The sequence below is a fragment of the Kitasatospora sp. NPDC017646 genome (assembly GCF_044329365.1).
Taxonomy (GTDB): Bacteria; Actinomycetota; Actinomycetes; order Streptomycetales; family Streptomycetaceae; genus Kitasatospora.
On the sequence record NZ_JBIRJC010000010.1, the window covers coordinates 1 to 55,392 of the forward strand.

General features: G+C 73.0%; 56 protein-coding genes and 3 pseudogenes (1 of these 59 only partly in view). 23 read left to right on the forward strand and 36 right to left on the reverse strand.

Going from position 1 to position 55,392, the window contains the following annotated elements; genetic code table 11:
* The 3 genes from ACH4J0_RS17470 to ACH4J0_RS17480 form a co-directional block, all read right to left on the reverse strand.
* The coding region (locus tag ACH4J0_RS17470; protein WP_396240966.1) for an AMP-binding protein at window positions 1–753 on the reverse strand (753 nt) is incomplete at its 3' end.
* A gap of 79 nt (window positions 754–832) precedes the next feature.
* Window positions 833–2,467 (reverse strand): cation acetate symporter, encoded by a 1,635-nt coding sequence (locus tag ACH4J0_RS17475; RefSeq protein ID WP_396240968.1) that lies wholly within the window; start codon window positions 2,465–2,467, stop codon window positions 833–835.
* Complete coding sequence (locus tag ACH4J0_RS17480) at window positions 2,464–2,901, reverse strand: DUF485 domain-containing protein (RefSeq protein WP_063737786.1); 438 nt, start codon at window positions 2,899–2,901, stop codon at window positions 2,464–2,466. The genes ACH4J0_RS17475 and ACH4J0_RS17480 overlap by 4 nt, the downstream gene beginning before the upstream one ends.
* 931 nt (window positions 2,902–3,832) lie before the next feature.
* On the opposite strand from ACH4J0_RS17480, the gene ACH4J0_RS17485 reads away from it, so the two are divergent.
* Entirely contained in the window at window positions 3,833–4,105 is a 273-nt protein-coding gene (locus tag ACH4J0_RS17485) for a hypothetical protein (RefSeq protein ID WP_396241438.1), read from the forward strand.
* On the opposite strand, the pseudogene ACH4J0_RS17490 reads toward ACH4J0_RS17485, so the two are convergent.
* A pseudogene (locus ACH4J0_RS17490) lies at window positions 4,061–4,640 on the reverse strand (pirin family protein); the annotation flags it as partial. The gene ACH4J0_RS17485 and the pseudogene ACH4J0_RS17490 overlap by 45 nt on opposite strands.
* A 129-nt stretch (window positions 4,641–4,769) precedes the next feature.
* A pseudogene (rpe, locus tag ACH4J0_RS17495) lies at window positions 4,770–5,447 on the reverse strand (ribulose-phosphate 3-epimerase); the annotation flags it as partial.
* 238 nt (window positions 5,448–5,685) lie between these two features.
* On the opposite strand from rpe, the gene ACH4J0_RS17500 reads away from it, so the two are divergent.
* Both ACH4J0_RS17500 and ACH4J0_RS17505 read left to right on the forward strand, forming a co-directional pair.
* Window positions 5,686–6,630, forward strand: coding sequence for a hypothetical protein (locus tag ACH4J0_RS17500; RefSeq protein ID WP_396240970.1), 945 nt, complete (start codon window positions 5,686–5,688; stop codon window positions 6,628–6,630).
* Between the two features lie 184 nt (window positions 6,631–6,814).
* Window positions 6,815–7,666 carry a hypothetical protein gene (locus tag ACH4J0_RS17505; protein WP_396240972.1) on the forward strand — a complete coding sequence of 284 codons (852 nt, stop codon included), beginning with the start codon at window positions 6,815–6,817 and terminating at the stop codon, window positions 7,664–7,666.
* Between the two features lie 124 nt (window positions 7,667–7,790).
* On the opposite strand, the gene ACH4J0_RS17510 is transcribed toward ACH4J0_RS17505, so the two are convergent.
* The 6 genes from ACH4J0_RS17510 to ACH4J0_RS17535 all read right to left on the reverse strand — a co-directional run bounded on the left by ACH4J0_RS17510 (window position 7,791) and on the right by ACH4J0_RS17535 (window position 12,772).
* Window positions 7,791–8,447 (reverse strand): C39 family peptidase, encoded by a 657-nt coding sequence (locus tag ACH4J0_RS17510; protein WP_396240974.1) that lies wholly within the window; start codon window positions 8,445–8,447, stop codon window positions 7,791–7,793.
* Between the two features lie 35 nt (window positions 8,448–8,482).
* Window positions 8,483–9,133, reverse strand: coding sequence for a DUF4188 domain-containing protein (locus ACH4J0_RS17515; RefSeq protein ID WP_396240976.1), 651 nt, complete (start codon window positions 9,131–9,133; stop codon window positions 8,483–8,485).
* A 95-nt stretch (window positions 9,134–9,228) separates the two neighbouring features.
* On the reverse strand, window positions 9,229–9,846 hold the full coding sequence (locus ACH4J0_RS17520) for a TetR/AcrR family transcriptional regulator (RefSeq protein WP_396240978.1): 618 nt from the start codon (window positions 9,844–9,846) through the stop codon (window positions 9,229–9,231).
* Between the two features lie 89 nt (window positions 9,847–9,935).
* Window positions 9,936–10,922 carry an aldo/keto reductase gene (locus ACH4J0_RS17525; RefSeq protein ID WP_396240980.1) on the reverse strand — a complete coding sequence of 329 codons (987 nt, stop codon included), beginning with the start codon at window positions 10,920–10,922 and terminating at the stop codon, window positions 9,936–9,938.
* Window positions 10,923–10,982: 60 nt separating this feature from the next.
* The gene (locus ACH4J0_RS17530; protein ID WP_396240982.1) at window positions 10,983–11,804 is read right to left on the reverse strand and encodes an ABC transporter permease; all 822 of its coding nucleotides are present in this window, start codon (window positions 11,802–11,804) and stop codon (window positions 10,983–10,985) included.
* The gene (locus tag ACH4J0_RS17535) at window positions 11,804–12,772 is read right to left on the reverse strand and encodes an ATP-binding cassette domain-containing protein (RefSeq protein WP_396240984.1); all 969 of its coding nucleotides are present in this window, start codon (window positions 12,770–12,772) and stop codon (window positions 11,804–11,806) included. The genes ACH4J0_RS17530 and ACH4J0_RS17535 overlap by 1 nt, the downstream gene beginning before the upstream one ends.
* Window positions 12,773–12,876: 104 nt before the next feature.
* Here ACH4J0_RS17535 and ACH4J0_RS17540 point away from each other — a divergent pair, with 104 nt between their 5' ends.
* On the forward strand, window positions 12,877–13,641 hold the full coding sequence (locus tag ACH4J0_RS17540) for a TetR/AcrR family transcriptional regulator C-terminal domain-containing protein (RefSeq protein WP_396240986.1): 765 nt from the start codon (window positions 12,877–12,879) through the stop codon (window positions 13,639–13,641).
* 4 nt (window positions 13,642–13,645) lie between these two features.
* Here ACH4J0_RS17540 and ACH4J0_RS17545 read toward each other — a convergent pair whose 3' ends face one another.
* The 4 genes from ACH4J0_RS17545 to ACH4J0_RS17560 all read right to left on the reverse strand — a co-directional run bounded on the left by ACH4J0_RS17545 (window position 13,646) and on the right by ACH4J0_RS17560 (window position 16,637).
* Window positions 13,646–15,022, reverse strand: a complete 1,377-nt coding sequence (locus ACH4J0_RS17545; RefSeq protein WP_396240988.1) for a pyridoxal-phosphate dependent enzyme — start codon at window positions 15,020–15,022, stop codon at window positions 13,646–13,648.
* A gap of 237 nt (window positions 15,023–15,259) precedes the next feature.
* The gene (locus ACH4J0_RS17550; RefSeq protein ID WP_396240990.1) at window positions 15,260–15,991 is read right to left on the reverse strand and encodes a hypothetical protein; all 732 of its coding nucleotides are present in this window, start codon (window positions 15,989–15,991) and stop codon (window positions 15,260–15,262) included.
* A 17-nt stretch (window positions 15,992–16,008) separates the two neighbouring features.
* On the reverse strand, window positions 16,009–16,197 hold the full coding sequence (locus tag ACH4J0_RS17555) for a hypothetical protein (protein WP_396240992.1): 189 nt from the start codon (window positions 16,195–16,197) through the stop codon (window positions 16,009–16,011).
* On the reverse strand, window positions 16,194–16,637 hold the full coding sequence (locus ACH4J0_RS17560) for an ATP-binding protein (RefSeq protein WP_051747083.1): 444 nt from the start codon (window positions 16,635–16,637) through the stop codon (window positions 16,194–16,196). Before ACH4J0_RS17560 ends, ACH4J0_RS17555 begins: the two co-directional genes overlap by 4 nt.
* A 178-nt stretch (window positions 16,638–16,815) precedes the next feature.
* On the opposite strand from ACH4J0_RS17560, the gene ACH4J0_RS17565 reads away from it, so the two are divergent.
* The 5 genes from ACH4J0_RS17565 (at window position 16,816) to ACH4J0_RS17585 (ending at window position 20,414) form a co-directional block, all read left to right on the forward strand.
* Window positions 16,816–17,676: a helix-turn-helix transcriptional regulator gene (locus ACH4J0_RS17565; protein ID WP_318277812.1), complete on the forward strand. Its 861-nt coding sequence runs from the start codon at window positions 16,816–16,818 to the stop codon at window positions 17,674–17,676.
* A complete protein-coding gene (locus ACH4J0_RS17570) occupies window positions 17,673–17,906 on the forward strand; it encodes a DUF397 domain-containing protein (protein ID WP_396240994.1) in 234 nt (77 codons plus the stop codon). The genes ACH4J0_RS17565 and ACH4J0_RS17570 overlap by 4 nt, the downstream gene beginning before the upstream one ends.
* A 160-nt stretch (window positions 17,907–18,066) precedes the next feature.
* Window positions 18,067–18,549, forward strand: a complete 483-nt coding sequence (locus ACH4J0_RS17575) for a hypothetical protein (RefSeq protein ID WP_030287320.1) — start codon at window positions 18,067–18,069, stop codon at window positions 18,547–18,549.
* Window positions 18,550–18,708: 159 nt separating this feature from the next.
* A complete protein-coding gene (locus tag ACH4J0_RS17580) occupies window positions 18,709–19,851 on the forward strand; it encodes a serine hydrolase domain-containing protein (RefSeq protein ID WP_396240996.1) in 1,143 nt (380 codons plus the stop codon).
* Window positions 19,848–20,414, forward strand: a complete 567-nt coding sequence (locus tag ACH4J0_RS17585) for a hypothetical protein (RefSeq protein WP_396240998.1) — start codon at window positions 19,848–19,850, stop codon at window positions 20,412–20,414. The genes ACH4J0_RS17580 and ACH4J0_RS17585 overlap by 4 nt, the downstream gene beginning before the upstream one ends.
* A gap of 55 nt (window positions 20,415–20,469) precedes the next feature.
* Here the strand turns inward: ACH4J0_RS17585 and ACH4J0_RS17590 are convergent, their stop codons facing one another.
* On the reverse strand, window positions 20,470–21,867 hold the full coding sequence (locus ACH4J0_RS17590) for an alpha/beta fold hydrolase (RefSeq protein WP_396241000.1): 1,398 nt from the start codon (window positions 21,865–21,867) through the stop codon (window positions 20,470–20,472).
* 186 nt (window positions 21,868–22,053) lie between these two features.
* Here ACH4J0_RS17590 and ACH4J0_RS17595 point away from each other — a divergent pair, with 186 nt between their 5' ends.
* Window positions 22,054–23,043, forward strand: a complete 990-nt coding sequence (locus ACH4J0_RS17595; RefSeq protein ID WP_396241002.1) for a helix-turn-helix domain-containing protein — start codon at window positions 22,054–22,056, stop codon at window positions 23,041–23,043.
* A gap of 97 nt (window positions 23,044–23,140) precedes the next feature.
* On the opposite strand, the gene ACH4J0_RS17600 is transcribed toward ACH4J0_RS17595, so the two are convergent.
* Window positions 23,141–23,950: an alpha/beta fold hydrolase gene (locus tag ACH4J0_RS17600; protein WP_396241004.1), complete on the reverse strand. Its 810-nt coding sequence runs from the start codon at window positions 23,948–23,950 to the stop codon at window positions 23,141–23,143.
* A 134-nt stretch (window positions 23,951–24,084) separates the two neighbouring features.
* Window positions 24,085–25,521 carry a PQQ-binding-like beta-propeller repeat protein gene (locus ACH4J0_RS17605; RefSeq protein ID WP_396241006.1) on the reverse strand — a complete coding sequence of 479 codons (1,437 nt, stop codon included), beginning with the start codon at window positions 25,519–25,521 and terminating at the stop codon, window positions 24,085–24,087.
* 441 nt (window positions 25,522–25,962) lie between these two features.
* Between ACH4J0_RS17605 and ACH4J0_RS17610 the strand changes: the two genes are divergently transcribed.
* The 11 genes from ACH4J0_RS17610 (at window position 25,963) to ACH4J0_RS17660 (ending at window position 32,726) form a co-directional block, all read left to right on the forward strand.
* The gene (locus ACH4J0_RS17610) at window positions 25,963–26,526 is read left to right on the forward strand and encodes an ArsR/SmtB family transcription factor (protein ID WP_396241008.1); all 564 of its coding nucleotides are present in this window, start codon (window positions 25,963–25,965) and stop codon (window positions 26,524–26,526) included.
* Between the two features lie 307 nt (window positions 26,527–26,833).
* Window positions 26,834–27,229, forward strand: a complete 396-nt coding sequence (locus ACH4J0_RS17615) for a hypothetical protein (RefSeq protein WP_396241010.1) — start codon at window positions 26,834–26,836, stop codon at window positions 27,227–27,229.
* A gap of 48 nt (window positions 27,230–27,277) precedes the next feature.
* Window positions 27,278–27,967 (forward strand): alpha/beta hydrolase, encoded by a 690-nt coding sequence (locus ACH4J0_RS17620; protein ID WP_396241012.1) that lies wholly within the window; start codon window positions 27,278–27,280, stop codon window positions 27,965–27,967.
* A gap of 202 nt (window positions 27,968–28,169) precedes the next feature.
* Complete coding sequence (locus ACH4J0_RS17625; RefSeq protein ID WP_396241014.1) at window positions 28,170–28,538, forward strand: hypothetical protein; 369 nt, start codon at window positions 28,170–28,172, stop codon at window positions 28,536–28,538.
* Entirely contained in the window at window positions 28,535–28,771 is a 237-nt protein-coding gene (locus ACH4J0_RS17630) for a hypothetical protein (protein ID WP_396241016.1), read from the forward strand. The genes ACH4J0_RS17625 and ACH4J0_RS17630 overlap by 4 nt, the downstream gene beginning before the upstream one ends.
* 147 nt (window positions 28,772–28,918) lie before the next feature.
* Window positions 28,919–30,124, forward strand: coding sequence for a serine hydrolase domain-containing protein (locus tag ACH4J0_RS17635; protein WP_396241018.1), 1,206 nt, complete (start codon window positions 28,919–28,921; stop codon window positions 30,122–30,124).
* 142 nt (window positions 30,125–30,266) lie between these two features.
* The gene (locus ACH4J0_RS17640) at window positions 30,267–30,623 is read left to right on the forward strand and encodes a DUF6204 family protein (protein ID WP_396241020.1); all 357 of its coding nucleotides are present in this window, start codon (window positions 30,267–30,269) and stop codon (window positions 30,621–30,623) included.
* A gap of 73 nt (window positions 30,624–30,696) precedes the next feature.
* Entirely contained in the window at window positions 30,697–31,224 is a 528-nt protein-coding gene (locus ACH4J0_RS17645; RefSeq protein WP_396241022.1) for a MarR family winged helix-turn-helix transcriptional regulator, read from the forward strand.
* A gap of 219 nt (window positions 31,225–31,443) precedes the next feature.
* The gene (locus ACH4J0_RS17650; protein WP_396241024.1) at window positions 31,444–31,824 is read left to right on the forward strand and encodes a sulfurtransferase TusA family protein; all 381 of its coding nucleotides are present in this window, start codon (window positions 31,444–31,446) and stop codon (window positions 31,822–31,824) included.
* 58 nt (window positions 31,825–31,882) lie between these two features.
* Window positions 31,883–32,230: a ChbG/HpnK family deacetylase gene (locus tag ACH4J0_RS17655; protein WP_396241026.1), complete on the forward strand. Its 348-nt coding sequence runs from the start codon at window positions 31,883–31,885 to the stop codon at window positions 32,228–32,230.
* Window positions 32,231–32,273: 43 nt separating this feature from the next.
* Window positions 32,274–32,726 (forward strand): hypothetical protein, encoded by a 453-nt coding sequence (locus tag ACH4J0_RS17660; protein ID WP_396241028.1) that lies wholly within the window; start codon window positions 32,274–32,276, stop codon window positions 32,724–32,726.
* Between the two features lie 82 nt (window positions 32,727–32,808).
* Here ACH4J0_RS17660 and ACH4J0_RS17665 read toward each other — a convergent pair whose 3' ends face one another.
* From ACH4J0_RS17665 to def, 4 genes are all read right to left on the reverse strand, one after another.
* Complete coding sequence (locus tag ACH4J0_RS17665) at window positions 32,809–33,759, reverse strand: MerR family transcriptional regulator (protein WP_396241030.1); 951 nt, start codon at window positions 33,757–33,759, stop codon at window positions 32,809–32,811.
* Between the two features lie 92 nt (window positions 33,760–33,851).
* Entirely contained in the window at window positions 33,852–35,321 is a 1,470-nt protein-coding gene (locus ACH4J0_RS17670) for an RsmB/NOP family class I SAM-dependent RNA methyltransferase (protein ID WP_396241032.1), read from the reverse strand.
* A 143-nt stretch (window positions 35,322–35,464) separates the two neighbouring features.
* Entirely contained in the window at window positions 35,465–36,403 is a 939-nt protein-coding gene (gene fmt / locus ACH4J0_RS17675) for a methionyl-tRNA formyltransferase (protein ID WP_396241034.1), read from the reverse strand.
* A 103-nt stretch (window positions 36,404–36,506) separates the two neighbouring features.
* Complete coding sequence (gene def, locus ACH4J0_RS17680) at window positions 36,507–37,052, reverse strand: peptide deformylase (RefSeq protein ID WP_396241036.1); 546 nt, start codon at window positions 37,050–37,052, stop codon at window positions 36,507–36,509.
* A 321-nt stretch (window positions 37,053–37,373) separates the two neighbouring features.
* Here def and ACH4J0_RS17685 point away from each other — a divergent pair.
* Window positions 37,374–37,910, forward strand: a pseudogene (locus tag ACH4J0_RS17685) (hypothetical protein); the annotation flags it as partial.
* Between the two features lie 278 nt (window positions 37,911–38,188).
* Here the strand turns inward: ACH4J0_RS17685 and ACH4J0_RS17690 are convergent.
* From ACH4J0_RS17690 to pyrR, 14 genes are all read right to left on the reverse strand, one after another.
* A complete protein-coding gene (locus ACH4J0_RS17690) occupies window positions 38,189–40,273 on the reverse strand; it encodes a primosomal protein N' (RefSeq protein WP_396241038.1) in 2,085 nt (694 codons plus the stop codon).
* Between the two features lie 100 nt (window positions 40,274–40,373).
* Window positions 40,374–41,597, reverse strand: a complete 1,224-nt coding sequence (gene metK / locus ACH4J0_RS17695; RefSeq protein WP_396241040.1) for a methionine adenosyltransferase — start codon at window positions 41,595–41,597, stop codon at window positions 40,374–40,376.
* A gap of 150 nt (window positions 41,598–41,747) precedes the next feature.
* Window positions 41,748–42,977, reverse strand: coding sequence for a bifunctional phosphopantothenoylcysteine decarboxylase/phosphopantothenate--cysteine ligase CoaBC (gene coaBC / locus ACH4J0_RS17700; protein WP_396241042.1), 1,230 nt, complete (start codon window positions 42,975–42,977; stop codon window positions 41,748–41,750).
* A gap of 210 nt (window positions 42,978–43,187) precedes the next feature.
* Complete coding sequence (rpoZ, locus tag ACH4J0_RS17705; RefSeq protein ID WP_030056185.1) at window positions 43,188–43,454, reverse strand: DNA-directed RNA polymerase subunit omega; 267 nt, start codon at window positions 43,452–43,454, stop codon at window positions 43,188–43,190.
* Window positions 43,455–43,491: 37 nt separating this feature from the next.
* On the reverse strand, window positions 43,492–44,049 hold the full coding sequence (gmk, locus tag ACH4J0_RS17710) for a guanylate kinase (RefSeq protein ID WP_396241044.1): 558 nt from the start codon (window positions 44,047–44,049) through the stop codon (window positions 43,492–43,494).
* A 49-nt stretch (window positions 44,050–44,098) separates the two neighbouring features.
* Window positions 44,099–44,425, reverse strand: coding sequence for an integration host factor, actinobacterial type (gene mihF / locus ACH4J0_RS17715; protein WP_030290269.1), 327 nt, complete (start codon window positions 44,423–44,425; stop codon window positions 44,099–44,101).
* Window positions 44,426–44,787: 362 nt separating this feature from the next.
* A complete protein-coding gene (gene pyrF / locus ACH4J0_RS17720; protein WP_396241406.1) occupies window positions 44,788–45,621 on the reverse strand; it encodes an orotidine-5'-phosphate decarboxylase in 834 nt (277 codons plus the stop codon).
* 80 nt (window positions 45,622–45,701) lie between these two features.
* Window positions 45,702–46,805 carry a quinone-dependent dihydroorotate dehydrogenase gene (locus ACH4J0_RS17725; protein ID WP_396241046.1) on the reverse strand — a complete coding sequence of 368 codons (1,104 nt, stop codon included), beginning with the start codon at window positions 46,803–46,805 and terminating at the stop codon, window positions 45,702–45,704.
* Window positions 46,806–46,893: 88 nt separating this feature from the next.
* On the reverse strand, window positions 46,894–50,202 hold the full coding sequence (gene carB / locus ACH4J0_RS17730; RefSeq protein WP_396241048.1) for a carbamoyl-phosphate synthase large subunit: 3,309 nt from the start codon (window positions 50,200–50,202) through the stop codon (window positions 46,894–46,896).
* Complete coding sequence (gene carA / locus ACH4J0_RS17735; protein WP_396241050.1) at window positions 50,195–51,352, reverse strand: glutamine-hydrolyzing carbamoyl-phosphate synthase small subunit; 1,158 nt, start codon at window positions 51,350–51,352, stop codon at window positions 50,195–50,197. Before carA ends, carB begins: the two co-directional genes overlap by 8 nt.
* Window positions 51,349–51,948, reverse strand: coding sequence for a hypothetical protein (locus tag ACH4J0_RS17740; RefSeq protein WP_396241051.1), 600 nt, complete (start codon window positions 51,946–51,948; stop codon window positions 51,349–51,351). The genes carA and ACH4J0_RS17740 overlap by 4 nt, the downstream gene beginning before the upstream one ends.
* Complete coding sequence (locus tag ACH4J0_RS17745) at window positions 51,945–53,249, reverse strand: dihydroorotase (RefSeq protein ID WP_396241053.1); 1,305 nt, start codon at window positions 53,247–53,249, stop codon at window positions 51,945–51,947. Before ACH4J0_RS17745 ends, ACH4J0_RS17740 begins: the two co-directional genes overlap by 4 nt.
* Window positions 53,246–54,235: an aspartate carbamoyltransferase catalytic subunit gene (locus ACH4J0_RS17750; RefSeq protein WP_396241055.1), complete on the reverse strand. Its 990-nt coding sequence runs from the start codon at window positions 54,233–54,235 to the stop codon at window positions 53,246–53,248. The genes ACH4J0_RS17745 and ACH4J0_RS17750 overlap by 4 nt, the downstream gene beginning before the upstream one ends.
* 5 nt (window positions 54,236–54,240) lie before the next feature.
* Entirely contained in the window at window positions 54,241–54,864 is a 624-nt protein-coding gene (gene pyrR / locus ACH4J0_RS17755; protein ID WP_396241057.1) for a bifunctional pyr operon transcriptional regulator/uracil phosphoribosyltransferase PyrR, read from the reverse strand.
* Window positions 54,865–55,197: 333 nt separating this feature from the next.
* Between pyrR and ACH4J0_RS17760 the strand changes: the two genes are divergently transcribed.
* On the forward strand, window positions 55,198–55,392 hold the 5' portion of the coding sequence (locus ACH4J0_RS17760) for a transcriptional regulator (RefSeq protein ID WP_030056198.1). Its footprint extends 309 nt past the window's final position; only the first 195 of its 504 coding nucleotides appear in the window; the start codon lies at window positions 55,198–55,200; its stop codon lies beyond the right edge, outside the window.

Below are 55,392 nucleotides of genomic sequence, written 5' to 3' on the forward strand. Positions count from 1 at the left end.
CTCGGGGGTGTGCTCGGTGGACTGGCGCGCGGTGATCTCGTGCCACCAGACGTCGCGGCCCTCGGTCCAGGGGATCTCCTGCTCGGTGCGGCGGATCACCAGGACGTGGTCGACGCCGTCGACCTTGGCGAGCGCCTCGTCGATGGCCGGCTTGAGGGCGGACGGCTTGCCACGGCGGTAGCCGCCGTCGGCGGTGATGACGAGCTTGGCCTGGGCGTCCTGGATGCGGGAGGCGACGGCGTCGGCGGAGAAGCCGCCGAAGACCACCGAGTGGGTGGCGCCGATCCGGGCGCAGGCGAGCATCGCGACGACCGCCTCGGCGATCATCGGCAGGTAGACGGCCACCCGGTCGCCCTTGCGGACGCCGAGCTCCAGCAGCGCGTTGGCGGCCTGCGAGACCTCGTCTTTGAGCTGGGCGTAGGTGATCGAGCGGCTGTCGCCGGGCTCGCCCTCGAAGTGGATGGCGACCCGGTCGCCGAGCCCGTTCTCGACGTGGCGGTCGACGCAGTTGTAGGCCACGTTGAGCTTGCCGTCGGCGAACCACTTGGCGAAGGGCGGGTTGGACCAGTCGAGCGTCTCGGTCGGCTCGACGGCCCAGCTGAGACGGCGGGCCTGCTCGGCCCAGAAGCCCAGACGGTCGGCGGCCGCCCGCTCGTGGTCGGCAGTTGTGGCGTTGGCGTTCGCGGCCAGTACGGCCGGCGGCTCGAAGCGCCGCTCCTCCCTGAGGAGGTTCGCCAGGGTCTCACTACTCAAGACATGCTCCTTGGTGTGTGCCTGTCCGGTCTCGGCCGGACACGGTTCAGCGTTGGCACCGCAGTGCCCGCAGGGGGTGTCAGTGGGCTCCGGCGCCGGTGAGTGAACGGACCTCCAGCTCCGCGTACTTGGCCGGATCCACCGTCTCGCGTGACACGCGGCTTCCCAGCCAGCCGAGCAGGAAGCCGATCGGGATGGAGACGAGGCCGGGGTTCTCCAGCGGGAACCAGTGGAAGTCGCTATGGGGCAGCAGGGATGCCGGAGTGCCCGAGACGACCGGGGAGAAGACCACCAGCAGTACGGAGGAGAGCAGGCCGCCGTACATGCTGCACAGGGCGCCGGTGGTGTTGAACCGCTTCCAGAAGAGGCTGTACAGGATCGTCGGCAGGTTGGCCGAGGCCGCGATGGCGAAGGCCAGCGCCACCAGCGCCGCGGTATTGAGCTTGTCCGCGAACATGCTCAGTACGACGGCCAGTGCGCCGATCCCGACGGCGGCGAGCCGTGCCACCCTGACCTCCTGCACCTCGCTCACCCTGCCCTTGCGCATGGCCTGGGCGAAGAGGTCATGAGCGAACGAGGCCGACGACGTGAGGGTGAGCCCGGCCACCACCGCGAGGATCGTGGCGAAGGCCACCGCCGAGATCAGCGCCAGCAACGTGGCGCCCATGGTCGAACCGGGGCCGCCGCCGAGCATCTCGGCCAGCATGGGAACGGCAGTGGTGCCCGCCGGGTTGGCCGCCTTGATCGCCGTGTGGCCCACCAGCGCCGCGGCGCCGAAGCCCAGCGCGAGCGTCATCAGGTAGAAGACACCGATGATGCCGATCGCCCAGTTGACCGAGGTCCGCGCGGCCTTGGCGGTCCGCACCGTGTAGAAGCGGACCAGGATGTGCGGCAGGCCGGCGGTCCCGAGCACCAGCGCGACGCCGAGGCTGATGAAGTCCAGCCGGGTGGTGGAGCTGGCACCGTACTTCAGCCCGGGTTCGAGGAACGCCTGCCCCTTGCCGCTGGCCTGGGCGGCCGCGCCCAGCAGGGCCGAGAGGTTCCAACCGAACCTGCTCATCACCAGGACGGTCAGCACAAGCGTTCCGGCCATCAGAAGACCGGCCTTGATGATCTGCACCCAGGTCGTGCCCTTCATGCCGCCGATGACGACGTAGAGGATCATCAGCACGCCCACGCCGAAGACGATCCACTTCTTGGCGGTGTCGCCGGAGACGCCGAGCAACAGGGCCACCAGCGAGCCCGCGCCGACCATCTGGGCCAGGAGGTAGACGACGGAGACGACGATGGTCGAGATGCCCGCGGCGATGCGCACCGGCCCCTGGCGCAGGCGGAACGCCAGCACGTCGGCCATGGTGAAGCGCCCCGTGTTGCGCAGCGGTTCGGCCACCAGCACGAGTGCCAGGACCCATGCGACCAGGAATCCCACGGAGTACAGGAAACCGTCGTACCCGAAGAGGGCGATGGTGCCGGTGACTCCCAGGAACGAGGCGGCCGACATGTAGTCGCCGGAGATGGCGAGACCGTTCTGGAATCCCGAGAACGACCGCCCGCCGGTGTAGAAGTCGGTGGTTCCCTTGCCCTGCCTGCTGGCCCAGAGCGTGACGCCCAGCGTGGCCGCCACCACCACGAGGAAGAGGCCGACTGTCAGCGAACGGTCCCCGTGGCTTCCGGCACCCGCCGCCAGCGCCACCTGTCCGGTACGAGCGGTCACGCGGACACCCCCGTGGTCTGGCCGGACCCGTACGAGCCGGCCACCAGCACCCGCTCGATGTCCTGCCGGACCTGTTCCGCGACGGGGTCGCGCCGCCTGTCGGCGTGGCGCGTGTACAGCCACGCGGTCAGGAAGGTGGCGCCGAACTGTGCCAGACCGAGGAAGAACGCGACGTTCAGCCGGCCGACGACCCTGGCGTCCATGAGGTCCCGCGCGTAGCTGGACAGCAGGACGTACAGAAGGTACAGGCTGAGGACGGCGATCGTCGCCAGGGTGGCGAACGTGCGCTGAGAACGCCGGAGCCGGCCGAAGGACGGGCTGCTCTGCGCCTCCTCGAAGACCGCGGAGGCCGTGTCCCGGCGGACCGCGTCTGTTCCGGCTCTGCCGGACTGGTCGGCCGGGGAGCTGCCGTTGGGAGAAGTGGGACTGTTCATGAGTCTTTCCGTGGAGGGGACCGGCGCCGCCCGCCCACGGTCGATCTGACCTGGAGGCGGGCGGGGCACCGGAGCGAGGTGGTGGCGGAGCGGCCTCCCCGGCCGGTGGGCGGGGAGGCGGAAGGCGGACGCGGGCCAACTCGGAGCGCGGGACCTTGACGTCTCACCACGTCCACCGCACGGCCCTGTCGCGCCGAATCTACGCGCGTTCCGGCCAGCGGACATGACGGTGGGGACCGAAGAGTCAGCCGTGCGCCACCGAAGGCGAAAGGTGGCGCAGAAGCCCATTACCGGATACTTGCGCGCAAGTTACGCAGGTAGCGAAGAATGCGGACCGAGGCGGCCCGCGCCCTACCGCGGACTCCGCCGGTTGCCGCCCCCGGCCGCACCTGCCGCCGGCTCCCCACCGCGGTCCCGCCCCGTGGGGGGGGGTGAGGTCGCCCGTCAGACAGCAGTGGTGTGACATGCCAGCCCCCAGCCGTGACCGCTTCCCACGGCGCGGGAACCGGTCCCGTCCTGAGCGGACGCCACCGCGAGTCGAAAGCCCTCGAACGGGTGCTGGCCACTCCAGGAGGCGGCTGCGTCTCCGGGCTCGTCCAGGGCGGCTGGGGCAGCGGGAAGACCTCGGTGCTGCGGGCCGCCCTGGCCGGGGCCCGCGAGGACGCGGCCACCCGCGTCGTGTCCGCGTCGGCGGACCCACTCGAATGCGGCCTCCGCCACGCGGTGGTCCGGCAGCTCTTCGAACGCCTGCTTGCGGATGGTGCGGACTCGCCGTACGGCGGGCGGACCCCGGGCAGCGCCCGGCGTCCCGCTCCCTGGGCGCCCCAGCCGAACGGCCCGTCGGACCCGATGGCCGGACGGACAGGATGCGGCCGCGCTCCGCGACCTGTATCAGCTGGCCACACAACTCACGTCGCAGGGACGCCTGTTGGTGGCCGTCGACGACCTCCAGTGGTCGGACACCGCCTCCCTGCGCTGGCTGCGCCACCTGCTGCACCGGGCTGACGACCTGCCTCTGGCCGACATCGCCACTCTCGGCCCCGAGGACGCGCGCTCGAACTCGGCGGGCATCGCCGCCGCCGTTCCGCTGTTCCAGCACCGCCTGACGCTGGGAGGCCTCTCCGACGAAGCCGTCGGTTCCCTGGCGGAGGAGGTGCTGGGCGAGGTCGGCGCCGACCAGCGGGGTGTGGGTGGTGCCGGGTGAGGTGGCGGTGTCCAGGGTGCCGAGGATGACGGTGGCGCGCAGGCCCCCGGCGGTGACCACGGGCAGGTCGGGGTGGTGCTCGAAGGCGGGCTCGGTGTGCCGGTGGGCGCCCGGGAGGGCGACCCAGGGCTGGGCGCCGTGCAGGTAGCGGGCGTGCGGGCGGGGGACTCCTCGGAGTGGGAGATCGCCCGGCCGGAGGTCATCAGGCCCAGTTCGTACGGGCGCACGGTCTGCAGGCTGCCGAGGCTGTCGCGGTGCAGCACCTCGCCCTGGTGGAGCCAGCCGACCGTCTGAAGGCCCATGTGGGGGTGCGGCGGGACCTGCATGCCGGGCTCGTCGGCGATGTCGTCCGGGCCGTAGTGGTCCACGAAGCACAGGCCCCGACCATCCGGCGGCCCAGGTTGGGGAGCAGTCGGCGCACCACCGTGCTTTCGCCGAGTGTGACTTGACGTGCCGTCAGCAACTCCTTCACCGGGCCGCCGCTGGCCTCGCGGCCGCAGCTGGTCGGGGCGGGCCTGAGGTCGAGGTTGCTCATCGCGCTTCCACCACGGAGGGAGAGGGCCGGGCGGAGGCCCGGAGGACGACGTCGTCACCGATCATCCGCCACGGTGCGACGTTCCCCCACCCGTGCCCGGCCATCCGAACGGACCGCGCGAGCGGGCGCCTCACAGGCCCACCAGGCGTCCGCCGAGGCCTTGTCGGCGAGCTCGCGCAGGTTGCGGACGGCCTGCGCCGGGTCCTCGGCCCCGTACACCGCCGAACCGGCCACGAACACGTCCGCGCCGGCCTCGGCGCAGCGCTCGATGGTGGCCGCGGAGACGCCGCCGTCGACCTGCAGCCAGACCTCCAGGTCGTGCTTGGCGATCAGCTCCCGGGTGCGGCGGATCTTGGGCAGCATGATGTCCAGGAAGGCCTGGCCGCCGAAGCCGGGCTCGACCGTCATGATCAGCAGCATGTCGAGCTCGGGCAGCAGGTCCTCGTACGGCTCGATCGGGGTGCCCGGCTTGAGCGCCATCGAGGCGCGGGCGCCCTTGGCACGGATCTCGCGGGCCAGCCGCACGGGCGCGGCGGCGGCCTCGACGTGGAAGGTGATCGAGCCGGCCCCGGCCTCGACGTACTGCGGGGCCCAGCGGTCCGGGTCCTCGATCATCAGGTGGCAGTCGAGCGGGATGTCGGTGGCCCGGGCGAGCGACTCGACCACCGGGACGCCCAGGGTCAGGTTCGGCACGAAGTGGTTGTCCATGACGTCCACGTGCAGCCAGTCGGAACCCCGGACGGCCTCGGCCTCGTCGGCGAGCCGGGCGAAGTCCGCGGACAGGATGCTGGGGTTGATCTGGGCCATGACCGACTACCTTCGTACGGGGGCTTGCGAGGGCTGGGCACCCGGAGGCGGGCACCTCGTCCCATCATCTCGCGCCGCGCCACCGGCGGTCGCACCCCGGGAGCCCCGCGTGACCGTGATCACACCCCGCCCGGGGTTGCCGGGGCCGCCGCCGTGGCCATCAGCAGACGAGCGGCCCGCACTGCCCGTCGGGCCGCCCCGTCCAGCCCGGCCGGCTGCCCCGAGGAGGGTCTTCCCGATGTCCGATCCCGCTCCCGTTCACCCCGCCCGCGCGCTGTGGCGGCTCTTCGAGCCGGTGTACGCCGTCACCTTCCTCCAGCCCGAGAGCCGGGCGGCCTTCGAGGCGGCCGGGCTGGACGGCGGCTGGCGCGGCTACTTCGCCGGCCGCTCGGCCCCGCTGGGCGCGGTGGACGCCCCGCCGGTGATCGCCGCGTTCTTCAGCTTCGCCCCGGCGACGGTCGAGCGCGCCCTGCCGCAGGTGTGGACGCATGCGAGCCCCGAGCGGGTGCTGACCGCCCGGACGGAGGGCTCGTCGGCGGCGCTGGCCCGACTGCTGGCAGCGGTGGAGCCCGGGCGGATCGAGGCGGCGGCGGACGCGCTGGAGGGGGCGGTGGACCGGCTGGACTGTGGCGGCCGGGTGCTGGCCGCCGCCAACGCCGCGCTCCCCCGACCCGCGGACGTGCACGGGCGGCTCTGGCAGGCCGCGGCCGTGCTGCGTGAGCACCGCGGGGACGGCCACGTGGCCGCACTGGTCGCGGCCGGGCTCGACGGCTGCGAGGCGCCGGTGCTCCACTGCGCGCTGGACGCCGACCGGGAGGTGCTCCAGCCGATGCGCGGCTGGACGGACGAGGAGTGGGAGGCCGCCGCGGCGCGGCTGGTCGAGCGGGGCTGGCTCACGGCGCGGGGAGCGGTCACCGAGCTCGGCCGGAGCCGGCACCGGTCCGTCGAGGCCGCCACCGACCTGGCCGCGGGCCGGGCCTGGGAGGGCCTGCCGGACGGCGAACTCGACCGCCTGACGGCCGCCTTGAGGCCGATCGCGGCGATCTGCCGCGAGCGGATGCCGGTCAACCCGCTGGCGATGCCGCTGGTCAGCCCTCTGCCGGTTCCACCGGTGGAGCCGGTGGCGGTGCCGCCGGTCAGCCCGCCGGCGATGGCACCGGCAGATCCGCGAAACCAGCGCTGATATGGCCTCCGTCACACGCCGCCGAGGATTACCGGGGCCGCCCCCGTGGTCATCAGCACTTGAACGGCCCGCGCGCCCGCCCGGGCGGCCCCGGCACCCCGCCGCCCGCGCGACCGCCGCAGGCCGTGCCGACCAGTCGAGCTCCCCGCGCCCGCCCGGAGCCCCGTCCGAGGAAGGTCTCCCGATGGCCGATCTCGTCCATCCCGCCCGCGCGCTCTGGTGGCTCTTCGAGCCGGTGCACGCCGTCACCTACTTCCAGCCCGAGTGTCGCGACGCCTTCGAGGAGGCCGGGCTGCGCGGCTTCTGGCGCGGCTACTTCGCCGGCCGCTCCGCCCCGCTGGGCGCGGTGGACGCCCCGCCGGTGATCGCCGCGTTCTTCAACTTCGCCCCGGTCATGGTCGAGAGGGCCCTGCCGGAACTGTGGTCGCTGGCCGGCCCGGAGGAGGCGCTGGCCGCCCGTGGCAAGGGGGCGGGCGCGGCGCTGGCCCGGCTGCTGGAGCACGTGGACCGGGAGCAGGTCGAGCAGGCCGTCGAGACGCTGGAGCAGGCCACCGCCCGGCTGGACTGCGCGGGCCGGGTGCTGGCCGCCGCCAACGCCGCGCTCCCGGCACCGACCGGACTGTACGAGCGGCTCTGGCGGGCCGCCACCGTGATGCGCGAGCACCGCGGGGACGGCCACGTGGCCGCGCTGGTGGCCGCCGGGCTGGACGGCTGCGAGGCGCTGGTGATCCGCTGCGCGATGGACATGCGGCGCGAGCAGCTCCAGCCGGTGCGCGGCTGGACGGACGAGGAGTGGGACGCGGCCGCCGAGCGCCTGGTCGAGCGCGGCTGGCTGACCGCGGCCGGGACGGTGACCGAGCTCGGCCGGATCCGCCACCAGGGCCTGGAGGCGGCCACCGACCTGGCCGCCGCCCGGGTCTGGGAGGACTACCCACGAGCCGAACTCGACCGGTTGGCCGCCGCGTTGAAGCCGATCTCGGCACTCTGTCGCAGCAGCCTGCCGTTCTACCCGGCGGGACTGCCGGACAACAGCTGACCGTCGCTCCGGCCGCCCGGGCGCGCCACCGTTCGGCGCGCCGGGCACGACGACCACGCCACCGTTCGGCGCACCGGGCCCGACGAGCACGCCACCGCCCGGCGCACCGGGCGGGCCGACCGCGCTACCGTTCGGCGCCGGGCGGGCCGAGCACGATCCCCCGCCCGGCGTAGAAGGGCCCGAACGAGCGCCACGGGACCCGCGCGAACGCCTGCGACTCCCCCGGGAAGCCGGAGGGGTTGTGGATCAGCAGCGCCGTCTCCGTGGCGCCCACCGCCAGGACCAGGTGCCCGCCGCGCCGGACCGGCTCCGGCCCGCCCGGCTCCCGGATCGACGGGTGCACCGACACCATCACCAGCCGGCCGTCCGCCACCTCGGCCGCCACCTCCGCGGGCGTCAACTCCGCGGACCGGGCCGCCAGTCCCCAGCGCCGCCGGACGTACTGCGCGAACGGCGCGTGAACCAGGCCGCGCAGGCTCTCACCGTCCCGGACGTACGCGCCGGCCGCCAGGCACTCCCCCGCCAGCGCCATCGCCGTCGGGGTCACGCCCCACCAGTGCTCCAGCGCCATCCGCAGGCAGGCCACCCCGCACAGCCGCCAGGACCACCACGAGTACTCCTCCGGACTGGCCGCCCCCGACTGGCCCCAGCGCGGGTCCCGCGCCGCGTCCAGCTGCCCGTCCACGATGTCGCGCACCAGCTCTGCGGACTCCCACTGCGCCCGGTACGGCACCTCGTGCACCACCCGCGCCGGCCGAGCGGCGCCGCCCTGATCGACCATTCCCCGACGCTCCCACATCGAGGCGGCCCGACGAGTCACGACACTCCTGGAACGTCCGCCCGGGCGTCCGCGCCGGGCCCCGCGCTCTTTCGCGCGCTCTCCCCCGCGCTTTCCACTGAACTATCCCCCGCGCTCTCTCCCGCGCTCTCCCCCGCACCTTCCCCCGACCGGAAGGCCAGCCGCTGGGCGGCGTGCCGCCCGCGGTCCTCCACCGGCAGCTGGCCCGTGGCGCCGGCCAGGCCGAACGCCGGCATGTCGAAGTAGATCGACTCGTAGCCGCCCTCCGGGACGATGTACGTCTCGTGCCAGAGCCCGACGTGCCCCCGGGTCCGGCCCTCCCGCACCTTCCGGTTGGCGATGCCCCACACGGTGTGGTGGAAGCCGTCCGGTGCGGTGGAGTAGCGGTACAGCGCCTCCTTCGACGCCCAGTACTGGACGACGTAGTAGGTGCGCGGCGAGGCGGTGAGCAGGATGCGGCCGCGCAGCCCGCGTTCGGGGCTGCGGCGCAGCTCGTGCAGCATCCGGAACATCGCGTACATCACCGGGCCCCAGTGGTGGACGGCCCAGAAGCGGTTGATCCGCATGCCGATCAGCAGCACCACGGTGTCGCCGGTCGCGGCGGCGGTGGTGTACCCCGGCCGCGGCCTGGCGAACACCGATCGGACGAACGTGCTCCCCTTGGACATTCCCGGCCTCCCCGGAACCGACCCGCACCCCATGTAATCGGTGATTACATCAAGGCCCCTGAGGGCGGTCAAGGCTCGCGGCGGCCACAATCCGCCTACTGCCCGGGCCCGTTGGCGATTCCGCGGCGGAAGGTGTCCAGCACCTGGACGGCCAGCTGCTCCGCCCGGTCCGCGGGCAGGTAGCCGTCCACGATCATCTGCGCCAGCCCGTAGACCAGCGCCTGCCCGGCCAGCAGCACCTGCCCCGGATCGCCGGGCCCGAGCCGCCCCGCGCGCTGGTCCGCCACGATCAGTTCGGTGAACGCCAGGTCCATGCCGTCCAGTTGCTCCCGCAGCTCCGGATCCCGGGCGGCCGTGAACACCCGCGAGCGCACCAGCTCGAAGCGTCGCGGGTGGCGCAGCGCGTAGCGGACGAACCCCAGCCCCAGCGCCCGCATCGCCGACCCGCCGACCGCCTCGGCGGCGGCCACCTCCGCCTCCTGCCAGTGGTGGAAGTCGGTCAGCACCCGGTCCGCCACCGCCGTCAACAGTGCCCGGCGGTCTGCGAAGTGGCGGAACGGCGCCCCCGCCGACACCCCCGCCCGGCGCGCCACCTCCCGCATGCTCACCTTCTCCTGGCCCTGCTCGTCCAGCACCTCGAACGCCGCCGCCACCAGCGCCTCCGGCAGCGCCCCGTGGTGGTACGCCCCTCGCTCCCCGATCCGCTCCGTCATGCCTGCCTTGCTACCACAGCGGCCCGGTCCGCCGGGGAGGGCTCCTCGCCCCGGCCGGGGGGCCGGGGCGAGGAGTGGGCGGGCCGGTCCTACCAGGCGTAGTCCTCCGGGGCCGGGTGGTGGCCGGGGAAGAGTTCGTCGAGGCGGTCCAGGGTCTTCTGGTCGAGCTCGAGGTCGAGGGCCGCGAGGGCGGCGTCGAGGTGGGCGGGGGTGCGGGGGCCGATGATGGGAGCGGTGACGGCCGGGCGGGAGAGCAGCCAGGCGAGGGCGAGGTCGGCGGGGTCGGTGCCGAGTTCGGCGGCGAAGTCCTCGTAGGCCTGGAGGCGCTCGCGCTGCTTCTCCAGCAGCTTGCTCGCGTAGCCCTGGGCGCCGCGCACCCGGGTGCCCTCGCGCTCCTTGCGCAGGACGCCGCCGAGCAGGCCGCTGCGCAGCGGGGACCACGGCAGCAGGCCGAGGCCGTAGTGCTGGAGGGCGGGGACGACCTCCAGTTCGACGGTGCGGTCGAGCAGGTTGTAGAGGGACTGCTCGCTGACCAGGCCGAGGAAGTGCCGGGAGCGGGCGGCCTCCTGGGCCTGGGCGATGTGCCAGCCGGCGAAGTTGCTGGAGCCGACGTAGATGATCTTGCCCTGGGCGACCAGGACCTCCATCGCCTGCCAGATCTCCTCCCAGGGCGTGTCCCGGTCGATGTGGTGCATCTGGTAGAGGTCGATGTGGTCGGTCTGCAGCCGCCGCAGGCTGGCCTCGACGGCCTTGCGGATGGCGAGCGCGGAGAGCCGCCCCTCGTTGGGCCAGTCGCTCATCTCGGCGTAGGCCTTGGTGGCGAGCACGGTGCGCTCGCGGCGGCCGCCACCCTGGGCGAACCAGCGGCCGATGATCTCCTCGGTGCGGCCCTTGAGGTTGCCCTCGGGGTCGCGGCCGTAGGAGTTGGCGGTGTCGAAGAAGTTGATGCCCCGCTCGTGGGCGGTGTCCATGAGGCGGTGGGCCTCGGCCTCCTCGGTGTGGGGGCCGAAGTTCATGGTGCCGAGGCAGAGGCGGGAGACGGTCAGGCCGGTGCGGCCGAGGTGGGTGTACTCCATGGCGCCCCACCTAAAGCCACACCGGCCGCGGTGTCCAGCACATTCCCCGGAACGGGCGGGTCATCGCCCGTGGGTGGCGAACTTCCTTACGGCCAACGGCCCGCAGAGCAGGAGCAGTACGGCGCTCCAGAGCAGCGTGGCCAGAACGGCGTGCTGCATCGGCCAGGCGGTGCCGGGCGCCGCCGGGTTGCCGAAGAGCTCGCGGGCGGCCTCGACCACGGAGCTGATCGGGTTCCAGTCGGCGATCACCCGCAGCCAGGCCGGCATCCCGCCGGTGGGCACGTACGCGTTGGTGACCATCGCCAACGGGAAGACGACGACGGAGAGTTGACCGGCAGCCTCCTCCTTGCCGACGGCCAGCCCGAGCAGGGTGCCGACCCAGGTCATCACGAACCGGAAGAGCAGCAGCAGCGCGAACGCCTCCAGCGCGTCGGCCGCGCCGTGCCGGGCGCGCCAGCCGGCGGCCAGCCCGACGAGTGCCAGCAGCGCCAGCACCACGAGGCTGACCAGCAGGTCGGCGAGGGTCTGTCCGAGCAGCAGTCCGGTGCGGGAGACCGGCATCGAGCGCAGCCGGTCGGTGACCCCGCGGCCGACGTCGCGGGCGGCGCCGACCATGGTGGGCATGATGCCGTTGGTGGCGACCATGGCGAAGAGTCCGGGCATCAGGAACTCCCGGTAGTCCCCGCCCCCTGGCACCCGCACGGCGCTGCCGAAGACGTACCCGAAGACCACCACCATGACCACCGGCACGCCCAGCGAGGCGGCCAACAGGCCCGGTGAGTGGCGGTAGTTGAGCAGGATGCGGAGCATCGACGTCCCGGTGTCGGAGACCAGCCGGGCCCCGGCCGACGGACGGGAAGAGGTGTGCGCGACGGCGGACATCAGGCGGCCCTCCCCACGGCTGCGGACTCTCCGGTGAGCGCGAGGAACACGTCGTCGAGCGAGGGCGCGCGGACCGCGACGTCCTCGGCGACGACGCCTACCGCGTCCAACTCCCGCACCAGCGCGGGCAGCAGGACGTTCACCCCGGGCCTGGTCAGCACCGTGACCGCCCGCTCGGCCACGTCCACCTGGGCGTCGCCGCCGGACAGGGCCGACAACACCACGGCGGCGGAGCCGAGCCGGCCAGGATCGGCCAGGGTGACGGAGACCTGGCTGCCGATCGATGCCTTGAGCCCGGCCGGTGGGCCGGTGGCGATCGCGGCGCCGTGGTCGACCACCACGATGTCGTCGGCGAGGCGGTCGGCCTCCTCCAGGTACTGGGTGGTGAGCAGCACGGTGGTGCCGCCGTCGGCCAACTCCCTGACGGTGTCCCAGATCTCCTGTCGGCTGCGCGGGTCGAGCCCGGTGGTGGGCTCGTCCAGGAAGAGCACCGGGGGGCTGGTGACCAGGCTGGCGATCAGGTCGAGGCGCCGGCGCATGCCGCCGGAGTAGGTGCGGACCAGCCGGTCGCCGGCCTCGGCGAGGCCGAAGCGGGTCAGCAGTTCGTCGGCGCGCGCCCGGGCCCGGCGGGCACCGAGGCGGTGCAGCCGACCGAACAGGTGGAGGTTGTCACGGCCGGTGATGCCCTCGTCCAGCGCGGCGTGCTGCCCGGCCAGGCCGATCGCCCGCCGGACCTCCTCGGCGTTGCGGACGGCGTCGTGCCCGGCGACCCGGACGGCGCCCCGGTCGGGGGCGACCAGGGTGGCGAGAACACGTACGGCGGTGGTCTTGCCGGCGCCGTTGGGGCCGAGGAGGCCGCAGACGGTGCCGGCCGGGACGGTCAGGTCGAGGCCGCGCAGGGCCTCGGTGGCCCCGAAGCGTTTCTCCACGCCCGCCATCTCGATGGCGGGCCGGGTGGCGTCGGACATGGCTCTGCCCTTCTCTAGGTACAGCGTACGTAGAAGCGTGCGCAGGCGCCATCGTACTACGTACGCCGTACGTATCTAAGATGGGTGAGCGAGGTGATCTTCCAGTGCCGTCCAGCAACACCCCCAGCAGTCCTGCGGGGCCCACCGGTTCCGAGAGCGCGGAGCAGCCCGGCAAGCCGGTGCCGCCCGAGGCCCCCGAACTGATCTGGCTGCGCCCCGAGCGCACCGGCCGGGGCCCCCGACCGGCCCACAGCCGCGACTCGATCGCCGCGGCCGCCATCGTCATCGCCGACGCCGAGGGCCTGGACGCCGTCTCGATGCGCCGGGTCGCGGCCGCGCTCGGCGCGGGCACCATGTCGCTCTACAACTACGTGCCGAAGAAGGAGCACCTGCTCGACCTGATGCTCGACGCGGCCTGCGCCGAGTACCGGTTGCCACCCGGGCCGAGCGGCGACGTCCGGGCCGACCTGGCGGGCCTCGCGCAGGAGCAGCTCACCATCTTCCGCCGCCACCCCTGGCTGCCCGCGCTGGTCATCGCCCGCCCGGGCATCGGCCCCAACGCCCTGCGCTACACCGACCACTTCCTCGCCGTCACCGCCCCCACCGGCCTGCCGGGCGGCGCGCGGATGGAGGCGATGGCGATGTTCAACGGCTTCATCTGCCAGTTCGCCCAGTACGAACGGACAGCGGCAGCGGGCGCCAAGTGGCAGGCGGAGATGGTCGGTTACCTCACCCGGGCGGCGATGAGCGGCGACTACCCCAACCTGGCCCAGGCCTTCGCCACCTCGGGACCGCCCACCGACCCGGACCAGGCCTTCGACCGCAGCCTGGACCGGGTCATCCGCGCCATCCTGGCGCCCACTTCGTGATCGTCTAAGCGAGCGCCGCCCGCGACAGCACCCCGGCCACCCGGCCGTCCACCAGCACGAGCACGGCCGGATGCGCCGCGCCGAGCGCAGCCCGCGCCTGGGCCGCCGACTGCCCGACCCCCACCGTCGGCAGCGCCGGCCCGAGCAGCGGGCGCACCGGGCCGTCCGGCTTGGCCCCGCCGTCGGCCAGCGCCGCCGTCAGCACCTCCCGGGACACCGAGCCGACCACCTCCGTCGCGCTCACCCCGTACGGGCGCGCCTCCCGCGCGAGTACGGCCGGGGCGATGCCGCCCGGCGCCGCGCGCAGCGCCTCCGACGCCTCGCCGACGGTCGCGTCGGCGGCCACCGACACCAGCGGACCCACCGCCTCCAGCAACGACCGCAGGCCGTCCGCGTTCTCCTCCAGGAAGCCCCACTCACGCATCCAGGCGTCGCTGTGCACCTTAGACAGGTACGAGCGCCCGGAGTCCGGCAGCAGCACCACGACCAGGCCGTCCGGCCCCAGCCGGCGCGCGACCCGCAGCGCCGCCGCCACCGCCGTGCCGGAGGACGGGCCGACCAACAGGCCCTCCTCGCGGGCGAGCCGGCGAGCCGTCAGCAGCGACTCGCGGTCCGGGATCCGCTCGAAGGAGTCGACCACCTCCGAACGGTAGGCCTGCGGCCAGCGGTCCTCGACCGTCTCCGGGTGGAGGAAGTGGCCGATACTCTCGACGAACCACGGGCTGCCGTCCCCGCCGCCGTAGGACGAGGACTCCGGGTCCGCGCCGACCACCGTCACCGCCCCGCCGGACACCTGCTTCAGATACCCGCCGGTGCCGGTGACGGTGCCCCCGGTGCCGACGCCCGCGACGAAGTGGGTCACCCGGCCGCCGGTCTGTTCCCACACCTCAGGGCCGGTGGTCCGGACATGGGCGTCCGGATTGGCCAGGTTGTCGTACTGGTTGGCGAGCCAGGCACCGGGGATCTCCTCGGCCAGCCGCCGGACCACGTTGAACAGGTGCCGCGGATCCTCCTGCGGCACGGCCGTCGGCGCGAGCACCACCTCGGCGCCGTACGCCCGCAGGATGTCCCCCTTCTCCGGCGCCGACTTGTCGGACACCCCGGCGATCACCCGGTATCCGCGCTGGCGGCCGACGATGGTCAGCCCGATCCCGGTATTGCCGGACGTCGCCTCCACGATCGTCCCGCCCGGCTTCAACAGCCCCTCCCGCTCGGCGGCAAGGATCATCGACAGCGCGGCGCGGTCCTTGACGCTGCCGCCGATGTTGAGGAACTCCGCCTTGGCATAGATCGGCGCGGCGATCCCGGCGCCCAACCTGGCCAGGCGGAACAGCGGCGTCCCGCCGATCGCGTCGAGTACGGATTCGTGCACCGCGGTCATATCAGCAGCCCCCTGCGTACGTATGTGTCTGACCAAGCCTGCCCAGACCAACCCGCCGCCAGACTCCCGGAGCGGGCGCGGACCGAAGTCCCCGCGCCGACTGTCGAGGTTGCGGCGCGAGAAGGGGCGCATGGTGATCCATACGCGCCCCGCAGTTTCGGCGCACTCCAAAGTGCGCAACGGTGCGGCTCGCGCCCGCCCCACCATTGGAACTGCGCACGGAGAGTGACCGATTTCTCAGATCAGCGGACCGAAGAGCCCGCGCTCCCAGTGCCCGAGCCAGGAGGCCGTGGCGGACGGAAGCAACGACCCCTCGGTGGACTCGTCGTACGGGAGGACGGCGGTCGGCGCGAACCAGCCCTCGCCCGGGGAGATCCGGATGCGCAGGACGCTCAACTGCTTCCGCTCAGCGAGGTAGAGGCGGAGGTCGTCGGTGTGCGGGCGGTGGGTCTCGTAACGGTCGTGCACGGTGCGGCAGATGGACTTGATGTCACGGGTCGCGAGCAGGAGGTGGCGGTCACCGGGGCCGAGGTTGACGCAGAGTCGGCGGCGCGCCAGGTCGCGTTCGGCGTACGGCAGGTTCTGGTGGTTGTCGATGTGCAGGCCGGGGCGCAGGCCGTGCTCCGCCAGGCGGTGGGTGACGGGCTCGCCCGGCGGGTCGTCGGTCACGGCGAGCTGGACGGGGTGGGGGTCGCCCAGGTCGCCGACCAGGGCGGCGAGCAGGTGGCGGCTGGTGACGGTGGCCGGGAGGCGGAAGAACTCGACCAGGCCGCTGTCCTTGGTGAAGACGCTCGGCGCGTACCGCGCGGGGAGGTCCTCGGACAGCGGGGTCCAGTCACCGGCCGGGAGCGCGGCACCGTTCTCGTAGCCGGGTTCGCGGTAGAGGCGCCGGACACCGCCGATCTCACAGCGGGCCAGGAGGGCGGCCGGGTCGCGGAAGGCGATCGCGGCGGGGTGCAGGTCGGGCATGGGAGGATCGCCTCGGATCAATCGTCGTCGTCGGTGGGGCCGTCGTGGCGGCTGAAGCCGGTCATCAGGGCGGCGGCGAGGGTGCTCCACCAGACGACATCGGCGGTGGCCGGCTCGCGCGGGGGGACGAGGCCCGAGGCGAACCAGGCGAGGGCGAGGCTGGCGACGGTGATCGCAGCCGTGGGGGCGAGCTTGATGGGGATCAACTCCCGGGCGGGGGAAGGTCGTCGGCGGGTTCGAGCAGGACGCGGGCCCAGACTCGTTTTCCCGCGCCACGACGGGCGATGACGCCGAAGTCGAAGGCAAGTCGGCGGACGAGTTCGACGCCACGGCCGCCCTCACCGAAGCGGCGCGGGTGGGGTCGGTGAACCCCGAGATCACCGCGCGGGTCCCACACTTCGAGGCGGCAGTCGCCGTCGAACTCCTGGAGCTGGAGGCGGATTTCGCCGTGCCCCTGGCAGGCGTGGACGACGGCGTTGGTGACGAGCTCGGAGGCGATGAGTTCGAGGTCGTCGACGGGGTCGCCGGTCCAGCCCCAGGAGGTCAGCTGCTCGCGGATCAGGCGGCGGGCGGTACGGACCGAGGTCGAGTGCTCGGTGAGGGCGGTCTCCCAGGTTCGGAGGACCGGGTTACGCAAGGTGGACATGGGTCACCCCACACCTTCAGTGGCGTGTTCGTGCGGTCACGTTGAGTGTGGAGGATCAAAAATCGAATTTGCAACCCGAACGACGACAAGCAGAAAATAAATTAGTTGATCTTGATAGCCGGCTTGAGCCCCCACAGCGCGAGCAGCGAGACTGAACGCGGACCACGGGAGGGACGTGTTGAGCAAGGACCCGTCAGCGATCAGGCAGATCCGCCTCGGAGACGAGCTACGAGCGTGGCGAACGGAGAACAACAAGACGCTTGCCGAGGTGACCGCCGGCCTGAAGGGCTGGAACCCGGCGCGGCTCAGCAAGATCGAGCGCGCGCTACTACCGGTGACCGCCGCCGAACTGGCCATATTCCTTGACCACTGCGGCGTCACGGGGCCGGAGAGAGCCGAGATCGAGGCCTTCGCCACTGACAGCCCTTCACGGCACTGGTGGCAGGATCACGAGTTCGCCGACACGATCAGTTCGGCGTTCGCCGAGTACCTGAGCCTCGAATCCGATGCGACTCAGATGCTCGACTACTACTTGGCGGCCTTCCCGGGCCTCTTGCAGACCGAGGACTACGCCCGCGAGATCATTGCCACTGGTCTCGACGGTCTCAGCGAAGACCAGACCGAGGCTGCTGCCGAGATCCGTATCCTGCGCCAACACCGCCTCACTCGCGCGCCGCTGCTCCAGCTCGACGCCTACTTCGGCGAGGTCACCCTGCTGGTTGGCGGCGACGAAGAAGTCCTCGCTGGTCAGCTCCGGCATGTCATCAAGGTGGCTCAGTACCCGAACGTCACGGTTCGCATGGTTCCGCTGAGCGCCGGACGACCTGGGATTCTGGCGTCTGGCCTGACACTTCTCCGCTTCCCGGGAGACCCGGGTGAGGGCTTCTCATTCGTCGAAGCAGTGGGCGGTATGCTCCCGCGTAAATCGGGACGCGAGGTCCGGCGCGCCGAGCGCGCCTTCGCCCGACTGAAGCGGTGCGCGCTTTCACCGGACGCCACCCTTGCCGCCCTTGAACGCAAGTTGGAAGAGATCACGTGAGCGAGCAGCACGACCCCTACGACCACGACCCCACCGTCGCCTCCTGGGTCAAGTCCCCCTTCTCCGGCGAATCCAATGGCAACTGTGTGATCGTCGCTCGCTTCGACAACGGGGACGTGTGGGTCGGGGACGACAAGAACCCCAACCGCCCCCACCTCGCCTTCAACCAGGCCGAATGGACCGCCTTCATCCAGGCCATCGAGGCCCGCGACCCCCGCTTCACCGCCTGACCACCACCGCCACACCAGGAGGGGGAAGTCGGCCCGGCCGACTTCCCCTCCGCGTCTCCCCCGCCCGAGGGAGACCGCCGCCCCCAGCACTACCCGAGCAGGACGTCCACCAGGGCCCGTCTCCACGACGGTTGGATCACCACCGACCGAAGGAGCGGACATGACCCGCCACCACCCCCGCGCCGTCGCCCTGGCCGCCAGCCTCGCCCTTCCCTACATCGCCCTGAAGTCCTACTGGGCGGCAGGCGGCCGGGCGGGAATGGCCGACGGCTTCGACATGGCGGACGAGTTCCGGCACAACGGCGCCCCCGCCGCCCTCATCTGGCTGGAGCGGCACGGCATCGACTTCACCGCCGTCCTGGCCCTGACCGGCACAACCCTGGCCCTGCTCCTCACCCACCGCCCGCCGGCCCGCCCCCTCCCCCGCCGCCTGCTGCTCACCCCCGCCTGGGCGGGCATCCTGCTGATCCCGTACGGCCTGCTCACCGCCCTGCTCCCGGCGCTCGACCGCAGCTCCGGCGACCACCCGCTGACCGGCTGGGTCGTCCCGGCCGGTGCGGCGGCCTTCGTCGGCATCGGCACGGCCCTCGCCCTCAGCGCGTGGCCGCACCGCCGTTCCCGCCGAACCGTGGCCGCCGGTTAGCGCCCCGGCACGACGCTGCCGCCGTCACACCGGCCCCATCCGTCCCGGACCGGCCAAAACCCTTCGTCACGGCCGCTCCGACCCCGTACCGTGGTCCGGTCGATGATCTTGGCGGACGCCGTCCCGCGGACGCCATGCGAACAGAACGGGGCAGCACCCATGCAGCAGTACCAGGGATGGGCCGACGAACGCTACGGCGCCGTCGCGGACGCCTTCGCCGGCAACTTCGCCGACTTCCCCGAACTCGGAGCCGCCGTCACGGTGTTCGTCGACGGCCGCAAGGTGGTCGAGCTCTGGGGCGGCACCGCCGACCAGCGCACCGGCCGGGCCTGGAGCCAGGACACCCTGGTCCCGGTGTTCTCCTGCGCCAAGGGCGCGGTCAGCATCAGCGCCCTGCTGCTCGCCGAACGCGGCCTGCTCGACCTGGACGCCCCGATCGCCCGCTACTGGCCCGAGTTCGCCCGCCACGGCAAGCAGGCCGTCACCACCCGGATGGTCCTCGGCCACCGGGCCGGCCTCCCGGCCTTGGACGCGGTGCTCACCTTCGAGGAGATCGCCGCCTGGGAGCCGGCGGTCCGCGCGATCGAGGAGCAGCAGCCGCTCTGGGAGCCCGGGACGACCTACGAGTACCACGGCCACGTGTTCGGCTTCGCGGTCGGCGAGGTGATCCGCCGACTCACCGGCCTGACCCCGGGTGCCTTCCTGCGCAAGGAGATCACCGAACCGCTCGGCCTGCCGCTGTGGATCGGCCTGCCGGACAGCGAACTCCCGCTTCTGGCGCGGCTGGTGGAGGCCGATGGCCGCCGCCCGATGCCCGGCCCTGAGCACCTGCTCACCCGGATCGTCACCATGAACGGCGCCCTGGTCTTCCCCGGCCTGGAGGTGCCGCACGGCTGGAACGACCCGGCCCTGCACGCGATCGAGCTGCCCGGCGCGGGCGCCGTCGCCTCCGCCACCGGCCTGGCCGGCCTCTACGCGGCCGCGGCCACCGGCGTGGACGGCGCCCCCCGGCTGCTCTCGCACGACACCGTGACCGACGCGGTGCGCGAACTCTCCTCCGGCCAGGGCTTCCTGGGCTTCGACATGGGCGCCCGCTGGGGCTCCGGCCTGCTGCTGGACTCCCCCGCGTTCCGCCCGCTGCTCGGCGCGCGCAGCTTCGGCAACGACGGCGCGGGCGGCCAGTTCGCCTTCGGCGACGACGAGTTCGGCGTCGGCTTCGGCTACGTGGCCAACCGGATGATCGGCCACGGCGACGCCCGCGCCAACCGGCTGATCGAGGCGGTGCGCGGGTGCCTGGGGTGACGGACTCGACGGACTTCCTGGCCCGGCTCACCGAGTTCGTCGCCACCGGCTCCCTCGGTGAACTGCGCTACGGCGCCACCCTGCCGGAACTCGCCGCCCGCTACGGCGATCCGTGGGACGGCGGCCGCATCCACCGCAAGAAGCGCTGGCCGCACGCCTTCGGCTTCGGCGACGTGCTGACGGTGTTCTGCCGCTGCCGACAGCTCCGTTCGGTGTCCCTGCCGACCTGGCAGGGCGAACTCGAACTCCCCTTGTCCGGCGACGGGTTGCAGACGTACCGGACCAGGGTCGTCGAGTCCGAGCTGACCACCGCGCTCCTCGCGGCCGGCTGCACCTGGCAGACGGTGACGTACGAGAACCTCCCCGGCCAACGGACCCTGGAGTTCTCGCCGGCCGAGGACGTCTGGGTGGCTCTGATCCTCACCGACCGCGAGGACAGGAACGATCCGCAGCTGGCGGACTGGATGCTGTACAAGGCGATGATGTGGGGCTACGACCACGTCGACTGCCCGGGGCCGGACCCGGCCCTGCCCGACGACGGCTGGGGGGCGGCCGAACTCTGAGGAGGTGTCGGGCCGTTCCGTCCCCTGTGCGGAACGGCCCGCCACCTCCTCCGCATCACTTGAGCAGGAAGTCGTAGACCGCCTGCCGCCCGACCGGGTTGGCCGCCCGGGTCTGCACCGAGTGCGCCGCGCCCGGGACGATCACGATCTGCGGGTCGTGGGCCAGCGCCGCCTGCTGGTACAGCCACTCGTACGGGGTGGAGAGGTCCCGGTCCCCGCCGATCAGCAGCACCGGCACGTCGGGCAGCTTGCGGTGCGCCGGCGGCAGCGGCGGCACCTGCTCGCGCGGCCAGTCCTGGCAGACCAGCAGGCTGCCCAGCCCGGTCGCGGTCGCCGGGTCGTACGGCCAGGTCTCCTCGGCGGTCAGGTGCTGCCGGGTCCGCTCCAGCGCGGCCGCCCGGCCCTGGACCGGGGTGTCCGAGGAGCCCCACGGGTAGCGCCCGTCGGCGCACAGCGTGGCGGCGTGCAGGCCCTGGCTGAGCGCCTCGGCCGGGGCGGCGTCGCCCTTGTGCACCTGGTCGATGAAGGCCTGGAGCTTCTCCGGGTGTCCGCCGGCGGCTTCGTGCAGGGCTTCCGGCACCCCGCCGTAGTTGGGGTCGGTGAACTCGTAGCTGGTGAGCGCGTCCAGGATCTGCGCCCCGTCGCCGTACGTGCGGACGGTTGCGGCCAGGTCCTGGGCCGGGTCGGTGGTGCAGCCGGTGGCCTGGCAGGCGGCGCGCAGCACCCGGGCGGTGGCGGGCAGCGCGGCCAGGTCCATCGGGTCGTAACCGCCCTGCGGCACCACCGAGTCGAGCACCAGCCGCTGCACGTGCGCCGGATGGGCGAGCGCGTAGCGCTCGGCGACGAAGGTGCCGTACGAGACGCCGTCGAGGGTCAGCCGGTGGTCGCCGAGGGCCTGGCGCAGCAGGTCGATGTCGCCGACGGTGTCCGCGGTGCTGTAGAAGCGGGCGTTCGGGCCGAGGGCGGTGGCGCAGTCGGCGATGGACTGCTTGCGCGGCACGGCGAGGTCGGAGGAGCCCATGTCCTCCTGGAGGCCCGGGCACTGCAGGGCGCGCTGGCCGGTGCCGCGCTGGTCGTACATCACCAGCCGGTAGTCCTTCAGGAGCGGCTCGATCTTGCTCGCGATCCGGCGCATCAGCGGCACGCCGGGCTGACCGGGGCCGCCGGTGAGGAACAGCAGGTCGCCCTTGGGGGCGTCGGCGTTGCCTGTCATCGCCACGTCGAGCTGGAGGTTGCCGGGGGTCCGGCCGCTCCGGTCGAGCGGCACGGTGAGGGTTCCGCAGGTGAATTCGGGCGCTGCCTGGCAGGGTGCCTGGCCGGTGATCCCGCCGCCGTGCCGGTGCGCTCCGGCCGACTGGTCCGGCGCCGCGACGGCGGGAGTGGCCAGGGTGGTGCCGGCGACCACCGCGGCGGCGCCCAGCAGGGCGGCGACGCGGCCGCGCATGCTCGTCATGTTCGTCCTTCCGCTCGCGCCGCGTCCGTACTGACGCGGTCACGGAAGTAGCTTGTGCCGGGGCGACTTCGAACGCGAGCGTTCGTGCCAGGATTCGACCAGGGTCGAACGGTCGCGATCCGGAAACGCCCACGGACGGCCGACAAAACCGACACGTCCGGACACTCCGGCAGGGGGAACGACGGCATGATCCGGCTCACCATCGACTCGGCCGGGCTCGCCCGCACCCGCTTCGCGGTCTCACCGCTGCACGAGGCGGTCAACACCCTGATGGCCTCCCGGCTCAACTCCCGCACCGGCCCGTACGCCTGGGTCAGCCGCACCCGCCGGGTGCTGCGCCGGGAGAAGCTGGAACTGTTGTCGGAGCTGGCGCTGGAACAGGACGGCGGCTACATCCCCGACTTCCTCTCCCCGCACCCCACCGGCCCGGAGCCGACCGTGGCGGAGCAACTGAAGGCCGTCCGCCGCACCGACCCGGACCGGGTCCGGGCGGAGCTGGAGACGGTCCAACGCGGCATCGCCGCCTCGAACCTGGTGGGCCGTCCGGTTCCGGAGGTGGTGCTGCGCACCCTGGGGCGCGGCCCGCGCTACTTCGCCGAGCGGATCGCCGACGAGCTGGGACGGTACTGGGAGCTGGCCGTCGCGCCGTACTGGCCGGACGCCCGGACGGTGCTGGACGCCGAGATCGACCAGCGGGGGCGCTTCCTCGCCCGGCACGGTTCCGGCGCGCTGTTCAACTCCCTCGACCCGCAACTGTCCTGGTCGGACGGGCTGCTCCAGTTGGAGAGCCGATTCGAGGTGACGCTGCCCGCCCGGATGGTGCTGCTGGTGCCGACGCTGGTGAGCCGCAGGATCCACGTCATCCTGGACCCGGTCGACGGCTACCACCGGGCACCGACGCTGATGTACCCGGTCGCCCAGCCGTCCGTCGTTCCGCGGACCCCCGGCCCCGCGCTGGCCCAACTGCTCGGGCCGACCCGGGCGGACCTGCTGGCCGCGCTGGTCGACCCGGCGACCACGGCCGCGCTGGCCGCCCAGCACTTCCTGAGCGCCGGGACGGTCTCCTACCACCTGGGGGTGCTGCACCGCTCGGGCCTGGTCAGCCGGGTGCGCAGCGGGCGGGAGGTGCTGTACCGGCGGACGCCGCGCGGGGAGGAGCTGCTGGCGGGGCGCTGACCGGGGCCGCTGGCCGGGCCTGCCGGGCCCTCGGGCCAGGGCGGCGCGGGGCAGGAGGCCGGGGCTCAGAGCAGCGCGCGGAGCAGGAAGCCGGGGCTCAGACCAGGGCGCGGGGCAGGATCACCCGGACCCACTCCTCCGGCTGCGAGAGGTGCGGGGCGTGCCCGCCGCCCGTGAACAGGTGCCGTTCCGCCTTCGGCAGGGCGAGGTCGATCTGGTCCAGCACCTCGCCGAACACCGGCGCACTGTCCTCACTCTGGGTGAGCAGCGCCGGCTCGGTGAACCGGGTCAGCCCAGTGAGGTCGAGGTCCAGCGCGTCCGGGTCGCGCAGCTCGTCCAGGAAGGTCGGCGCATTGCGGACGTAGGTGTGCCGGACCGGCGCGGGCAGCTGCTCCCAGGCCCCCGGGCCGAAGGCCAGACTGTCCACGTACAGCTCGGCGGCGGCCGCGGACTCGGCCTGCTCCAGCAGCTCCCGGACGGCGGAGATCCGGTCGGCGAAGGCGGTGCCGATCGGGCGCAGGTCGGGGTCGGTGAGCAGGACGCCGCTGGCCGGCGGCTCGTGCACCGCGATGCCGCGCAACAGGTCGGGCCGGGCGGCGGCGAGACGGAGCGTGACCAGCCCGCCGTAGGAGTCACCGCAGACGAAGGCGGGTGCCAGCCCCAGCCCGTGGATCAGCCCGGCCAGGTCGGCCGCGTCCTCGAACACCGAACCCTGGGTGAGCAGGTCCTCGCTGCGGCTGTGGCCCCGGCGGTCGTAGGCGACGACGGTGGTGGACTCGGCCAGGCCCGGCAGCACCCGCGCCCAGCAGTCCGCGTCGCACCACGAGCCGTGCACCAGCACCACCCCGGGGCCGTCGCCGCGCACCTCGTAGTGCAGCGACACCCCGTTCACCCTGATCTCGGCCATCACGAGCCTCCCGAGCTCGGCGGTGCTCCCCCACCAGCCTGACACAACCGCCTGGAACGCTCAGCCCGCGCCGACCACCGCCCGCGACGGCCCGTACCAGCCCACCGCGCCCGCCACCGGCGGCGACGGCCCGTTCAGCTCAGCCCGCGCACCGGCGGCTCCTCCCCGGTGCCGTCCTCGGCGACCACCGTGAAGCGCTCCCGCCCCGCCGCCGACAGGTCCACCGGGTACAGCGAGGCGGTGTCGTTGACGTCCATCTCGCGGCTGCGGCGGCCGGTCGCCGCGTCGACCCGGGTCAGCTTGTCGCGGGTCATCGCCCACACCGAGGCGCCGTCCACCAGCACTCCCGTCACCTGGTCGTCCAGGCCGGCCGTCCACTGCTTGCTGCCGTCCGCCAGGGAGTACGCGACCAGCCGTCCGGTGGCCGTGCGGCCCGGGTGTGTGCCGCCGCTGATGCTGACGTCGCCGGGCTTCTCGCCCGGGACGATGAACAGGTCCCCGACGACCACGCCGCCGAACAGCGGCCGGGCGGTGAACTCGTCGAAGGCGTGCACCCCGCCGAGCATCACGTCGAGGTCGTACTCGTCGCCGGAGACCGGTATCGAGGCGCGCTGCTTCCCGGACCGGTCGTAACTGAGCACCGCGTGGGTGCCGCGCTCGGCCTGGGCGTCGACCCAGACCGCGAGCGGGTCGACCGACACCACCATGAGGTTCCTGAGCCCGCCGTCCACCGGCACGGCGACCCGGGTCCGCCCCTGCCCGTCCCCGGGTGCCAGCGAGCGCAGGACCGCCGACCCGTCGCCGCACTGCGCGGCCGTGACCACGTCCTGCTCCCCGCCCGCGACCTCCAGCGGCGTGCACCCGGCGTCGGGCGCGCTGCGCCACAGCTCCCGGCCGTCCGTCAGCCGTACCGCTCGCCAGCCGTCGGTGCCCTGCAGCACGGCCTCGGTGCCCGCCACGGCGACGAGGTCCGAATCGGCGGAGTCCCCGTCCCGGGCGGGGGCGTTCACGGTGGCGGTCCAGCCCGGCTTGCCGTCGGCGAGGTCCAGCGACGTCACCGCCGCGCAGGGCTTGCCGTGCGGCGAGTGCCCGACCAGGCCGATGCCACCCGCTCCGATCCCCCGGCTCATGGTGCACAGCGAGTCCTCACCCGGCGGCGTCCACTGCCAGGCGACGGATCCGCTGCCACTGCGGTACGCCACCACCCGGTCGGGGCGGACCCGCACCACCAGGTTCCCGCTGGCCCAGCTGCCGACCGCGCGGACCGTGGACGGGCGGTCCGGCGGGGCCTTCCAGGAGTCGTTGAGGCCGTCCCCGGCGAAGCACAGGAAGATCCCCAGCCCCAGCACGGTGCCGACGGCCGCCGAGGGGAGCCCGTGCCTGGGGTGGATCAGCGCCCAGACGAAGCCGGCGCCGCAGGGCAGCAGCCCGAGGATGCTGATGGCGCCCATGAAGGCGAGGCTGGTGCCGCCGAACCCGTTGGCGGGCCCGAACACCACCGCGAGGCCCAGGCTCGCGAACATGGCCCCCAGGACCCCGCCGGAGACCACCATCCAGGTCTCCTTGCTCATGGCGAAGCTTCTGGCGAACCCGGCGAACCTGGCGCGCCACCTCATCCGTGCCCGGACGACACTGTCCTCGGGCCGCTCGGCCATGCCGGTCTCTCCCCTGCGAAGCGCCGCCCCCGCAGTAGGGCGACGATCATCGGATCGTCGCAGAGCAGGGCAAGATCCTAAACAAAGAGCAGGGAAAACCCCGCCCTACCCTGCGCATGGGAGGCCCTGACCGGCCGGATCGCTAGGAATCGCGGCCCCGCCCGCGCCTGCCGGCAGCCGCCGCCCACACCTGCCCGGCCAGCAGCTCCGGAGCCAGCGCACCGTCGACCACCAGGTCGCACCGCGCCCGCAGCGGTTCGACGTGGCGCTCGCTCGTGCGCGGCCCGCCGGTGTCCGACGTAGTTCCGCAGCAGCACCGCCAGCGGGAAGTCGCCCACGACGCACTTGCGCTCGATCTTGCGCGCCAGCCGCAGGTCCGCCGGCAGGTCGACGAAGACGTCGAGGCGGTCGCAGGGCCTGCCCGGGGCGACCGTACGGGCGAACAGTCCGTCCACGACCACCACCCAACCCGGGCTCCTCACCGGTCAGTTCGCGCAGCGCGGGCAGGGCGGCGTCCAGGTCGTCCACGTACACCCGGGCCAGCGTCGCCAGCACCTTCATCTTCCGGCCTCCGTCTCCGCACGGCGCGGCCCTCGGCGGCCACCGAGAACCCTGCCCCAGCCCCACCCCGAGGACTTCGACCTCGCCGCCGTCCTCCACGCCCTCGGCGACCCGGTCCGCCTCGAACTCGTCCGCCGCCTCGCCGAGGAGAGCGAGACCACCTGCGGCCCCGAGGGCCTCACCGTCCCGCGCTCGACCCTCTCCAACCACTGGCGGATCCTCCGCGAGGCCGGCGTCGTCGCCGTCCGCACCAGCGGCAAGACCCGCCTGGTCACCCTCCGCCGGAACGAACTCGACGGCCGCCGCCCCGGCCTGCTCGACGCCGTCCTGGACGAGCTGACCGGCCGCCGGAACGGGTGACCGACCTCCCTGCGCGCACGGCCCGCCGAAACGGGCCGGGGCCACCTCCACGCCTTCGGCCGCCTGCCGTACGAACCCCTCACCGGCCACCCCGGCAGCTGCGGCCCGGCCCTCCGGTCGAACGGGTCCACGGCGGGCGGCTCAAGGCCCCGGGCGGAAACGACGACCAGGGAGGAACTCGCCCAGCGCCAGCCGGAATTGGCGAAGTCACAGGTTGGGCCCGCCCCTTGTACCACCGTGCGCGCTCACCAGACCGGATGAGCATCGGCCCACGACCGAACGTGCACGCCGGGCGGCTCGTTCTGCTGTGCGTGATCCCCGTGCCCTCCACAGCTCCCGCACGCCCCGAGCACAGCGCCGGCCCGAGGGCGCCGTGGCGGTGATCGGCCGGGCGGCGGCAGCAGTGGTCTCCCTCGCGATCCTGCTGGTCCCGGCCGCCGTCGCCCCCGGTGAGCAGCGGGCGCCGAGGGTCGGGACGGGGTGGTGGGAGGTCTCCGCGAACGCCGCCACAGTCCGGATCGACCACTTCGGCGGCGACACCGTGATCGGGCTGGCGGGCTCCGGCGACCGGGTGGAGGTCGTGGACACCTGGACCTCGCCGCTCGGCGCCCGCTGGGCCAAGGTCCTGGTCAGCCGCACCCGGGTCACCGGGTGGGTCCTGTGGTCGCTCCTGACGCACCGTGACCCCTCGCCGGAACCGTAGAATCCGCCTGTCCACCCCAGGCACCACCGACCCCCAGGAAGGACCGGCGTGTTCCGAGCGCAGCGTCCGCGCACCGCACAACTCACCCCGGGGGAGGGCGACGGCCCGGTCTCCGGCGTCGCCCTGCTGCTGCCCGGCGGATTCATCCGGAGCCGGCGCGGACCACTGCGGATCGCCGAACTCGGCCTGCAGGGGCTCGCCAACGAGCTCACCGGACGCGGCCGCCCGCACGGCCTCGCGGTACACCTGCTGCGCTACCGCTACAGCGGCTGGAACGGCGCCGACGCGGACACCGCCGTCGACACCCGCTGGGCACTCGACGAACTCGAACGCCGCTACCCCGGCGCCCCGGTGGTGCTCATCGGCAACTCGCTCGGCGGGCGGGCCGCGTTCTGGTGCGCGGGGCACCCGAACGTCGCCGGGGTCGCCGGGATCGCCCCCTGGCTGCCCAGCGGCGACCGGGTCGAACACCTCGCCGGACGCCGGGTGCTGATCGTGCACGGCACGGCCGACCGCAGCGCGGCGAGCGCCGCCCAGTCCCTGGAGTACGCGCTGCGCGCCCGGCAGGTCACGCCCGAGCTCGCGCGGTACGAGGTGCCCGGCGGCAGCCACTACCTGGTCCGGCAGAGCGCCGACGTCAACGCGCTGACCACGGACTTCACGCTCGCCGTACTGGGTGCCGGGACGGCGCCGCCGGCGACGGGGGCGGTCTGCACCCGGCTCCCCGCCCGGGCGTAGCGGGGCAGGGGGCCGGTACGCCCGCCGGCTCGTGGACCTCACTCACGCGCGCCGCGCTGGCCCTGTCGATCGGCAGGGCCAGCGCGCGTACTCGATGATCGCCCTATGCCGATCGGCACATGTGCGGAGAGGGTGTCGGCGACCAGTCTTGGAGTCACCGGGGCGGCGGCCACCGGGGCCGTCGCAGAAGGGAGTCTCCACCGTGTTCCGCACCTCCTTCCGCATTCGGGCCGCCCGTCTTGCCGCGGCCGCTCTCACCGGGGTAGCCCTCACGTCGCTCACCGGCCCCGCACCGGCCTTGGCGAAGGACTTCCACACCACGTCCGGGGCGGCCAGGGTCACGGGCTCCGCCCGGGTCCTCTACGGCATCGTGCCCGACGACGAGATCTGGTTCACCATCGACGCCGAGGGCGCACCCCACACCCGCGTCGTGCCCGGTCTGCCCAACGGCCTTCCCACCGACGCCCGGGGCACGGTCCACTTCTCCCACCGGACGGCCTCCGGGGACTTCCGCGAGTCCGACGCCACGGTGGACTGCCTCGCGGGCCCGTCGCCACCCTGTCCGCCGTGATCACCAAGTCGAACGGCCTGCCGGTCGGTCAGCGAATAGGCCTGAGCGTCTACGACGGCAACGGCCACGGCAAGGACCGCCTGGGCTTCTCCTGGGGCGTGGGCAACATGGCGCTGGACGATGACGGCAACCCCTACCAGCCCGTTGTCGGCACCTGCATGGCGCTGGCCCCCTTCGCCCCCGTCACCCGCGGCGGCTACACCGTCCACTCCGTGGACAGCGTCACCACCTGACCCAGTCGAGGCGAACCCTGCTCCTCACGCATCAGCCCAACCCCGTCCGACGTTCCTCATGAGCCCGGGAACTGATTTGGCGTCACACATGTGTTCTCCGATGCGGAGCACTCCGTACCCGTGCGATCCACCGACCTCGGAGGCCACATGCCCATCGCCCAGCCCGCCGCCCTTGCCCTCGCCGGACTGCTCCTCGCGGCTGCGTCCACGCCCGCCCTGGCCGACAGCGGGCGGCCGACCAGCGGCCTCGACAAGGCCGCCCTGAGCGCCGCCATAGCCGCCCGGCCAGGCGATCCCGCCGCGGGCGTGGTCGCCCGGGTGACGGTCGACGGGCAGACCTGGCGCGGGTCCGACGCCGACCCGGTGAGCGGGCAGCCGGTCGCGCCGAACGCCTCCTTCCGGATCGGCAGCATCAACAAGACCTTCGTGGCCGCCGTGGTGCTGCAACTCGCCGCCGAGCAGCGGATCGACCTGGACGGCACCGTCCAGCAGTACCTTCCGGGCGTCCTGCCCGACGGCACCGGCGGCAGCCCGGTATACCAGCCGATCACCGTCCGCCAACTCCTCGACCACACCAGCGGACTGCCACCGGTCGTGGAGGGGCCGGGGACCGTCCCCAACGACGAACTGATCGCCCAGCGCTTCGCCGTCGAGACCTTCGACCAGGTCGTCCAGCGCACCCTGCGGCCCGCCGGTAGCAGCCCGGACTCCTGGCCCTCGCCCGTCTTCGCGCCCGGCACCCAACAGCAGTACAACAACTTCAACTACCGTCTCGCCGGCCTGCTCATCGAACGCGTCACCGGCCACTCGCTCAAGCAGGAGGTGGCGGCCCGCATCCTCGAACCGCTGCACCTGCGGCACACCGAACTGACCGGCGGCGCACCCCTGATGCCCGAACCCCACCTGGCCGGCTACTTCCCCGACGACTCCCGCACCCCGACCGACGTCTCCGAACAGGGCGGCAACCCCGAGTCGATGCTCTCCACCCCTGCCGACCTGGACCGCTTCCTGCGCGCCCTGCTCGACGGTGAACTCCTGCCGCCGCAGCAGCTGCACGACCTGCTCACCCTTCCGCGCGACGCCTCCGGGCAGCTGATCCCCTACCACGGCTCCGACGACTGCCAGTTGGGACCGGACAAGGACAAGGCCTGCTACAGCGCCGGACTGCTGGCCATCCCCTTGCAGGACGGCACGACGGTCTGGGGCAAGACCGGGCACGACCTCGGCTACTCCGACGGAATCTTCGCCACCGCGGACCTGCGCAAGCGCCTGGTCTACTCCGTCGGCAGCGGCGGCACCCCGGCCCCGGCCCTCCGCCTGGCCGCCACTACGTTCGGACCCTTCGCGCGCTGAGGCCGGTCGCCGAGACCGAGCCCCTGACCCCGCGCACTCAACGCCCGGCCGCCGGCCCCGCGCCGGCGATCGGGCACACCCCGGCCGCCCCGCCGCGAAATCGCATTGGCGGTCCGCCACCGCTCCTGCCTATCGTCTGGGCATGACCACCCGAACCTTCCGCATCATGGTGCGCGGCGCCTTCGACGCGCTCACCGACGAGCAGCGCGCCGAACTGCTCACCGCCGCACCCGAGCACGACGTACTGCACGCCGCCTTCACCCGCGAGGGCCACCTCAGCTACGACCTCAACGCCCGCGCCGCCTTCACCTTCCGCTTCCTCGACGAGGGCGAGGCGGAGGAGGACATCTTGGAGGCCACCGAACGGGCCGAGCAGACGGCGCAGGCCTGGCTGGCCGACCGCGGTTACGGCTACAAGAACCTCCGTTCCCAGGCCGAGGACCTCTCCCAGGCGCCGCTCGGCAAGCGACAGCGCCGCGCCGCCAACACCTCCCGCTGACCGGCACCCCCCATCCCGCCACCTCCTTGACGGCTCAGCCCATGCATATACTTGAGCAGTCAAGGAGGTGGCAATGACCAACCAGCCAGACACGTCGGCCCCGACGGTCCCGACGGCCCCGACGAGCCCCACATTCGACTCCCGCCCCGACCCGCTGGACACCGCCCTTCGCCTCGTCCGCGCCCAGACCGCCGTGGTCAAGCGCTTCGACGCGGGCCTCAGCCGTCTGCACGGTGTGAGCCTGTCGGACTTCACCCTGCTGCTGCACCTCGCCCAGGCCCCCGGCGGCAGGATGCGCCGGGTGGACCTCGCCGAGGCCCTCGGCCTCACCGCCTCCGGCGTCACCCGCGGCCTCGCGCCGCTGGAACGGATCGGACTGGTGACCCGCGAGGCCGCCGCCCGCGACGCCCGGGTCGCCTACGCGGCCCTCACCCCGACCGGCCGCGAACGACTCGCCGAGATGCTGCACACAGCCCGGCAGGTGGCCGCCGACCACTTCACTCCCGACCAGTGGAGCAGCGAGGACCTCACTCAGCTGGCCTCCCTGCTCACCCGCCTCGGCGGCACCGCCCCCGAACACCGCCACATCCCGAGGCCGTGACCTGGCACCACCCCACCCCGCGCCCGTCCCGCGCCACGTCCTAGGCTGAACCCGCACCACCGGAACCAGCCACACCGCCGGCGCCACTGGCACCACCGGCACCCAGCACTCACAGCTGCGCAGCGCCGCCGACCACCAGGGCCTGACCGGACACGTCCGCACGGCCGGGCAGGGCGAACGGCCCCACCACCTCTGGCGCAGCATCCAGGAGACCCCCCGATGACCGCCTCCGACAGCACCGGCCCCGACAGCAGCGCCCCCGACCTCACCGTCCCCGACCTCACCGTCGACGGCACCGGCCTGCTCTGCGTCCAACTCCTGCTCCGCCTGCGCGCACGGATCGCCCACCTCCCGGCCGGCGCGGTGGTCCACATCCACACCACCGACCCCGCCGCCCCGCTCGACCTGCCCGCCTGGTGCCACCTGACCGGCCACGAGTACCTCGGCCCGGTCCCGTCCCCGGCTCCGGATCGCGAGGTGTACGCCCTGCGCCTCACCTCGGCCCCCGTCCAGACCCGCCCCGGCCGCCCCTGGCACCCCGCCCCCACCGAAAGCACCACCGTCGGCACCCCCGTCAGCACCGACGAGAACACGAACTGACCCCGCCCCCACCGGAAATCCCCGCGCGCTCACCGCCTCCCCGGTGAAGACTGCCCCCATGGCCACCGCAACCCACGCCCCGGAAGGCCCCCGCGCCAACCACCTCCTCGGCCACCCGCCCGACGCCCGCCTCCTGCTCCTCAACTGCGACGACCTCGGCCTGGACGAGCCCGCCAACCTGGCCGTCACCGAGGCGATCAGGCAGGGCATCGCGGCCTCCTGCAGCCTGATGGCCCCCTGTCACGCCGCCCCGCACGCACTCCGACTCCTGCGCCGCCACCCGGAGATCCCCTTCGGCGTCCACCTCACCCTGGTCTGCGAGGCGCCGCACCTGCGCTGGGGCCCGCTCGCCGCCCGCGAGCGGGTCACGCGCCGCTCCCCGCACCTGCCGGATGTGCCACGATGAGGAGAAACCGTAACGGCCGGACTCCACAGGGAGGTTGACCACCATGGATCCGATCCTCAGTTGCCGCTGGCGCGATCAGGACGGCGCGTGGGAACTGACCGTCCGTCACAACGGTTCCGAATGGGAGCTGTTCGCCGCCGCACCGCTCTGGTCGGAGTCGCTGCCCTTCGCCGGCCCGGACGAGGTCCGCCGGCTGGCCCAGGCCCTGCTCGACCTGCCCGCCGATCCGGAGCCCTACGAGTTCGAGTGGGAGCTCTCCCGGACGGAGTTCGCGCGCACCGAGAAGGAGCGCACCCACTTCGCGACCTTCGCCGTCGGACTGGACCCCACCGACGACCACCGTCCGTACCTCGCCTACCAGTCCTACCACCACCTGGGCCAGGCCACCGGCCTCGGCCTGGAGGTGATCTGCGAGGACCCTCCGGTCGACCACCTCCGCGCCCAGGCCCACGCCTTCCTCACCAACTGCCCGGGCCCGCCGCCCCGGTGGCCGTAGGACAGGCCCAGGGCAGGCTCAGGGCCTGTCCTGGGCAGCCCCGGGACAGGCCCTGGCCCAGGACGGCCGACCACCCGGCCCCTCAGCCGACGGCCCGCACCGCCCAGTCCATCACCTCTGCCGAACCCTCCGGCGCGGGCCAGCCGTTGACCACCGCCAGCTGCACCAGATAGCGGTCGCGCCGGGGGTCCGCCATCGCCTCCAACCGCTGCGCCAACCGGGCGCGCACCGACCCGTCCACCTCGGCCGCACCCACCAGCCCGGCGTACCGCTCCAGCAGCACCTCGGCCACCCGCGCCCCCTGCGCCGACCCCGGCGCCACCCCGGCCGCAACCGCCGGACCGGCCACTTCCCGCACCAGCACGGCCAGGCCGGGGCGAGGAACGGATCCCGTACCGGCCGCCGCGGCCTCCCCCGCCTCGTCGGCCGCCAGCCCGCGCAGCAGCTCCCGGAATCCGACGTCCCCGGCCAGCAGCGCCAACTCCACCCAGGCCTCGACCTGTTCGCCCGACGGCTGCTCCGGCAGCTCCGGCGTCAGCGACCGGGCCAACCCTCCGGAACGAACCTCCCGGGAAGCATCCGAGCCGAACACCTCGGCCAGGAACTCCCCGACCAGGCGCCCCCGTTCGTCCTCCGTCAACCGGGCCAAGCGGTGCACGAGCGTCAACTCCTCTGCGGTGGCCCCGCGCGCGGCCACCGTCCGCAACACCGCCTGCCGCAGCCGCAGGACCCGGATCCGGACGTCGAGCGCCGCGGCGTGCGCCGCGGCGACCTCGGACAGCCCGTGCTCGCGCTCCAGCACCTGCCGGACCTCCGGCAGTCCGAGCCCGAGCTCGCGCAGGGTGCGCACCAGATCCAGGCGGGCGACGGCGTCCGCGTCGTACTGCCGGTGGCCGGCCGGGTTGCGGTCGGCAGGCGTCACGATCCCCTCGTCCGAGTAGAACCGGACGGTCTTCACCGTCAGCCCGGTCCGCCGGGCCAGCTCGCCGATGGTGAGGAGCGGACCGGTCGTGAGGAGCGCATCGCCGTTCATGCCCACCACCCTGCCGCCTCCCCCTACAGGAGGCGCAAGCCTGCCCTCGGGGCGCGGGCCGACCCCAGCAGGCCCCGATCGGCCCCAGTCACTCAGGCGGTGCGCCGCAGCAGCGCCAGGTACATCGCGTCCGTCCCGTGCAGGTGCGGCCACAGCTGGACGTCCGGTCCGTCCCCGAGCGCCGGCACGCCGGGCAGCAGGGGACGCGCGTCGATCCACTCCACCCGGCCGCCCTCACCGCGCAGCACGTCGTCGACGACCGCCCGGGTCTCGGCGAGGTGCGGCGAGCAGGTCGCGTAGCCGACCACGCCGCCGACCCGGGTGGCCTCGATCGCCGAGCGCAGCAGGTCCCGCTGGAGCGGGCCGAAGGCCGCCACATCGGCCGGCCGACGGCGCCAGCGCGCCTCCGGACGGCGCCGCAGCGCGCCCAGACCGGAGCACGGCACGTCGACCAGGACCCGGTCGAAGCCGCCGGAGCGCCAGGCCGGGCGGGTCCCGTCGGCCGCGATCACCGTGTACGGGCCGGGGTTGCCCTCCAGCGCCCGCGCCACGAGCCGCGCCCGGTGCGGCTGCTTCTCGCTCGCGACCAGCCCCGCGCCCCGCTCTGCGGCCAGCGCGCCGAGCAGCGCGGCCTTGCCGCCCGGTCCGGCGCAGCCGTCCAGCCAGAGCCGGTCCGGGCCCTCCAGCGGCGCCGCGGCCAGCGCCAGCGCGACGAGCTGGCTGCCCTCGTCCTGCACGCCCGCCCGGTTCTCCCGCACGGCGGTCAGCGCGCCCGGGTCACCGCCCTCGGCGAGCCGCAGCGCGAACGGGGACCAGCGCCCGGGCGTGGCCTCGGGCAGGGCGTCGGCCAGCTCGCCGACGGTGGCCCGGCCGGGGCGGGCGACCAGGGTGACCTCGGGCCGCTCGTTGTCGGCCCGCAGCAGCTCCTCCATCGCGGTGCGCCCGGACGCGTCCGGCTGCCAGCGGCCGAGCGAGTCCCAGAGCGCGGAGACCACCCAGCGCGGGTGGGAGTGCACGACCGCCAGGTGGTCCTCGGCGTCCTTGTCGTACGGCGGGGCGACCCGCTCGATCCAGCCGTCCAGGTCGTGGGCGCTGATCCGGCGCAGCACGGCGTTGACGAACTTGGCCTTGCCGTCGCCGAGCACCACCCGGGCCAGCTCGACGGTCGCCGAGACGGCCGCGTGGCTGGGGATGCGGGTGGTGAGCAGCTGGTGGGCGCCGAGCGAGAGCACGTCCAGCACCGGCGGGTCGACCTTGCTCAGCGGCCGGTCGATGCAGGCCGCGATGATCGCGTCGTAGGTGCCCTGCAAGCGCAGGGTGCCGTAGACGAGTTCGGTGGCGAGGGCGGCGTCGCGCCGGTCCATGCCCTTCTGCTCGGCCTCGCGCAGCAGGGACGGCAGGATCAGGTTGGCGTACGCGTCGCGCTCGTCGACGGCGCGCAGGGCCCGGAACGCGACGATCCGGGCCGGGTCCTTCTTCGGCCGGCGGTGCGGACGGGGAGCGCGCTTGGCCCCGGAGGTGCCGGGGTTGCCGGAGGTGCCGGGGGAACTGGGGGTGCTCACAAGTGCCTCAAAGTGCTGCGATGGTTATCGGAAGATCTCGAACGAACAGTAACGCCAAACCCGACGGTCAGCGCCCTCGGGCGGCGCCCAGGCCCCGGACAGGGCCCGAGCCCCGGCAGCGCCCAGGCCCCGCCGGGCGGCGCTCAGGCCCCGAAGCGCTCCCCCGTCTCCAGCCGCGCGCCGCGCGCCCAGTCGGCCGCCCGCATCTCCTTCTTCCCCTGCGGACGCACCTCGCCCAGCTCGATGTCGTGGCTCCCGGTGCCGACCCGCACGCTGTTCTTGCCGACCATCGCGACCTCGCCCGGCGCCAGTTCGGCGCTGTCCGGCAGCAGCTTGACCGGCCCGGTGACCTTCAGCCGCTCGCCCCGGAACTCCGTCCACGCGCCCGGCGCCGGAGCGCAGCCGCGCACCACCCGGTCGATCCGCAGCGCCGGGTGGTTCCACTCGATCCGCGCGTCCTCGACGTTGATCTTCGGTGCGAGGGTGACGCCTTCGGCCGGCTGCGGCACGGCGTGCAGCGAGCCGTCCTCGATGCCGTCCATGGTGGCCGCGAGCAGCCGGGCGCCCGAGAGCGAGAGCCGGGTGAGCAGTTCACCGCTGGTGTCGCTCGGGCGGATCTCCTCGGTGATCACGCCGTAGACCGGGCCGGAGTCCAGGCCCTGCTCGATCAGGAAGGTGGACGCGCCGGTCACCTCGTCGCCGGCCAGCACCGCGTGCTGGACCGGGGCCGCGCCGCGCCAGGCGGGCAGCAGCGAGAAGTGCAGGTTGACCCAGCCGTGCTCGGGGATCTCCAGGGTGCCGGGACGCAGCAACGCGCCGTAGGCGACCACCGGGCAGCAGTCGGGGGCGAGTTCGGTGAGCCGGGCGACGAAGTCCGGGTCGCTGGGCTTCGCGGGCTTGAGGACCTCGATCCCGGCCTCCTCGGCGCGCTGGGCGACGGGGCTGGCGACCAGCTTGCGCCCGCGCCCGGCGGGGGCGTCGGGGCGGGTGACCACCGCGACGACCTCGTGCCGGTCGGAGGCGATCAGCGCGTCCAGGGCGCGAACGGCGACCTCGGGGGTGCCGGCGAAGACGAGACGCATCAAGTGCCTTTCTGCGAACGAACCTGCGAACGAACCTGCACAACGAACCTGTACAACGAATCCGCACGACGGATCCGCGGACGAAGAGCCGTGGACGACGGACTCAGCGCGCCGCGCCGAAGGTGCTGTGCGGCGACACCTTCACGACCGGCGCCGGCCCGGCGCCCCAGTCGCGCTCCCGGATCGCCCTCAGCGCGGCCTTGCGCTGCTCCCGGTCGAGCCGGTCGATGAAGATGATGCCGTCCAGGTGGTCGGTCTCGTGCTGGATGCACCGGGCGAGCAGCTGGGTGCCCTCCAGCGTGACCGGATCCCCGTACATGTTGAAGCCCTTGGCGACCACGCCGTAGGCGCGCCTGGTGTCGTAGCGCAGTCCGGGCAACGAGAGACAGCCCTCCGGGCCCTCCTGCTCGTCCTCGCTGAGCGACAGGTCGGGGTTGATCAGGTGCCCGGTGACGCCGTCCACGTGGTATGTGAACACCCTCAGCGAGACGCCGAGTTGGGGCGCGGCGAGACCGGCGCCGGGGGCGTCGAGCATGGTGTCGGTGAGGTCGCTGACCAGGTTGCGCAGTTCCTTGTCGAAGGTGGTCACCGGCTGGGCGGTGGCCCGCAGGACGGGGTCTCCGAAGAGACGGATCGGCTGGATCGCCACGGGGTACGGGCTCCTGTCCGCGAGGGCACGGGCTTTCGGGCAACGACTGGTTCACCGCAAGTCTATGCAACGCGCCCGGGCGCTCCGACGGACCGTCCTCCCACGCCCGCACCGGCTGCTGACGACGCCCGCACCGGCTTCCGGCGACGCCCGCACCGGCTTCGGACAGCGCCCGCACCGGCTTCTGTCATATCCCGAGTCGCCGAGCGGCGTTACCCCGGCCCCCGATTCGGCGTTGGTCAAGAGAGATTGACCAGGGCCGGGCGCACGGGACACCGCGCCCCGGCCGAGCTGAACCGTACGGAAGGTGGCGCGTAGGCCATGGCCGAGCAGATCAACCACGACGCCCGGGCGCGGGCGAGCCTGCACCTGCTGGTGCGGGACATCGAGCGGGTGAGGCGCCAGGTCGATGCGCTGCGGACGCTCACCGCCCAGCTGGGCAACGTCTACCGACCGCGCCGCCCGAGCACCTCGGCCGGCTTCGTGGTGTACGGACGAGCGCCCGCGCCGACCGTGCGCCTGGCGCAGGAGCTGCGGGAGAGCGTGGAGACCCTGGTGGCGGCGGCGGTCGAGTTCGACCGGGCGCTGGGCTTCTCCTGGGACTCGGTGGGTTCCGCCCTCGGCGTCACCAAGCAGGCCGTGCACCGCCGCTACGGCATGCGCCGCCCGACCAGCGAACTCCTCGCCGCCAGCGGCGCCGTCCCGGGCCCCAGCCGCCCGGACCGCTCCGAGGAACTCCCCGCCCCCACCGAACGCAGCGGCCTGGCCACCACCGTCCCCGCGGCCCGCCAGGGTGGCCTGGACCGCACCGCCCTGGAGCGCAACGCGCTCGAACGCACCCCGGTCGACCGCCCCGGCATCGACCGCCCCGGCATCGAGCGCAGCAGCATCGACCGCCCCGGCATCGAGCGCAGCAGCATCGACCGCACCGCCCTCGACCGCGGCGCCGCCGACCGCCCCCAGCCCGACCGCACCGGCATCCCCCTCCGCGGCTGACCACCCCCGCCACAACCGGGCCGTCCCGGGGCGGGGTGGCCCACTCACCCCGCCCCCGCCGGCCTCAGCCGGTGCCCGCCACCCTCTGCCGATGCCGCCACCTCAGCCGGTGCCCGCCACCCTCTGCCGATGCCGCCACCTCAGCCGATGTCCGTCGGATCCACCCGCACCCGCACCGCCTCCGCCGTCCGCAACGCGATCCGCGCGATCTGCGCCGCCTTGAGCGCCGCCGCCAGCGCCGCCCCCTGCCCGGGCGCCACCCGCAGCAGCGCCCGCTCCTGCTCCTCGCCCCGCAGCGCGGGCACCGGCACCGGCCCGAGCACGTCCGCACCCTCCGGCAGCCGGATCAGGTTCAGCAGGTCGGCGACGGCCGCCGGACTGCCGCTCACCGAGGCCATCCGCGACACCGGCGGGAAGTGCAGCTGCGCCCGCTCGTCCCGTTCCAGCCCGGCGTGCCCCAGCGGGTCCCAGCGCACCAACGCCTGAACCGGCCGGGCCGACGGCTCGGCCACCACGACCACCGTCCCGCCCTCCCCGGACGGCCGGGACAGCGCGGCGGCCGCCAGCCAGAGCCGCAGCGTCTCCTCCCCGGCCCGCAGGTCGGGCCGGCTCAACAGCGCCCAGCCGTCCAGCAGCAGCACGGCCCCGTACCCGGAGCCGCCCTCGACCACCGGTTCCGCGCCCGGGGTGGAGATCACCAGCGAGGGTTCGTCCGGCACGGTGTCCAGCACGGCGTCCCGTCCCGAAGTCCGCACCGGGATCCGCGGGAAGGCCTTGCCGAGTTCCTCAGCCGTGCGCCGGGCGCCGACCACCTGCGCCCGCAGCCGGAAGGAGCCGCACTCGGGGCAGTGCCAGTCGTTCTCCGCCTCCCCGCACCAGCCGCACCGCAGCGGAGCGTCCGCCGAGGGCGCCTCCAGCGGCCCTTCGCAGCGCCGGCAGCGGGCGGGGGTGCGGCAGCGCCCGCAGGCCAGCCGGGGCACGTAGCCGCGCCGCGGGACCTGGATGAGCACCGGGTGCCCGGCCGCCAGCGACTCCCGGGCGGCCTCCCAGGCCACCGAGGGCAGCCGGGCGGCCTGGGCGGCGGCGTCCCGGTGCTGGTCCTGGTCGGTGACGGTGCGCACCCTGGGGGCGACCTGCCGGACCGTCTCCCGGTCGGCGACCAGCGCCCGCGCCCAGCCGGTGCTGACCAGCTGCGCGCCCTCCACGGTCACCGCGTGCCCGCCGAGCAGCACCGCCGCGCCCTCCTCGGCGGCCCGCAGCAGCGCGACCTCGCGCACGTGCGGGTGCGGGGCGCGCGGGTCGCTGTGGCTGCCGTCGCCGTCGGACCAGACCACGACCAGCCCGAGGTCGCGCACCGGCGCGAACATGGTGGCCCTGGTCCCGATCGCGGCGTGCACCGAGCCGCGGCTGACCGCGAGCCAGCGCCGGTAGCGCTCGCGCGGGCCGAGGTCCGCCTCCAGCGCCACGTGCATCCCGGGCCCGAGCAGTTCCGTCAGCGCCTGGTCCACCCGGGCCACCGACCGCCGGTCGGGCAGCACGACCAGCGCGCCGCGCCCGCCCGCGAGCGTCGCCGCGACGGCCCGGGCGATCTCGTACGGCCAGCCGGGCCCGGGCAGCGCCGCCCACACCGCGCGCGGCGAGCCGCCATCGGCCAGCGCGGCGAGGAAGTCCGGTCCGGCCGGGTAGCGCTGCCACCCGCCGGGCGTCGGGAGCTGGGGGCGCGGCAGCGGCGGCGGCGAGGGCTCGGCCTCGGCCTTGGCGTGCCGGGGCGGAACGGCCAGTTGCAGCACGTCGGCCAGCGTCCCGGCGTACCGGTCGGCGACGGTGCGGCACAGCCGCAGCAGTTGCGGGGAGAGCACCGGCTCGGGCGAGAGCACCTGGGCGAGCGGGGCGAGCGGGCCCGCGAAGTCGCTCTTCTCCAGCCGGGCGACGATGAACCCGTCGTGCAGTTCCCCGCCCTCGCGCTGGCCCTTGACCACCCGCGCCCCGAACCGCACCCGTACCCGGGCCCCGGGCCGGGCCTCCTCGGCCATGGCGGCCGGCACCTCGTAGTCGAAGAGCTTGTCGATGGTGAGCACGCCCTTGTCCACCACGACCCGGGCCACCGGCAGGTGCTCGGCCCGCTTGGCCCCGCGCCACGTCCGCGGCTTCGCCCGCTTGACCGTCTCCCGGATGAACGCCAGCTGCTCCGGCTCGGCGGCCCCGTTCTCCCCTGTGCTGCTCATCGCTCCCCAGTAGTACCAGGTCACACCGACACGGCGCACAAAGCGGAGCGGCGCCCGCCCCTGGAAACAGGGGCGGGCGCCGCTCCGGCAGCTTCGGACGTCAGTCCTGGACGGCAGCCTTCAGCTGGTCCACCCGGTCGGTACGCTCCCAGGTGAAGTCCGGCAGCTCACGGCCGAAGTGGCCGTAGGCGGCGGTCTGGGAGTAGATCGGACGCAGCAGGTCCAGGTCGCGGATGATCGCGGCCGGACGCAGGTCGAAGACCTCGGAGACGGCCTTCTGGATGGCGAGGACCGGCACGGTCTCGGTGCCGAAGGTCTCCACGAACAGGCCGACCGGCTCGGCCTTGCCGATCGCGTACGCGACCTGCACCTCGGCGCGGTTGGCGAGGCCGGCGGCGACGATGTTCTTCGCCACCCAGCGCATCGCGTACGCGGCCGAGCGGTCCACCTTGGACGGGTCCTTGCCCGAGAAGGCGCCGCCACCGTGGCGGGCCATGCCGCCGTAGGTGTCGATGATGATCTTGCGACCGGTGAGGCCGGCGTCGCCCATCGGGCCGCCGATCTCGAAGCGGCCGGTCGGGTTGACCAGCAGGCGGTAGCCCTCGGTGGTCAGCTTGATGCCCTGCTCGGCCAGCGCCTTCAGCTCCGGCTCCACGACGAACTCGCGGATGTCCGGGGTGAGCAGCGACTCCAGGTCGATGTCGCTGGCGTGCTGGGTGGAGACGACCACGGTGTCGAGGCGGACGGCCTTGTCGCCGTCGTACTCGATGGTGACCTGGGTCTTGCCGTCGGGGCGCAGGTACGGGATGGTCCCGTTCTTGCGGACCTCCGTGAGGCGGCGGGAGAGGCGGTGCGCCAGGGTGATCGGCAGCGGCATCAGCTCGGGCGTCTCGTCGGACGCGTAGCCGAACATCAGGCCCTGGTCGCCGGCACCCTGCTTGTCCAGATCGTCTGCGTCGTCCCCTTGGGCGGACCCCTCGACCCGGGCCTCGTACGCCGTGTCGACGCCCTGCGCGATGTCGGGCGACTGGGCACCGATGGACACCGACACGCCACAGGAGGCGCCGTCGAAGCCCTTCTTGGAGCTGTCGTAACCGATCTCCAGGATCTTGTCCCGGACGAGCTGCGCGATCGGCGCGTACGCCTTGGTGGTCACCTCGCCGGCCACGTGCACCTGGCCGGTCGTGATGAGCGTCTCCACGGCGACCCGGGAGGTCGGGTCCTCCCGCAGGAGAGCGTCAAGGATGGTGTCGCTGATCTGGTCAGCGATCTTGTCGGGGTGTCCCTCGGTCACGGACTCCGAGGTGAACAGGCGGCGAGACACAGCGCTCCCTGGGGTTGCAGCGGCTGCTGACTGAAGGCCCCCGGGGAACCGGGGACATCCGGAAAGACTTGATTCCTGGAGTCTAACCGGCTGGTTCCGTCGAACGTCACCCGCTTCGGGAAATCAAGAGCGTTCTCGACCGGAACCCGATCAGTTCCGCCCCGGTTCCAACCGCTTTGCGACCAGATTCCAGACGACGTCCGCGAGCGCCTCCTTCGGGCCCACCGGTACGGGGGTCTCGCTGCCGTCCGAGCCAAGCACCACGGCCTCGTTGACGTCCTGCCCGAAGGCCTTGCCGTTGCCCACCTCGTTGACCACCAGCAGGTCGCAGCCCTTGCGGGCGAGCTTGGCGCGGCCGTTGGCGAGCACGTCGTCGGTCTCCGCCGCGAAGCCCACCACGAGTTGACCCGAACGGGGGCGGTGCGCGGACAGCTCGGCCAGCACGTCGGGGTTGCGGACCAGCGCGACCGGCGCCGGCTCGACCCCTTCCACCTTCTTGATCTTGCCGGTGGCGTACTCGGCGGGCCGGAAGTCCGCCACGGCCGCGGCCATCACCACGGCGTCCGCGTCCTCGGCCGCCTTCAGCACCGCCTCGCGCAGCTCCAGCGCGGTCGAGACGTGCACCACGTCCACCCCGGCCGGGTCGGGCAGCTCGGCGTTGGCCGAGACCAGGGTCACCCGGGCCCCACGCGCCGCGGCGGTCACGGCGAGCGCGTAGCCCTGCTTGCCGGAGGAGCGGTTGCCGAGGAAGCGCACCGGGTCCAGCGGCTCCCGGGTGCCGCCGGCCGAGACCACCACGTGCCGGCCGGCCAGGTCGGTCGGCACCGGCCCGCCGCGGCGCAGCACGGCCCGGCAGGCGTCGAAGATCGCGGCGGGCTCGGGCAGCCGCCCCTTGCCGGTGTCCTTGCCGGTGAGCCGCCCCACGGCCGGCTCCAGCACGATCACGCCCCGGCGGCGCAGCGTGGCGACGTTCTCCCGGGTGGCCGGGTGCTCCCACATCTCGGTGTGCATCGCGGGCGCCAGGACGACCGGGCAACCGGCGGTGAGCAGGGTGTTGGTCAGCAGGTCGTCGGCGAGCCCGTGGGCGGCCTTGGCCATCAGGTCGGCGGTGGCGGGGGCGACCACCACCAGGTCGGCCTGCCGCCCGATCCGCACGTGCGGCACCTCGTGCACGTCCTCCCAGGTCTCGGTGGCGGCCGGACGGCCGGACAGCGCGGCCCAGGTGGCCTCCCCGACGAAGTGCAGCGCCGCGGCGGTCGGCACCACGGTGACCTGGTGGCCGGACTCGGTGAACCGGCGCAGCAGCTCGCACGCCTTGTAGGCGGCGATCCCGCCGCTGACACCGAGGACCACGCGGGGGGCGTCCACGCTCGCGCTCATGTACCGGCCTCTCTCCGCATCGGAAACCTGATCAGCGTCGAAACCTGATCATCATCGGGAACCCGCTCACCCTACGGCTCCTCGGCCGCCACCCGCACGGTGCCCCGCGTCACAGCGAACACCGGAGGGCCCGGAGGCCCCGGCACGGAACACCGGAGGGCCCGGCGGACAGGATTCCGCCGGGCCCTCCGGTGAAGGTACGGGACTGCCTCAGGCAGCCTCGACCGCCTCGGCGGTCAGCATGCCCGCGTTGATCTCGCGCAGCGCGATCGACAGCGGCTTCTCGTGCACGTGGGTGTCGACCAGCGGGCCGACGTACTCCAGCAGGCCCTCGCCGAGCTGGGAGTAGTACGCGTTGATCTGGCGCGCGCGCTTGGCGGCGTAGATCACGAGGCTGTACTTCGAGTCGGTGGCCTCAAGCAGCTCGTCGATCGGCGGGTTGATGATGCCCTCGGGCGCGGTCATGGAAGAGGACACGCGAAAACCTTCCGAAAGGGTGGAAAAGACTGACAGGTCAGGCTACACCGAGCAAGGCTAGCAGTTCGGCCGCTACCTGCTCGACGGAGGTGTTGACAAGGGTCGTGTCGAACTCGGGCTCGGCCGCGAGCTCGACCTTGGCCGCCTCCAGCCGCCGTTCGATCACGTCCTGCGGCTCGGTGCCCCGACCGGTCAGCCGACGGACCAGTTCGTCCCAGCTCGGCGGGGCCAGGAAGACCAGCTGGGCCTCCGGCATCGACTCGCGCACCTGACGGGCACCCTGCAGATCGATCTCCAGCAGGACGGGCTCGCCGCGCTCCAGCTTCTCCAGCACGGCCGCGCGCGGGGTCCCGTAGCGGTTCCCGGCGAACTCGGCCCACTCCAGCAGCTCGCCGTTGGCGACCAGCTTGTCGAACTCGTCGTTGTCGACGAAGTGGTACTGGACCCCGTTCTTCTCGCCGGGCCTCGGGTGCCGGGTGGTGGCCGACACCGAGAGCCAGACCTCGGGGTACATCTTCCTCATATGAGCGACGACCGTGCTCTTGCCGACCCCCGAAGGGCCGGAGAGCACGGTCAGCCGCGGACGCTCACTCATGCACCGATTATCCCGGATCGCGGACGATCCCGGGACCACGGGGGCACGGTCAGGCGGCGCCACCGCCGAACTCCCGCTCCAGGGAGGCGATCTGGTTCGTGCCGAGACCGCGGACACGGCGGCTCTCGCTGATGCCGAGGCGCTCCATGATCTGCTTGGCACGGACCTTGCCGACGCCCGGAAGGGACTCCAGCAGGGCCGACACCTTCATCTTGCCGATGACGTCGTTGTCGTTCTTGCCGGCCTTGATCACCTCGTGCAGGGAGGCGCCGGAGTGCTTGAGCCGGTTCTTGACCTCGGCGCGCTCCCGGCGAGCCTCGGCGGCCTTGGCGAGCGCGGCGGTGCGCTGTTCAGGGGTAAGGGGCGGAAGAGCCACGCCGTTCACCTCAGGGTGTGGAAGGAAGGGATTGAGCTATGACTGGTTCGGTACTCAGGACACCGTCCGCAGGGGAAGCCCAATGGGGAACCACAGGGCCCTGACCTGCGGGAGCTACGGGTTTCGCGGCTCGCCGATGACCTATCGCCGGACACTACCCGCATTGCGGCGCCACGTCAGGAAAAGAACACGAAAAGTCCTGGTCAGCCAAGGCCGACCAGGACTTTCCCGGGCAAAATGACCGCGATTGCGAGACTTTGGCGAGGTCGATGTGACGGCGCTCACGTCAACTCCGGCGCCGCGCCGCCGTCCTGCGGACACTGCGCACGGTCACCGTTCGACTACCGGCCGGACGCCTTCCGTTACTTGACGGCGTCCGCGAACTCCCCGACGAAGCGCTCCGCGGCCTCCCTCAGCGCCGGCACCGACGGGCCGTGCTTGAGCACGTCCCGGCTGACGCTCGGCACCACGTTGGTCACCGAGGCGCCGAACACCCGCGGCAGGTCCGCCATGGTCGCCCCCTGGGCGCCGATCCCGGGAGCCAGCAGCGGGCCGTTGATGGCCAGGTCCACGCCCGCGTCGGCCAGCGTCGCGCCGACCACCGCGCCGAAGGAGCCCAGCGGAGCCGCGTCCGCGTTCTCCGCCGCCAACTGCCGCAGCATCGAAGCCGCGACCGGCTCGCCGTCCGCCCCGACGGCGCGCTGCACCTCGGCGCCCTCCGGGTTGGAGGTGAGCGCCAGCGCGAACACCCCGCAGCCCTGCTCCCGGGCCAGGTCCAGGGCCGGGCGCAGCGAGCCGAAGCCCAGGTACGGGCTGACCGTGACGGCGTCCGAGAACAGCGGGCTGGTGGGCGCGAGGAAGGCCTCCGCGTAGGCGGCCATGGTGGAGCCGATGTCGCCGCGCTTGGCGTCCATCAGGACCAGCGCGCCGGCCGCCCGGGCCTCCTCGACGCTCTTCTCCAGCACGGCGACGCCCTTGCTGCCGAAGCGCTCGAAGAAGGCGGCCTGCGGCTTGAGCACGGCGACCCGGTCGGCCAGGGCCTCCACCACGGTGCGGCTGAAGGTCTCCAGCCCGGCGAGGTCGTCGCCGAGCCCCCAGGCGGAGAGCAGGGAGGCGTGCGGGTCGATGCCGACGCAGAGCTGGCCGCGGGTGTCGAGGGCCTGGCGCAGCCGGGCGCCGAACGGGGCGAGGGTCATGTCGTCCTTTCCGAGGAATCGTGCGGGCGTTCCGTGGGTCATGCGGGCGTTCCGGAGGCCGGCCGGGCGGTGCGAGCGGTTCAGGAGCTGCGGGCGGCGCTGCCGACGGCCGCCGCGAGGTCGCGGAAGCCCGCGGCGCGGACCCGGGCGGACAGGCCCCGGTGGATCCGACGGCACCAGAACGGGCCCTCGTAGATGAAGGCGCTGTAGCCCTGCACGAGGTCGGCGCCGTGGATGATCCGCTGCCAGGCGTCCTCGGCGGTCTCCACGCCGCCGACCGACACCAGCGTCAGCCGGCCCCCGGTACGGGCGCGCAGGCGCTGCAACACCTCCAGGGCGCGGGCCTTGAGCGGCGCGCCGGACAGGCCGCCCATCCCGATCTCCTCGACCCGCTTCGCGTCGGCCCGCAGGCCCTCGCGGCCGATCGTGGTGTTGGTGGCGATGATGCCGTCCAGGCCCAGCTCCAGGGCGAGGTCGGCGACCGCGTCGACGTCCTCGTCGGCCAGGTCGGGGGCGATCTTGACCAGCAGCGGCACCCGGTGCGCGGTGGTGCGGTCGGCGGCCTCGCGCACCGCGGCGAGCAGCGGGCGCAGGTGGTCGACGGCCTGGAGGTTGCGCAGCCCGGGAGTGTTCGGCGAGCTGACGTTGACCACCAGGTAGTCGGCGTACTTGGCCAGCCGCTCGGTCGACTTGACGTAGTCGGCGACGGCGTCGGCCTCCTCGACCACCTTGGTCTTGCCGATGTTGACGCCGATCACCGGCGTGGAGCTGGTGTGCGGGCGGGCGGCCAACCGGGCGGCGACCCGGGCCGAGCCCTGGTTGTTGAAGCCCATCCGGTTGATCAGCGCGCGGTCCTCGACCAGGCGGAACAGCCGGGGCGCCGGGTTGCCGGGCTGGGGCTCGCCGGTGACGGTGCCGATCTCGACGTAGTCGAAGCCGAGCATCGCCAGGCCGTCGATGCCGACGCCGTTCTTGTCGAAGCCGGCCGCGAGGCCGAACGGGCCGGGCAGGTCCAGGCCGAGGGCCCGGGTCCGCAGCGCCCGGTCGCGCGGGGCGAGGACCAGCCGCACCAGGGTGCGCAGGCCGGGGACGGAGGAGGCGAGCCGGATCCAGAAGAAGGCGAGGTGGTGGGCCTTCTCGGGGTCCATCTTCTTGAAGACGAGGTCGAACAGGAACTTGTACAAGGGGGGTCAACTTCCGCAGCGAGAACCGGACTCGGGCATACGAGTGGGGGGCACCAATGCGACTCCGGTGCCCCCCACTGCGGTGGTGCTACTTGCGGCCGGCGTTGATCAGCTCCGCGTGCTCCTGGAGCGACATCACTCCGACCTCGTCGCGCAGCAGCGCGTCCATGCCCTGGACCGCCGCGCCCATCGCCTGGACGGTGGTCAGACACGGCACGCCGCGGGAGACGGCCGCGGTGCGGATCTCGTAGCCGTCGAGGCGGCCGCCGGTGCCGTACGGCGTGTTGATGATCAGGTCGACCTCGCCGTCGTGGATCAGCTGGACGATGGTCTTCTCGCCGTTCGGGCCCTCGCCCTCGCTGTGCTTGCGCACCAGCGTGGACGGGATGCCGCCGCGGTGCAGCACCTCGGCGGTGCCGGCGGTGGCGAGCACCTCGAAGCCGAGGCCGACCAGCGCCCGGGCCGGGAAGACCAGGTTGCGCTTGTCCCGGTTGGCGACCGAGACGAAGACCTTGCCCCTGGTCGGCAGCGCGCCGTACGCACCGGCCTGCGCCTTGGCGTACGCCGTGCCGAAGACCTTGTCGATGCCCATGACCTCACCGGTCGAGCGCATCTCCGGGCCGAGCACGGTGTCCACGCCGCGGCCGTGGATGTCGCGGAAGCGGCTCCACGGCATCACGGCCTCCTTGACCGCGATCGGGGCGTCGGCCGGCAGCGTACCGCCGTCGCCCTCGGCCGGGAGCAGGCCCTCGGCGCGCAGCTCGGCGATGGTGGCGCCGAGCGAGATCCGGGCGGCGGCCTTGGCCAGCGGCACGGCCGTCGCCTTGGAGGTGAACGGGACGGTGCGGGAGGCGCGCGGGTTGGCCTCCAACACGTAGAGGATGTCCCCGGCCAGCGCGAACTGGATGTTGATCAGACCGCGGACCCCGACACCGCGCGCGATGGCCTCGGTGGAGGTGCGCAGGCGCTTGATGTCGTAGCCGCCGAGGGTGATCGGGGGCAGCGCGCAGGCGGAGTCGCCGGAGTGGATGCCGGCCTCCTCGATGTGCTCCATGACGCCGCCGAGGTAGAGCTCGCTGCCGTCGTAGAGCGCGTCGACGTCGATCTCCACCGCGTCGTCGAGGAAGCGGTCGATCAGCACCGGGTGCTCGGAGATCAGACCGGCGTGCCGCTCCAGGTAGGAGGCGAGCGAGACCTCGTCGTAGACGATCTCCATGCCGCGGCCGCCGAGCACGTAGGACGGGCGGGCGAGGACCGGGTAGCCGATCTCGTCGGCGATCGCCTTGGCCTCCTCGAAGGAGAAGGCGGTGCCGTGCTTGGGGGCGGGCAGGCCGGCGTCGCGCAGCACGCGGCCGAAGGCGCCGCGCTCCTCGGCGAGGTCGATCGCCTCGGGCTGGGTGCCGACGATCGGCACGCCGTTGTCCTTGAGCGCCTGGGCCAGGCCCAGCGGGGTCTGGCCGCCGAGCTGGACGATCACGCCGGCCAGCGGACCGGCCTGCTGCTCGGCGTGGACGATCTCCAGGACGTCCTCCAGGGTGAGCGGCTCGAAGTAGAGCCGGTCGGAGGTGTCGTAGTCGGTGGAGACGGTCTCCGGGTTGCAGTTGACCATGACGGTCTCGTACCCGGCGTCGGCCAGCGCGAAGGAGGCGTGCACGCAGGAGTAGTCGAACTCGATGCCCTGGCCGATGCGGTTCGGACCCGAGCCGAGGATGATCACGGCCGGCTTGGTGCGCGGGGCGACCTCGCTCTCCTCGTCGTACGAGGAGTAGAAGTACGGGGTCTTGGCGGCGAACTCGGCGGCGCAGGTGTCCACGGTCTTGTACACCGGGCGGACGCCGAGCGCGTGGCGCACCTCGCGGACGACGTCCGGCTTCAGGCCGCGGATCTCGCCGATCTGCTGGTCGGAGAAGCCGTGCCGCTTGGCGTGGCGCAGCAGCTCGGGGGTGAGCTCGGCGGCCTCGGCCAGCTCGCCGGCGATCTCGTCCAGCAGGAAGAGCTGGTCGACGAACCACGGGTCGATCTTGGTGGCCTCGAACACCTCCTCCGGCGTGGCGCCGGCCCGGATGGCGTCCATCACGGTGTTGATCCGGCCGTCGGTCGGCACGACCGCCTTGGCCAGCAGCTCGGCCTTGTCACCCAGCGGGCTGGTCCAGCAGAACTGGGAGCCCTTCTTCTCCAGCGAGCGCAGCGCCTTCTGCAGCGCCTCGGGGAAGTTGCGGCCGAGCGCCATGGCCTCGCCGACGGACTTCATGGTGGTGGTCAGCGTCGCGTCGGCGCTCGGGAACTTCTCGAACGCGAACCGGGGCACCTTGACCACGACGTAGTCGAGGGTCGGCTCGAAGGAGGCCGGGGTCTCCTCGGTGATGTCGTTGGGGATCTCGTCCAGGGTGTAGCCGACGGCCAGCTTGGCGGCGATCTTGGCGATCGGGAAGCCGGTGGCCTTGGAGGCGAGCGCCGAGGAGCGGGAGACGCGCGGGTTCATCTCGATGACGATGACCCGGCCGTCCTCGGGGTTGACGGCGAACTGGATGTTGCAGCCGCCGGTGTCGACGCCGACCTCGCGGATGACGGCGATGCCGATGTCGCGCAGGATCTGGTACTCGCGGTCGGTGAGCGTCATCGCCGGGGCGACGGTGATCGAGTCACCGGTGTGCACGCCCATCGGGTCGAAGTTCTCGATGGAGCAGACGACCACGACGTTGTCGTTCTTGTCGCGCATCAGCTCCAGCTCGTACTCCTTCCAGCCGAGGATGGACTCCTCCAGGAGCACCTCGGTGGTCGGCGAGAGGGCCAGGCCCTGCCCCGCGATGCGGCGCAGGTCCTCCTCGTTGTGGGCGAAGCCGGAGCCGGCGCCGCCCATGGTGAAGGAGGGGCGCACCACGACCGGGTAGCCGCCGAGGGTGTCGACGCCGGCCAGCACCTCGTCCATGGTGTGGCAGATGACCGAGCGGGCGGACTCGCCGTACCCGATCTTGGACTTGACGGCCTCGACGACGCCCTTGAACAGGTCGCGGTCCTCGCCCTTGTTGATCGCCACCACGTCGGCGCCGATCAGCTCGACGCCGTACTTCTCCAGCGTGCCCGCCTCATGCAGCGAGATCGCGGTGTTGAGCGCGGTCTGGCCGCCCAGGGTCGGCAGCAGCGCGTCGGGGCGCTCCTTGGCGATGATCCTCTCGACGAACTCGGGGGTGATCGGCTCGACGTAGGTGGCGTCGGCGATCTCCGGGTCGGTCATGATCGTGGCCGGGTTGGAGTTGACCAGCACGACCCGCAGGCCCTCGGCCTTGAGGACGCGGCAGGCCTGGGTGCCGGAGTAGTCGAACTCGGCGGCCTGGCCGATGACGATCGGGCCGGACCCGATCACCAGGACGGACTTGATGTCAGTGCGCTTAGGCACGCTGGCCCTCCATGAGCTTCACGAAGCGGTCGAACAGGTAGGCGGCGTCGTGCGGGCCGGCGGCCGCTTCGGGGTGGTACTGCACGCTGAAGGCGGGCACGTCGAGCGCCTGGAGGCCCTCGACCACGTCGTCGTTGAGGCAGACGTGGGAGACCTGGACCCGCCCGTAGGGGGTGTCGCTCACCTGGTCCAGCGGTGCGTTCACGGCGAAGCCGTGGTTGTGGGCGGTCACCTCGACCTTGCCGGTGGTGCGGTCCTGCACCGGCTGGTTGATGCCGCGGTGGCCGTACTTGAGCTTGTAGGTGCCGAAGCCGAGGGCGCGGCCGAGGATCTGGTTGCCGAAGCAGATCCCGAAGAACGGGGTCCCCCGCTCCAGCACGCCCTGCGCGACGGCGACCTGGTGGTCGGCGGTGGCCGGGTCGCCCGGGCCGTTGGAGAAGAAGACGCCGTCGGGGTTGACCGCGTAGACGTCCTCCAGGGTGGAGTCGGCCGGCAGCACGTGCACCTCGATGCCGCGCTCGGCCATCCGCTGCGGGGTCATCGCCTTGATGCCGAGGTCCAGCGCGGCGACGGTGAACTTCTTCTCACCGACGGCGGGAACGACGTACGGCTCGGTGGTGGCCACCTCGGCGCACAGGTCGGCGCCCTTCATCTCGGCCGACCCCTGCACCCGGGCGAGCAGGGCGGCCGGGTCGGCCAGCGCCTCACCGGAGAAGATGCCGCAGCGCATCGCGCCGCGCTCGCGCAGGTGGCGGGTCAGCGCGCGGGTGTCGATGCCGCTGATGCCGACGACGCCCTGGCGGGCCAGCTCCTCGTCCAGCGAGCGGCGGGAGCGCCAGTTGGACGCCACCCGGGAGGGGTCTCGCACGACGTAGCCGGCGACCCAGATCTGCTTGGACTCGTCGTCCTCGTCGTTCCAGCCGGTGTTGCCGATCTGCGGGGCGGTCATCACGACCACCTGGCGGTGGTACGACGGGTCGGTCAGGGTCTCCTGGTAGCCGGACATGCCGGTGTTGAAGACCGCCTCGCCGAAGGTCTCGCCGGTCGCGCCGTAGGCCTGGCCGCCGAAGGTCCGGCCGTCCTCCAGGACGAGCACGGCGGGGATGCGCTCCCGCCGTTGGCGCTGCGTGGTGGGGGCAGGTGCGGTCATTGCGCGGCCTCTTCCGTCTTCTTCGTCTTCGTACGTGTTGCGAGCCGGGCGATCGCCTCGACCCAGGCGGTGTGCTCATCGGGGTGGTCGGCCCGGAAGCCGGAGTCCAGCTCGGTGCCCTCGTGCGTCCAGGTGACGACGAGCAGCCCTGAGGGGACGACCTTGCCGGCGATTCCGGAGTCCGTGCGGGCACCGGTCAGGTGCTCGGCCGGGATCCAGAAGTCGACGTCGCCGGGGCGCTGCACCAGCAGACCGTCCTCGCCGAGGGTGAGGTCGGCCCGGCTGCGGGTGCCCAGGCCGTGCGCGACGACCCGGTCGAGCCAGTTCCCGGCGGTGGTGGTTCCGTGGTAGCGCCCGCTGGTCTCCAGGATGGTCCGGCCGGCACGGGCCGGCACGGCGGGCAGCGGCGGGATCCCGGACTGCAGGGTGCGCCGCCAGTTCCAGCCCTGGCGCATCAGCCAGTAGACCAGGCCGATGACGACCAGCAGCCCGATCGACCAGCCGATGTAGCCCGGCCAGTTGGTGACCTTCGCCTGCTCCCTGGCGAGTGAGGCGTGGTCCACCGCGCTGATCACCCGTCCGGCGAGCTCGCTCATGCCAGGCCGCCCTGCTCGGCCAGCTCGCCGGCCAGCACCGTGGCGCGGCCGCGCAGGAAGGTGGCGTGCACCCGTCCGGGCAGGTCCATGCCCTTGTAGGGGGTGTTGCGGCTGCGGGTGGCGAAGCTCTCGGGGTTCACGGCACCACGGTACGCGGGATCGAAGAGCACCAGGTTGGCCGGCTCACCCACCGAGATCGGCCGGCCGTGGCCGGTGAGACGGCCGATCCGGGCCGGTCGGTGGGACATCCGGTCCGCGACGCCCTCCCAGTTCAGCAGGCCGGTGTCGACCATGGTCTGCTGCACGACCGACAGCGCGGTCTCCAGGCCGACCATGCCCATCGCGGCCACGGCCCACTCGCAGTCCTTGTCCTCGGCCGGGTGCGGCGCGTGGTCGGTGGCGACGGCGTCGATGGTGCCGTCGGCGAGCGCCTTGCGCAGCGCCTGGACGTCCTCGGCGGTGCGCAGCGGCGGGTTCACCTTGTACACCGGGTCGTAGGAGCGGACCAGCTCGTCGGTGAGCAGCAGGTGGTGCGGGGTGACCTCGGCGGTGACGTCCCAGCCCTTGGACTTGGCCCAGCGGACGATCTCGACCGAGCCTGCCGTGGAGAGGTGGCAGACGTGCAGCCGGGAGCCGACGTGCGCGGCGAGCAGCACGTCGCGGGCGATGATCGACTCCTCGGCGACGGCCGGCCAGCCACCGAGTCCGAGCTCGCCGGAGACCTGGCCCTCGTTCATCTGGGCGCCCTCGGTCAGCCGCGGCTCCTGGGCGTGCTGGGCGACGACGCCGTCGAAGGCCTTGACGTACTCCAGGGCGCGGCGCATCAGCACCGCATCGTCCACGCACTTGCCGTCGTCGGAGAAGACCCGGACGTTCGCGGCGGACTCGTGCATCGCGCCCAGCTCGGCGAGCTTCTTGCCCTCCAGGCCGACGGTGACGGCGCCGACCGGCTGCACGTCGCAGTAGCCGGCCTCCTGGCCGAGCCGCCAGACCTGCTCGACCACACCGGCGCTGTCGGCCACCGGGGTGGTGTTGGCCATCGCGTGCACGGCGGTGAAGCCGCCCATCGCGGCGGCCTGGGTGCCGGTGAGCACGGTCTCGGCGTCCTCGCGGCCGGGCTCGCGCAGGTGGGTGTGCAGGTCGACCAGACCGGGCAGGGCGATCAGGCCGGTGGCGTCGATCTCGATGTCCGCCTCGACCGCCAGGCCGGTGCCGATCGCCCGGATGACGCCGTCGGCGAGGTGGAGGTCCTGCGGGGCGCCGCCCAGGACCTTGGCGTTGCGGATCAGGTAGCTGGTCACTGAGCGGTCTCCACGGAGTCGGTGCGGGCGGGCTCGGCGGGACCATCGGTGAAAACGGCTCCGCCGAGCAACAGGTAAAGAACGGCCATCCGGACGGAGACGCCGTTGGCGACCTGCTCGACCACGGTGCAGCGCGGCGAGTCGGCGACCTCGGCGGTGATCTCCATGCCGCGGACCATCGGGCCGGGGTGCATCACGATGGCGTGCTCGGGCAGCTGGGCCATCCGGATGCCGTTCATGCCGTAGCGACGGCTGTACTCGCGCTCGGTCGGGAAGAACGCGGCGTTCATCCGCTCGCGCTGCACCCGCAGCATCATCAGGGCGTCGGTCTTGGGCAGCACGCCGTCCAGGTCGTAGCTGACCTCGCAGGGCCAGTTCTCGATGCCGATCGGCAGCAGGGTCGGCGGGGCGACGAAGGTCACCTGGGCGCCGAGGGTGGTCAGCAGGTGCACGTTGGAGCGGGCGACCCGGCTGTGCAGGACGTCACCGACGATCGTCACCCGGCGGCCGGCCAGGTCGTTGCCCGGGCCGGCGTTGAGGTGGCGGCGCATGGTGAAGGCGTCGAGCAGCGCCTGGGTGGGGTGCTCGTGGGTGCCGTCACCGGCGTTGATCACACTGCCGTGCAGCCAGTCGGACTGGGCCAGCCGGGCCGGCGCGCCCGAGGCGTGGTGGCGGATGACGACCGCGTCGGCCCCCATCGCCTGGAGGGTCAGGGCGGTGTCCTTGAGGCTCTCGCCCTTGGAGACCGACGAGCCCTTGGCGGAGAAGTTGATGACGTCCGCGGACAGCCGCTTCTCGGCGACCTCGAAGGAGGTCTTGGTGCGGGTGGAGTCCTCGAAGAAGAGGTTGACGACGGTGCGACCGCGCAGCGTGGGCAGCTTCTTGACGGCCCGGCCGGAGAGCTGGGCCAGCTCCTCGGCGGTGTCCAGGATCAGCAGCGCGTCGTCGCGGCTGAGATCGGCGGCGGAGACGAGGTGGCGCTTCACGCGGGTTACTCCGGGAGGTGCGGTTCGGTGGGCTGGGAGGCCAGGGCCTGCGAGCTGCGGGCGGTGTAGTCGCGGTCGCCGACCAGGACGGCGTCCAGGCCGTCGGTGTCGGCGAGGCGGACCTGCACGGCCTCGCGCAGCGAGGTGGGGAGGTTCTTGCCCACGTAGTCGGCCCGGATCGGCAGCTCCCGGTGGCCGCGGTCGACCAGGACGGCGAGCTGCACGGCGCGCGGCCGGCCGATGTCGTTCAGCGCGTCGAGCGCGGCCCGGATGGTGCGGCCGGAGAAGAGCACGTCGTCGACGAGGATGACGAGCTTGCCGTCGATGCCGCCGGGCGGGATCTCGGTGTGCTCCAGGGCGCGGGCGGGCTTCAGCCGCAGGTCGTCCCGGTACATGGTGATGTCCAGGGTGCCCAGCGGGATCTCGCTCCCGGTGATCTGGGCCAGCCGGCCGTGCAGGCGGCGGGCGAGGTGGACGCCCCTGGTGTGGATGCCGAGCAGCACGACGTCCTCCGCGCCCTTGGCGCGCTCGACGATCTCGTGCGCTATCCGGGTGATGACCCGGGCGATGTCCGTGCCGTCCAGCACCTGGTGCGGCGGCCGCGGCGTGGGTTCCTGGTGTGTGGTCATGCCGAAGCGGACCTCCTTCCCCGCCTCACGGGACGGGCCTTAAAGGATGTCTGGGAATCTGCCCCCGCCGACCGGGCGCGGGCTTCGGACCATCCTACCAGCGCCCCGGAGTGGCAAATGGACCTCCATCATTCCGCTTCGCCGGGTTAACACCCCGGACGCGCCGACGATGCGGGCCATTCGCACGACTGCCCCATTCGGCTTGACGCAACTACCTTACTCTACGTAACCTCACAGTGAGTTACGAGACGGGCGTCGTACCCACCGGTAGCGACGCCGGCCATCGCCCGTGACCCACCACTGAACGCGAAGCAATCTCGTCCGGGGAGATCAATGTCCAGCGACTACGCGAAGCAGCTCGGAGGCAAGCTCCGAGCGATCCGCACTCAGCAGGGGCTCTCCCTGCACGGTGTCGAGGAGAAGTCCCAGGGGCGCTGGAAGGCAGTCGTCGTCGGCTCGTACGAGCGCGGCGACCGTGCGGTCACCGTGCAGCGGCTGGCCGAGCTCGCCGAGTTCTACGGCGTTCCG

Excerpts from the sequence above, each read along its gene's own strand:
- ACH4J0_RS17480 (WP_063737786.1), bottom strand. The coding sequence starts at position 2,901 with ATGAACAGTCCCACTTCTCCCAACGGCAGCTCCCCGGCCGACCAGTCC.
- ACH4J0_RS17500 (WP_396240970.1), top strand. The coding sequence starts at position 5,686 with ATGTCCGATCCCGCTCCCGTTCACCCCGCCCGCGCGCTGTGGCGGCTC.
- ACH4J0_RS17505 (WP_396240972.1), top strand. The coding sequence starts at position 6,815 with ATGGCCGATCTCGTCCATCCCGCCCGCGCGCTCTGGTGGCTCTTCGAG.
- ACH4J0_RS17510 (WP_396240974.1), bottom strand. The coding sequence starts at position 8,447 with ATGGTCGATCAGGGCGGCGCCGCTCGGCCGGCGCGGGTGGTGCACGAG.
- ACH4J0_RS17515 (WP_396240976.1), bottom strand. The coding sequence starts at position 9,133 with ATGTCCAAGGGGAGCACGTTCGTCCGATCGGTGTTCGCCAGGCCGCGG.
- ACH4J0_RS17520 (WP_396240978.1), bottom strand. The coding sequence starts at position 9,846 with ATGACGGAGCGGATCGGGGAGCGAGGGGCGTACCACCACGGGGCGCTG.
- ACH4J0_RS17525 (WP_396240980.1), bottom strand. The coding sequence starts at position 10,922 with ATGGAGTACACCCACCTCGGCCGCACCGGCCTGACCGTCTCCCGCCTC.
- ACH4J0_RS17530 (WP_396240982.1), bottom strand. The coding sequence starts at position 11,804 with ATGTCCGCCGTCGCGCACACCTCTTCCCGTCCGTCGGCCGGGGCCCGG.
- ACH4J0_RS17535 (WP_396240984.1), bottom strand. The coding sequence starts at position 12,772 with ATGTCCGACGCCACCCGGCCCGCCATCGAGATGGCGGGCGTGGAGAAA.
- ACH4J0_RS17545 (WP_396240988.1), bottom strand. The coding sequence starts at position 15,022 with ATGACCGCGGTGCACGAATCCGTACTCGACGCGATCGGCGGGACGCCG.
- ACH4J0_RS17550 (WP_396240990.1), bottom strand. The coding sequence starts at position 15,991 with ATGCCCGACCTGCACCCCGCCGCGATCGCCTTCCGCGACCCGGCCGCC.
- ACH4J0_RS17560 (WP_051747083.1), bottom strand. The coding sequence starts at position 16,637 with ATGTCCACCTTGCGTAACCCGGTCCTCCGAACCTGGGAGACCGCCCTC.
- ACH4J0_RS17575 (WP_030287320.1), top strand. The coding sequence starts at position 18,067 with ATGACCCGCCACCACCCCCGCGCCGTCGCCCTGGCCGCCAGCCTCGCC.
- ACH4J0_RS17580 (WP_396240996.1), top strand. The coding sequence starts at position 18,709 with ATGCAGCAGTACCAGGGATGGGCCGACGAACGCTACGGCGCCGTCGCG.
- ACH4J0_RS17590 (WP_396241000.1), bottom strand. The coding sequence starts at position 21,867 with ATGACGAGCATGCGCGGCCGCGTCGCCGCCCTGCTGGGCGCCGCCGCG.
- ACH4J0_RS17595 (WP_396241002.1), top strand. The coding sequence starts at position 22,054 with ATGATCCGGCTCACCATCGACTCGGCCGGGCTCGCCCGCACCCGCTTC.
- ACH4J0_RS17600 (WP_396241004.1), bottom strand. The coding sequence starts at position 23,950 with ATGGCCGAGATCAGGGTGAACGGGGTGTCGCTGCACTACGAGGTGCGC.
- ACH4J0_RS17605 (WP_396241006.1), bottom strand. The coding sequence starts at position 25,521 with ATGAGCAAGGAGACCTGGATGGTGGTCTCCGGCGGGGTCCTGGGGGCC.
- ACH4J0_RS17635 (WP_396241018.1), top strand. The coding sequence starts at position 28,919 with ATGCCCATCGCCCAGCCCGCCGCCCTTGCCCTCGCCGGACTGCTCCTC.
- ACH4J0_RS17640 (WP_396241020.1), top strand. The coding sequence starts at position 30,267 with ATGACCACCCGAACCTTCCGCATCATGGTGCGCGGCGCCTTCGACGCG.
- ACH4J0_RS17645 (WP_396241022.1), top strand. The coding sequence starts at position 30,697 with ATGACCAACCAGCCAGACACGTCGGCCCCGACGGTCCCGACGGCCCCG.
- ACH4J0_RS17650 (WP_396241024.1), top strand. The coding sequence starts at position 31,444 with ATGACCGCCTCCGACAGCACCGGCCCCGACAGCAGCGCCCCCGACCTC.
- ACH4J0_RS17655 (WP_396241026.1), top strand. The coding sequence starts at position 31,883 with ATGGCCACCGCAACCCACGCCCCGGAAGGCCCCCGCGCCAACCACCTC.
- ACH4J0_RS17660 (WP_396241028.1), top strand. The coding sequence starts at position 32,274 with ATGGATCCGATCCTCAGTTGCCGCTGGCGCGATCAGGACGGCGCGTGG.
- ACH4J0_RS17665 (WP_396241030.1), bottom strand. The coding sequence starts at position 33,759 with ATGAACGGCGATGCGCTCCTCACGACCGGTCCGCTCCTCACCATCGGC.
- fmt (WP_396241034.1), bottom strand. The coding sequence starts at position 36,403 with ATGCGTCTCGTCTTCGCCGGCACCCCCGAGGTCGCCGTTCGCGCCCTG.
- ACH4J0_RS17690 (WP_396241038.1), bottom strand. The coding sequence starts at position 40,273 with ATGAGCAGCACAGGGGAGAACGGGGCCGCCGAGCCGGAGCAGCTGGCG.
- coaBC (WP_396241042.1), bottom strand. The coding sequence starts at position 42,977 with ATGAGCGCGAGCGTGGACGCCCCCCGCGTGGTCCTCGGTGTCAGCGGC.
- gmk (WP_396241044.1), bottom strand. The coding sequence starts at position 44,049 with ATGAGTGAGCGTCCGCGGCTGACCGTGCTCTCCGGCCCTTCGGGGGTC.
- pyrF (WP_396241406.1), bottom strand. The coding sequence starts at position 45,621 with ATGACCCTCGCCCCGTTCGGCGCCCGGCTGCGCCAGGCCCTCGACACC.
- carA (WP_396241050.1), bottom strand. The coding sequence starts at position 51,352 with ATGACCGCACCTGCCCCCACCACGCAGCGCCAACGGCGGGAGCGCATC.
- ACH4J0_RS17740 (WP_396241051.1), bottom strand. The coding sequence starts at position 51,948 with ATGAGCGAGCTCGCCGGACGGGTGATCAGCGCGGTGGACCACGCCTCA.
- pyrR (WP_396241057.1), bottom strand. The coding sequence starts at position 54,864 with ATGACCACACACCAGGAACCCACGCCGCGGCCGCCGCACCAGGTGCTG.